This is a genomic window from Enterococcus sp. AZ040, from assembly GCF_050499185.1.
Taxonomy (GTDB): domain Bacteria; phylum Bacillota; class Bacilli; order Lactobacillales; family Enterococcaceae; genus Enterococcus_D; species Enterococcus_D entomosocium.
Genome location: NZ_JBMHEW010000001.1, coordinates 3,059,456 through 3,117,126, shown reverse-complemented (window position 1 = coordinate 3,117,126; position 57,671 = coordinate 3,059,456). Strand labels below are relative to the sequence as shown.

Genomic DNA, 57,671 nt, shown 5'->3' with positions numbered 1-57,671 from the left:
ATGAAAAGAAAAAAGTGTTGGCCTACATTCCGCTGTTCTTGTCAGCGATCGTCTTTTGGTCTTTAGAAGAACAAGGCTCATCGATCTTGGCATTGTTTGCCGCTGACCGTACGCAATCAACGTTATTCGGCATCAATATTCCAGCAAGTTTGTATCAAACCTTAAATCCACTTTTTGTCGTCTTACTGACACCTGTCTTTGTCTGGTTGTGGACCAAACTAGGTTCTCGTCAACCCCGGACAGAAGTGAAGTTTGCCATTGGTTTGGTCTTAGCCGGTTTGTCCTTTCTATTGCTAATGCTGCCAAGCCTCTTGTTTGGAGTAGAAGAACGGGTCAGCCCATTATGGTTGGTATTGAGCTTCTTCATTATGATTGCGGGGGAAATGTGTCTTTCACCTGTGGGCTTGTCGGTGACGACCAAACTAGCGCCGAAAGCTTTCGAAGCACAAACCTTGGCGATTTGGTTGTTAGCAGACGCTTCTTCACAAGCCATCAATGCGCAAATCGCTCGGTTCTATACACCACAAACAGAAGGGATGTACTATGGCATCGTCGGCGGAGTAGCCGTTGTTGTCGGCATCATCTTGTATTTAGCTAGAAAACCGATCCGCAACTTGATCGGCAACATTCATTGATCAAAAAATAAAAACTTGATTTTCCGCCTATGCATGGATTGAACAACCCATGCTTACTGTAGGAAAATCAAGTTTTTTTGTTGCGAATCAATGTCTTAGTCAATCAATGGGCTTAGTGGCTGGCGTGTGATCTGCTGCTGTGCAATGACCAGGGCTTCTTGGAAGTGCTGCTGCAAAAAGTAGCGGTCATGGCTGACTGCCAGCAGGGTCCCTTGATAATCTTGCAGCATTTCTTCAATTTCTTCTCGGGCATAGCTGTCGAGGTGATTGGTTGGTTCATCCAAAATCAGGACGTTGATTTTTTCTAAAAAGAGTTTCAGTAACGCCAAACGGATTTTTTCACCACCAGATAAATCTTTGATTCGTTTGGCCACATCACTTTGATAAAACCCACTTTTGGCCAATTGCCGACGAGCAGCCTCTTCGTTTCCTGTCAACGTCTGTACGTAGGCCAACAAGCGGCTCTCAGGATCGGCAAACTGTAGCTGTTGGGGCAAATAGCCGATTTGTAAGCTGCTGCCGCGCTTGATAGTGCCGCCGCTAGGAAGCTCCTCACCGAGAAGTAATGTGAGTAAGGTTGATTTTCCGGTACCATTGTCGCCGATGATGGCTAGATGCTCCCCACGGTAGATTGCAAAACTGCTGTCTTTGAATAGGAGCTGATCGGCATATTGCTGGTGCAAGTCGCGAACGATGAACACCTCTTTACCTGATTTTCCGCCATTTGCCAAGCCTTGCAGCCGATTTTTCGGGGGCGCTGGCGGTTTGACCAGTGTAAGTTTCGCTAGGCGGCGTTCCAATTCTTTGGCTTTTTTGAAGAAGGATTCATTGTCTCCTTCATGGCCCCACTGACGAAATCGACGAATCATGACTTTCAGTCGCTGGACTTCTTTTTGCTGCAGTTCGTAATTTTTGGTCAGCTCCGCCAAGCGAGCTTCTTTCAAGACACGAAATCGGCTATAGTTCCCAGGATACTCAATCAGGGCGCCTTCTTCCAGTTCCCAGGTCTTGGTGGTGACTTGATCGAGAAAGTGTCGATCGTGAGAAACGACTAGAACCGCTTTTTTCGTATTCTGTAAATAATTTTCCAACCAGCGGATACTTGAAAGATCCAAGTGATTGGTTGGTTCATCCAGTAACAGCAAGTCAGCATCGGTGACTAACACTTTGGCTAAAGCGACTTTGACCCGTTCACCCCCGCTAAGGTCTGTTAACCGTGCGTCCTGCCGATGGGGAATTCCTAACCCTTGTAAGATCGCGGAAATTCGGTCTTCTAATCCATAACCGCCCAGCTCTTCAAAGCGCTGCTGCAGCTCGCCATAACGGATCAGACACTTCTCTAAATCAGTATCGGGTTCTGCCATCAAGGCTTCGTAATGGCTCATTTGCTGTTTGAGTTCTTGAATGTTAGCTGCAGAATGGAGCAGGTAGTGGGTAACGGTTGCTTCAGAAACTGTCAGCTCTTGCTCGACCGTCCCGATCCTCAAGCCTTTTTGGCGGCTGATAACGCCGCTATCGACACCTTCACTGCCAGTCAAGATTTGTAAAAAGGTTGATTTGCCCGTTCCGTTGATGCCGACTAGGGCAATTTTTTCCCCAGCTTCGATTTGGCAGGATAACTCCTCAAATAACGGATTCCCGCCGATGGTTTTTTTAATAGCAATTGCTTGTATGATCATGATCTCTCTCCTTGAGACCACTCAAAAAGGCCATGGATATCCATGGCCAGTGTTATTTAAACTCAGATTTTTTTGAGAAAAATACCTTGAGATGGCCATTGATTTTACGTAAATTTAACTGTTTTGGACAGACTCGTCCCGTCAACAGCAACTGTAAAACCAATTGCATGGCTAAATGCGATATGGTATCGTTGGTAATTTTCATTACTTGTTATTTTAGTCATGCGCATCATGGTCGTTTTCCCTCCTTTGTGTCTTTGTCTTTTCAGTGTACCTGAAAGTATCAGAAAGTTCAACCAGTACTGGCGGTTTCTTAGCGTTCCTCGATGCGTAATTCTGTCAGAGAGCTTTCTTTCATCTGACCGATGACCAAAGGAACGGTCTCATGAACCACATCGCTGTATTCTAAGCCGAACCAGCGTTCAGGTGAAATAGTATGGCGTTTGATAAAAAGCTTCGTCTGCATGACTTGCTTCTGCCATTTGCTTAATGCAGTTGCATTCGACAGCTCTTCTTCGATCATCACGAATTGGAAATCACCCACATTGCGTCCAGGCGTTAAGGAATAGCGTTGCGGCTGCAGCGGCAAGCGACCATCTTTCATCAATTCTTGAATGATTTGGCGAATGTAGAGATTGACTTCTTGCGGCACCCGAAAGCCGAGATAAAGCTTTAGTTTAACGATAAAATCGGTATCTGCCATCGAAACTTCATATTTTTTCGTATAAGGTTCATCGGTGACTTCCACATTGACGAACCAATACACTTTGGCACGCTTCGGCCGTTTGTCTAAAATGGAATAGATGAACTGCTGACCGATCTGATCGTCTTGCAGTTTAGGAACCATGAAGACGACGTTCGTCTGAGATAATGGCAAAGAATCATCTTCCCGCAACTGTTTCAATTGAGGGATGTAGGTAGAAAGTGCAACTTCTTCGGCAGCATTTTCTTGAATACGATTGCCCCATTCCCAAATCAGCATCACACCGATGATCACGCTGGCTAATAAGATGGCAACGTAACCGCCATGGAAAAATTTCGTCGCACTAGAGATAAAGAAAATGCCTTCGATCGCTGCAAAAAAGAGCGTGATGAACGGTGCCAAGAAACGGGTCTTCTTGTTTTGGTGCAAGTAGAAATACAGCAAAATAGTGGTCATCAACATCGTTACCGTAATGGCCAATCCATAAGCGGCTTCCATCCGAGTAGAGGTCTGGAAGAATAAGACTACGCCGGAACAGGCGATCCACAGCAAGGTGTTCAAGGCAGGAATATACATTTGCCCGATAGACGCACCCGGATAGATGATTTGCATCCGCGGCAATAGTTTCAACTTGATGGCTTCAGAAACCAAGGTAAAGGAGCCAGACAGCAGAGCTTGCGAAGCAATGATGGCAGCGAGTGTGGCGAAGCTGACACCAAAGACTGTCCACCCTTGCGGCAACGCTTGGAAAAATGGATTCAAGTTTTCGATTTCTTGATAAGTCGGGTTTTGATAGACTTGCAGCAGCCACGCCGCTTGACCAAAGTAATTCAGCATCAAGCAGATTTTGATATAGGGCCAGCTAGCATAAATGTTTTTCTTACCCACATGACCTAAGTCCGAGTAGAGGGCTTCCGCACCAGTAGTCGCCAAAAAGATATTGCCGAGAATAAAGAGACCAGCGCTGTTATCGGGACTAAAGAGCAAATTGATCGCATACCGGGGATCAAGGGCCCGAATCACCGAAAGGTCACCGGCAAAGTTCATCACACCGACGATGCCCAAGAAGGTGAACCAGCCTAGCATGATCGGTCCGAAGGCTTTGCCGACAAACTCAGTCCCAAAGCGCTGCAGGGCAAAGAGGACCAATAAGATTGCTAAGGTGATGCCGACGATGATCGATTGGTCATTGCCGAAGCGATCAAAAAAGGCTGGAATTCCCCGTAATCCTTCGATGGCAGTGGTTACGGTCACGGCAGGCGTCAATACCCCATCTGCTAGCAGGGCTGCGCCCCCGATGATCGCTGGAATAATCAAGTAGCGGCTGTTTTTACGAACTAAGGTATAAAGGGAAAAAATCCCGCCTTCTCCATGGTTATCCGCGTTTAATGCGATCAAGACGTACTTGATCGTCGTTAACAAGGTCAGCGTCCAAAAGACGAGCGAGACGCTGCCTAAGATAAAGTCGGGCGTTAAGGTGCGTAGTCCGCCATTGTCCTCCACCAGGGCTTTCATTACGTAAAGTGGGCTCGTACCGATATCACCGTAGACCACCCCCATGGCGACTAAAAGTCCGCCGGCGGTCACTTTTTTCATTTTACTTGAACTCATTGACTGTTTTCCCTCCATTTTAAACTGCAAAAAGACCTAAGCGGCCCCTTGCCACTTAGGTCTTGCAAGAAACATCTTAAACCAGCGGATTCCCGCTTGCTGTTGATCTAAGATCATGGAACGATCCATGTGCTACTCCCCTAAAGTGCTCTTATTATCTTTGTTTTTGCAGCTCCTGTCAATTGATTTGATAAAAATGGCAATAAACATTTTTCTTTTACTACGTTTCAGCGTAAGATAACAATAGGTATGGAATAAGGAGGCAGGAAAATGATTGAGATCAAGAATCTGACGAAACAATATGGACCAAAAAAAGCATTGTCTGATCTTTCCCTGACGATTCGTCAAGGGGAGATCTTTGGCTTTCTGGGACACAACGGGGCAGGGAAGTCGACAACGATCAAAAGCTTAGTTAGTATTTTACAACCGACGAGTGGGGAAATCTTTTTTGACGGTCAATCCCTCGTGGAACATCGGGAAGCGATAAAAAAACAAATTGCCTATGTGCCGGACACGCCAGATTTGTTTTTACAGCTAACGGCAGGGGAGTATTGGGACTTGATTGCCGCAGCGTATGAGGTGCCAGCAGCGGAAAAGGCCGAGCGTTTGCAAAAATTAGGGCGCTTGTTTGATATGCTGTCTCATGAAGAAGAGACCATCGCTAGCTTTTCCCATGGAATGCGGCAAAAAACGCTGCTGATTGGGGCATTGATCCCCGATCCGGACATTTGGATCTTGGACGAACCATTGCAAGGCTTAGATCCCCAAGCAGCGTATGATTTAAAAGAAATGATGAAACAGCATGCTGCCAAGGGCAAGACCGTGATTTTTTCTACCCACGTCTTAGACACCGCCCAGCAGTTGTGTGATCAATTAGCGATTTTGAAAAAAGGTGAGCTGCTGTACAATGGCTCAGTGGCAGATTTGCTGGCACAGCATCCGTCGCTTTCTTTGGAAACGATCTATCTGCAAATGACTGGGAGAAGTCAAGAAGAAGCGATTCTTGCAGAAGCGGAGGAAGCGTAGATGCGAAAACAACAATTTCTGACGCTGACCTCCGTTAATTTGCGGTATGCCAATCCCCAACTGACAGACAAAGCCCGCAAAAAAGGCAAGGCTGGTTCGACCTTGACCAGTTATTTGTTGTTTCAATATGCGCTTTCTGGAGTGGTGTTTCTGCTAGTCTATGGTTTGACGATGATCACATTGGATTTTAGTCAGATGCCGGGCTTTTTTACCTATTATGTCGCTTTGTTCGGGATTTTAGGCTTTTCCCAAGGGATTTCGTCTATTTACAATGTCTTTTTCGAGAGTCAAGACCTGCCAGCGTATTTGCCGCTTCCCTTTCGACAGAGTGAAATTTTTCTGGCAAAGATCGTGGTGGTGTTTCTCACCGTTGCGCCGTTTATTTTTCCCCTGCTGGTCTTATTTCTCCTGACAGGGATTCGGGCAAACGTCTTTTTCTTACTGACGATTTTATGGGCGTTCTTGCTGTTCGGCTTGTTTTTAGTCTTGATCTTCAGCATTTGCAGCTTGATCGTCTTCAGCCTGACGCGCACCAAGTTTTTCTTGAAGCATAAAAAATTGGTCACTAGTTTATTGCTAGGCGTGACGATGCTGGTTGTTGTGATCGGGGTCTTAATGATGAATCAGGTGAATACTTATGAGACAGACGTGGTAGACCGGGGAGCGATCAGCTTTTTATTGCCTTTTTATTATGTGATGGTGGCACCGTTTCAAACGACCGGTTTGCTTAGCTTGCTAGGGATCATCGCCACAGCAGGCGTGCTGCTTTTTGCCCTCTATCGATTGATCTTGCCGAAGTTTTATGAGCAAGTGGCAGCCGCGGCGCCTAACCAAGGGAGTGTTCGTCGGAAACATAAGCCCAATCAAGGCTTGGGCCAGCTGTTGTTTAATTACAATTCGCAGTTGATCCGTGATCCGAATTTGATCATGCAAGTCTTTTCTTCTTCGTTGCTGATGCCCATCATTTTCTTAGTGTCTTTTGTGTTTACAGGAGCGATTCAGTTAAGTGAATTGGATGAGCGGTTTATCGGTGTTGTTTTCGTGGCGGGGATCGCCTTGGCGGCACTGATGGTCAACCCGACTTCTTTTATCAGTAATTTGATTTCATTGGATCAGGAGAATTTCTTGTTTGTCCGCTCCTTGCCGCTATCGATGAAGCGCTACTTGCGGGAAAAATTCCGCTTTGGCGTCGTTTTGCAGCTGAGCTTAACGGCAGTCATCGTGCTGGCAGCAGTGCTTTTATTCAAAATGCCGCTGATTTTGGCTATCTCTTTCCTAGTAGGAGCACTTTGGAGCAGTTTTCTTTTGTGCTTGAAATATTTTGCTCGTGATTATCGATTGCTGCTTTTGGATTGGACCAATATCAGTCAATTGTTTACGAGAGGGGCGGGGAGTCTTGGGTTAGCCGTTGGAACAGTCGCAACGCTATTTCTTTCCGTCATTGTTATCATCCTTTATGGCTTTGCTGCGACTTCGGTTGATTTTTGGTTATTGAATGGTCCGGTTTTCTTTGTGATCCTCTTGACCAGCGTCCTTTGGATAGCCCATTATCACCATAGATTTTGGCGTCGTTTTTCCTAAGGGAAGCGACGCTTTGCTTTTTTTATTTAAGGATGGGTAAATTAACTATTTATTCAGAAAATTCAGAAAAACTATTTACAATCAAAAGGAAACATGGTTAGATAGGAGTACCTATTACTTTGCTTTCATTTTTTGCTGTACAAGTTTGGATAACCGACTTGTCAAAGAGCTGTGACCAAAGGCAAAAAGACCAATGAGACCTAAGTGCTCGTTAACTCTTTTGCTTTTGTCACGGTTTTTTTTGCACAAAAAAACCTGCCAAGCAGCGGCAGGTCGTCTCACTATTAAGCTTTCGTGTGGTCTTTTGCTGGGACTTTGTTTTCTAGGTCTGTCCGCACAACTAACACATCACAGCCAGCATGGCGAATGACATACTCAGACACGGAACCGATAAAGATTCGTTCCACGGCATTTAAACCAGTGGCACCGATCATAATCAAATCGATGTTGTGATCTTCGGGCAATTGTTTGGCAATGATTGGTTTTGGCGAGCCGTATTCAATCACTGTTTTGACTGCAGTTACTTGGTGTTTGCGGGCATAATCCTCATAGTCTTTCAAAGTTTGTTTGGCCATTTCGGTTGCTTGCTCAGCAAGCATGCCGTCAAAAGAAGAAACGGTTTGAAAGGCCCGAGTGTCGATCACATGTGCTAAAACTAATTCAGAATCATTCCGCTGTGCCACATTCACGGCTTTTTTGAAGGCTAATTCTGACTCGCTAGACCCATCGACGGCTACCATGATTCGTTGATATTGTTGTAACATAAGAAACACTCCCATCTGTTATCTTCTACTTTTATTGTAATGCTTTTTTCTGGAAAAAGAAAACCTAATCTTCCTTTTTTTTCATTTTTTGTGCCAGCAAGATGCTGAATGAAGCGGAAGAGAGCAACAACAACGCCAAATAAAACAAGGCAATCAGCTCTCTATCGACAAAGCCCACAACCAATGCCACTACGCCTAAAAGGAAATGAATGAGGCTATAGGTTTTTAAGAAGACTTTATTCGCCTCAGTAGTAGGGATCAAAGTGAAAAAAATCGCTTGTTTGGCATAAAGCAAATAACTGGTGCCGAATAATACGAGTGCCACGATCGTAAATAATAGAAGAATCATAAACATACGCCATCCTATTCTAAGTTGATAGGTTTAGTATAGCGAACCCTAGAAAGAATAGCAAAAGCCACCCTTACTTTGATATCAGATGGAGGACGTTGCACGGTTTCTAACGGCTAGAAAACGCAAAAAAGCCATCTGTTAAAAACAGATGGCACATTCTAAAAAGAATGGGTAATATCCGTTGATGCCGTTCTTTTTCCCATAGTATTGATCCCGCAAATTCTAGCAGGTGGGTTCCACGGTCTAAGCTTCGAACTACCAAAGGAAAAGGCATGTTACCAGCATTGACACAAGACGGATCCCAAGATATCAATAAAAATGTTCGGTCAACACACAAAAGGGACAACTCGTACATCACAGAATTCCCACCCTTATAGTAGCATAGGAATGACGAAGGTGCAATAAAGTTGTTTGAAAACGATACCAAAAAGTCACTATTTTTTTTTAAGTACCTAGTTTTTTTTCTTTCGCTGTTGCAATTGTTGGTACCGTTGGCCCAACGCTTGCTCGTATTTACCGGTGGCTTTCGGTTGATAATAGTGGGTACCTTTTAGCTTATCAGGTAAATATTGCTGATCGACCCATGCATCATCAAAATTATGTGGGTATTGATAGCCAACTCCTCGATTCAAGCTTTCGGCGCCTTTGTAATGACTGTCTCGTAAATGATCTGGGACATCGCCAGCTTTACCGCTACGAATATCTGCGATCGCTGCATCCACTGCCATGTAGGCCGAGTTGGATTTTGGTGACAAACATAGATCGACCACCGTATCGGCCAAAGGGATCCGAGCTTCCGGCAAGCCCAAACGTTCAGCGGCTAACACAGCATTGACGGTTCGAGCAGCGGCTGCTGGGTTAGCTAAACCGATGTCTTCATAACCGATGACCATCAAGCGCCGACAAATGATCGCCAAATCGCCTGCCTCTACTAAACGACCTAAGTAATGCAGCGCACCATCCACATCGCTGCCGCGAATCGATTTTTGAAAAGCAGAGATCACATCATAGTGCGCATCCCCATCTTTATCATGGGTCAATGCTTTGCGCTGTACGCACTCTTCGATGATCTCTAAGGTCAAATGAATAATGCCGTCTGGTCCTTTTGGTGTGGAACGGGCAGCGAGTTCTAAGCCATTGAGGGCGCTTCGTAAATCACCGTTGGTCGCTCGCGAAAGATGCAAGCGGGCATCATCGGTCAATACGATGGTTTCTGATCCAAGTCCGCGAGTTTCATCTGCTAAAGCTTGATCAATGGCGGTCAAAATATCTTCTTCTTGGAGCGGTTTGACTTCAAAAATCTGTGTCCGACTGCGAATCGCTGGATTGATCGTAATGTAGGGATTTTCCGTCGTGGCACCGATCATAATAATCTTGCCGCTTTCTAAATGGGGCAGTAAAAAGTCTTGTTTTGTCTTGTCTAGTCGATGGACTTCATCAAGCAATAAAATGACAGTACCGCTCATTTTGGCTTCCTCTGCCACGATTTGCAGGTCTTTTTTTGTATCTGTGGCGGCGTTCAGCATGCGAAACGCATAGCGTGTCGAGCCGGCAATCGCACTGGCAATGCTGGTTTTTCCGGTTCCCGGCGGTCCGTATAGGATCATCGAAGAAAGCATTTTGGCTTCGACCATTCGGCGAATGATTTTCCCCGGGCCAACCAAATGCTGCTGTCCGACGACTTCATCTAAGTTCCGTGGCCGCATTCGATAAGCAAGTGGCTGCTGCATAAAACGATCCTCTCCTTTTCCTGTAAGTATAACATAAGAACGTACATTCTCATAAACAAGCTGATTTGCGTCCTTACGAAAACAAAAGGGCGCGTATTTTCCACTCAGTCAGCAAAAAACAGGTTCGTTGAAAAGAAATCGTTGAGATCACCGCAACTCTGTAGTCAAAGATAGTAAGTTGACCGAGAATTGTGTAGAATAAAGAGGGTGATGAGAATGGATGAATTAATGGCACTTTTTGCGACACAGCCGACAACGACCATCGCGCGTGCCTTATTAGGGATGTATTTGGAACATGAGACCCCAGAAGGAACATTAGGTGGGTATATCGTGGATTGTGAAGCGTATCTAGGTCCCGATGATCTGGCGGCTCATAGTGTGGGCATGCGAAACACACCAAGGGTTCGGGCGATGTATCAGGAACCCGGCACGATTTATTTATATACGATGCATACGCATCGAATTGTCAACTTTATTACGCAACCAAAAGGCATCCCACAAGGAATCATGATTCGCGGGCTAGAACCGGTGGATGGGATTGACTTGATGGAACAACAGCGACAAAAAACGGGACCGGATGTAGCCAATGGCCCCGGGAAACTAGTACAGGCACTACAGATTCCAGCTGAGCTTTACGGCGAATCGATTTTTACGAGTCCGCTGCATTTGGTTCCTGAGCGCCGACGTACCCCAAAAGAAATTTTGGCATTGCCTCGAATTGGTATCCCGAACAAAGGGGAGTGGACTCAGATGCCGCTTCGATTTGCGGTAGCTGGTAATCCTTATTTAACAAATATACGAAAAGCCGCTGTTCAGCAAGATCATGGCTGGCTAGAAAGAAGGAATAGTGATGGCGAAAGAAACGATATTGACTTACTTAGATCAGCGATTAACGAAAAAAATCTCCGATTATGATGTGGCGATCGATTGGGATGCCAAAAATCATACCATCGAATTGGTGTTGCGCTTGTTTGCCGAAAATCCTCAACAAGTCCAAATCGACGATGCGCAAGGTGTGGCATCAGAGGAAGCGATCATTGAATTTGAAGATGGGATTTTGTTGTATGATCCACAAAAATCAACGTTTGATGAAGAAGATTATTTAGCGACGATTCCTTATGCAGGAAAAAAAGGGATCCAAAAAGCGTTGTTAGACGGATTGGTTGATTACATTCAAGAAATTTTAGAAGAAGGCCAAAGCGATCTGCTTGATTTCTTGAACGATGACAGTGAAGAAGCGATCTTTGAATTGCGATTCAACGAAGAAGCATTTGTGGAGAAAATGACGAACTATCAAGCCGGGGCTGGGGAAACCATGATCCCGTACCCTAGTTACTAAGGAGAACGAACATGAAATGGAATGAAGTAACCGTAGCGACAGCTAGCGAAGCAGTGGAAGCAGTCGCCAATATTTTAATGGAACACGGAGCAAGTGGGGTAGCGATCGAGGACGTTTTAGATGTCGAAAATTTTAAAAGCGATGCGTATGGCGAAATTTTGGATAAAGAAACCTATACGACCTTAGAAGAAGGTGCGCAAGTCAGTGCCTATTTCCCAGAGACGATTTTTTTGCCAGAAGTGCTGCCGACGATCAAAGCAGCCATCGACCGTCTGCCGGAGTATGGTTTGGCAATCGGCAAAAACACCATCACAACGAGCGAGGTCGTGGAAGAAGCATGGGCAACGGCCTGGAAAAAATATTACCATCCAGTCCGTATCTCCCGCTATCTGACGATCGTGCCGAGCTGGGAAAACTATCAACCGCTGCAAGAAGATGAAAAGATCATCACCCTTGATCCGGGAATGGCCTTTGGGACCGGCACGCATCCTACGACACGCTTGACATTACAAGCCCTAGAAGTCTACTTGCGGGGCGGTGAAACCGTCTTAGATGTCGGGACGGGCTCAGGGGTGTTAAGTATCGCCAGCAAATATTTAGGTGCCAAAGACGTGTTTGCTTATGATCTAGATGAAGTCGCTGTGAGGTCCGCCCAAGAAAATATGGCGATGAACCCCATTGCTCACGATGTGACCGTGCAAGCCAATGACCTTTTGCAAGGGGTGACGGTCCCTGCTGATCTTATCGTTGCCAATATTTTAGCGGATATCATTTTATTGATGATCCCTGATGCATGGCGTTTATTGAAGCAAGAGGGCACCTTGATCGTTTCTGGGATCATTGAGACGAAAAAACAATTAGTGATCGATGCCATGATCGCACAAGGCTTTGAGATTGATCAATTGTTCAATCAAAAAGACTGGTATGCGATCGCCTTTAAAAAACCAGAGGTAGAGTAAGATGCAGCGATATTTTTTACAGGAGCCTTATGAAGCAAAAGCGGTGTTTGCCGTTTCGGGAGAACCCTTCCACCATATGATCCGAGTGATGCGCATGACTCCCGGCACGAAAGTCGGTTTAGTTTTTGAGGATCATTTGGCGATCATCGCCAAGATCAAAGAGGCCGATGAAGAAACGGTTTACTTAGAGGAAGTCGAAAAAGAACAGCAGGACAAGGAATTGCCGCTGCAGGTCACGATCGCTAGCGGCTACCCGAAAGGCGATAAGCTGGACTTGATCGTTCAAAAAGGCACGGAACTTGGGGCGGCAGCATTTATCGGTTTTCCTGCGCAAACTTCGGTCGTGAAATGGGATCAAAAGAAGTTACAGAAAAAGCAGCAGCGGCTGCAAAAAATCGCCCAAGAAGCGGCGGAGCAATCCCAACGGCAGATCGCACCAGCCATCACACTGCTGGATAACGCCAAAGCATTTTGGCAAAGCCTCAGTCAGTACGATGCGGTCCTAGTGGCTTATGAAGAATCAGCCAAGCAAGGAGAAGCAGCGATGCTGCTGCAAGTGATCACCGAATTGCCCGTTGGTAGCAAAGTTTTAGCGATCTTTGGCCCAGAAGGCGGTCTGACCCCCTCCGAAATCGAAGGAGCCCAGGAAAACAACGCTAAATTATGCGGGTTAGGCCCTCGGATTTTACGAACAGAAACAGCACCGTTTTATTTTTTAAGTGCTGTCAGTGTGCTAACGGAATTAAAGAGGATGTGAGTTGATGAATAAGAACCAAGAAGCAATCAGTGTCCGTTTGTTGACGGCCGATCTGACCGACTGGGTCTTGAAGGATTTTATCAATCAATATAAAACGGCTTTAAAGGAAGTCGTCGTTTTGCCTAGTGCCATTCGGCGGGCGAAAATCTTGGCACAAGGCTCTTCCTTACAAATCGGCGCAGTGATCGATTACCCCCTTGCCCAAGGAACACTGGCAAAGGTAGCGTTTGAAATCGGTCGGGCGTTTATGGAAGGTGCCGATTTTTTGGAAGTCTGGCTACCGGCTTCTTCCTTCATGGAAAATGATCGTGGCTTTGCGGAATTGACCGAAACGATTCGCTCCTTGACCTTGACAGGAGGGGAGATCCGCTTAGCTGTGCAAACCGAGATCATGAATGAATTGACGAAGATCCAAGTGGCACAACGCTTGAAAGAAGAAGCATGGCCAAAGATCGTGTTAGGACAAAAACAACCACTAGCAGAAGCATTGCACGACGTGAGTTTGTTTTCCTTAGATGGTGGCAGTCAACTGTCGATCCAGATCAATCCTGACACAATAGATGAACAAGCTATGCAATCACTACAGGCTGCCGGCGCCGAGAAAATCGGGCTCTCGTATCATGTTTTTGAAGAATTGCTTAAGGACAAGCCGGCACCCGATGTGCTTTGAACAACAGCGATTGAAAAATAGCTGAAAAATTTGTATAATAATACTACTAAATAAGAACTGCAGGTTAGACAGGAGTCCCATGCTTAGAACGTTTGTCCGCAAGGCTTTGGGTGCGTGACGAAACGTTAACAGCGACTTCTGTCTGCCTTTTTGATAGCACAAAAAAGAAGAGCAGGAGGCGGAATGAATGGCAAAAGAAGTTATATTGACCGGGCCCAATGTCATCAAATTGGTCGCTCATTATATGAGTGAAGAACACGTTGCCTTTGTCCAAAAAGCATTAGACTACGCGACAGAAGCCCACAAAGAACAATTCCGTAAATCCGGCGAGCCTTACATTATTCATCCAATCCAAGTTGCGGGGATCTTGGCAGAATTGCAGATGGACCCTCATACCGTTGCAACTGGTTTTTTGCATGATGTCGTCGAAGATACCGATGTGACGTTAGCCGATCTGAAAGAAGAATTCGGTGCCGATGTAGCGATGCTAGTGGATGGCGTGACCAAGCTGGGTAAGATCAAGTACAAATCTCATGAAGAACAATTAGCAGAAAATCATCGAAAAATGTTGATCGCCATGGCGCAAGATTTACGGGTCATCATGGTCAAACTGGCTGACCGTTTACATAATATGCGTACGTTGAAACATCTGCGGGAAGACAAACAACGCCGCATCGCCCAAGAAACGATGGAAATCTATGCCCCATTAGCTCATCGTTTAGGGATCAGCCGAATCAAATGGGAACTAGAAGATATTTCTTTGCGTTACTTGAATCCACAGCAATATTACCGAATCGTGCATTTGATGCAGACCAAACGAGAAGAACGGGAATCCTACGTTTCCGAAACCGTGGAAGAGATTCGGATCGCTACGGAGGAACTAGATATCTATGCTGAGATCTATGGTCGACCAAAGCATATTTACTCGATCTATCGCAAAATGAAAGACCAAAAGAAACAGTTCAATGAAATTTATGATTTGTTGGCGATCCGAGTGATCGTTGACTCCATCAAAGATTGTTACGCGGTTTTGGGAACGATCCATACAAAATGGAAACCAATGCCTGGGCGGTTCAAGGACTATATCGCTATGCCAAAAGCCAACATGTACCAATCGCTGCATACGACGGTCATTGGTCCCAAAGGCAATCCTGTCGAGATCCAAATTCGGACCCATGAAATGCATGAGATCGCTGAATTTGGGGTTGCTGCGCACTGGGCCTATAAAGAAGGCAAGACCGAAAAAGTCAGAGCCGACAAGATGACCCAACAAGTTGGCTGGTTCCGAGAAATTTTGGAACTACAAGATGAAAGCTATGATGCTTCTGAATTTATGGAAGGTGTCAAAGGCGATATTTTCAGCGACAAAGTCTATGTATTTACGCCAAAAGGTGATGTGACGGAGTTGCCTCAAGGATCCAGTCCACTGGATTTTGCCTATAGCATCCATACCGACATCGGCAACAAAACTACTGGTGCCAAGGTCAACGGCAAAATGGTCCAATTAGACTATAAGCTGAAAAATGGCGACATTATTGAGATTCTGACATCACCGAATTCCTTTGGGCCAAGCCGCGACTGGGTCAAACTAGTTGCTACCAGCAAAGCGAAGAACAAAATCAAACGATTTTTTAAAGCCCAAGATCGTGATGAGAATATCATCAAAGGACATGAGGCAGTGGTTCGTACCTTACAAGATATGGGCTTTGTGCCAAAAGAATTCTTGACGAAAAGCAAAATGGCGGAAGCTTGCGAACGATTCAATTATCAAACAGAAGATGACCTGTTTGCCTCTGTCGGCTATGGGGAAGTCAGTCCCACGACCTTAGCCAACCGTTTGACCGAAGAAGAACGGCGCGAGAAACAAATCGAGAAGCAAAAGCAGCAAGTCCAAGAGATGATCAATCAACCGGCGAAAAAAGAACCAGAAAAAATGAAGGTTCGTCACGAAGGCGGCATTGTCATTGAAGGGGTCGATAACTTGTTGATCCGCATCTCCCGCTGCTGCAATCCGGTTCCTGGGGATTCGATCGTCGGCTATATTACTAAAGGGCGGGGAATCTCGATCCACCGCAGCGATTGCCCCAATGTTCAAAACAAAGAGGCAGCGAACCGTTTGATCGATGTTGAGTGGGAAGATGCCACCGACATCAACAAAGAATACGATGCCGATCTTGAGATCTACGGGTATGATCGGTCTGGGTTACTCAACGATGTCTTGCAGACGGTCAATAGCGTCACGAAACGCTTAGTGAGTGTCGAAGCCAAAACCAATAAAGACAAAATGGCAACGATCCGTATCACGGTGGCGATTCAGAATTTGACTCATTTGAAATCGATCGTTGATAAAATCAAGCAGATTCCAGATGTTTACAGCGTCAGACGTACGAAGGGGTGAGAAAGAATGCGGGCAGTGATCCAGCGAGTCAGTCAAGCAAGCGTGTCGATTGAGGACAATATCGTCGGTGCGATCCAACAAGGGTTCATGGTTTTGTTGGGGATCACCCATGAGGATACAGGCGACGATGTGGCTTATCTCGTAAGAAAAATCAAAAATCTGCGGGTTTTTGAAGACGAAGAGGGCAAAATGAATCGGTCACTGGAAAGCATAAACGGCGCCGTCTTGAGTATTTCACAGTTCACCCTTTATGGGGAGACCAAGAAAGGCAATCGCCCTAGTTTCATTCAAGCGGCACCGCCAAGTATTGCGATCCCGCTTTACGAAGCCTTTAATGAAGGTTTACAAGCCGAAGGCATCACTGTTGCTACTGGAAAATTTGGCGCAGATATGCAAGTCGCCTTGGTCAATGATGGCCCGGTGACGATCGTGATCGATACGAAAGAAAAATAGGGGATACAAAACGAAGGATTTTCTCGCTGGGAAAGAGTGGGAGAATTCCTTCGTTTTTTTTATACTCTCGAAAGCGCTAAGCATTTTTGATGGAATCCAAGTGAAATCTAAGTTGAAATCGGGAAATCTTACAAAACTGTTAGCAAAAATTCCATTCTTTTATTTGTTATTTAACATCTTTTTCTTGTCCTTTTATAAGGGTTCTTAAATGGAAATATCTTTTTCACCCGTTTTTTAATATTTTAAATTCGAAAAACGATCCTTTATTGCGATTGTTCTTGAGGGAGAAGTATGGAATAATTGTTAAAAAATAATGTCACTGGAGGAAATAACAATGAACTTTTGGCAGCGTGCATTAAAGAGTATCACCAGAAGAAAAGGGAAATCATTTATTTTATTTTTAGTTCTATTTATTTTAGGCAATGTGATCGCTGGTGCTGTAGCAATTCAACAATCCACTGCCAACGTGGAGCGAGAGACGAAACGCAAAATGGGGAACGTAGCTACGGTGGAAATGGATTGGGAAGGTTTTGAAAAAGACCATGCGGATGCTTCGGACGAAGAGCGGTCTCAAGAAGATTTTTATCCGAAACCACCAGCGCTGGATCTTTATGAGCAAATCGGTCAATTAAGCTATGTGAAATATTTTGATTACCAAAATCAAGCGTGGTTAGAAACAACAAAATTGAAAGCCTATACGCCGGAGGATGGCTCGGTCGGCATGGGTGGCAACTATTTCTCTTTGAAGGGCGGAAATTTGGTTGAGCCATTAGACATGCAAGAAGGCTTGATTCGCTTGGAGGAAGGCGAGGGATTGACAGAAAAAGATGTCAGTGAGTTGACGAACGCGGTATTGATCAGTAAAGAGATCGCAGAATTGAATAACCTGAGTGTCGGTGATCAATTGGTATGGGATACACGGGCAGAAGTCATGATGGAAGGTGGTTCAAGCGAGGGAGTAAGTGATGATAGTGAGGATGCGACGGACGAAACGGCTGAGAGTGGCAATCGTGTCGCGACCTTTGATTATCCCGTGACCATTGCAGGGATCTTTTCTGTAATTAAAAAGGATCAAAGCAATCAAAGTAGTTCATCAGATCAAAGTGATTCACAAAATAGTGATCAGGTATGGCAAGTGATGGAACAAATCAATACCTTTTATGCTAGCAATAATTTAGTGCAAGATTTTAACAAATTGCAGTCTGAAAAACTTTGGGGTCAAGAAGTGATCGAAGAAGAGTCAGACGCCTATTATCAACCGATCTTTGTCCTAAATTCAACGGATGACGTCGAAGCCTTTAAACAAGAAGCCGGTGCCTTATTGCCCCAATATTATCGTGTCATTGCTAATACGGATCAATACGAGCAGATCGCCGGTGGCTTTACTCGGTTAGGGGTGATCGCAAATTACATCGTGATCATTGCGTCGATCGCAACCATCTTTATTATTTCCTTAGTGGTCTTGCTTTTCTTACGAGATCGGAAACAAGAATTGGGCATCTATCTCTCCTTAGGGGAAAGCCGTGGGAAAGTCATTGGACAGATCGTGATTGAAGTCTTGCTGGTTAGTTTAGCCGCACTGCTATTGTCCTTAGTGACCGGGAACTTATTAGGTGGTGCCGTTTCAAATACCTTGATGCAAAACGATTGGATGAGCAATCAAAATGATATGGGCGGTGTTTATTCTGGCGGTTTGATGGCAGCTGATATTGATTACATGGATATCAAGAATGCCTATCAAGTGTCCTTCTCAGCAGGCTACATCATTACGTATCTGCTGTTAGGTTTAGGAACCGTCTTGTTCTCAGCTATTTTACCGCTATTGTATATTTTACGCTTGAATCCAAAGAAAATCATGATGTAGGAGGAACCAACGATGACTTTATTAGAAACCAAAGCAGTCGATTACTATTACCAAGACGGCGATCAGCGCCGCTATATACTGAAAGAGACCTCTGTTTCTTTTGAAAAAGGGACTTTCTATGCCATCTTAGGGCAATCTGGTTCGGGAAAAACGACGTTTTTATCCTTGATCAGTGCGTTGGATAGTCCGAAAAGCGGTCAAGTACTTTATGAAGGCACCGATATCGAAAAAATTGGGCATGAAAATTATCGCCGCGACGACATCAGTATCATTTTCCAAAGCTATAATCTGATTCCCTATTTAAGTGCAGTTGAAAATGTCTTAGTGCCGATGGCGATCACGAAAAATCAGCTGCCAGACAATCAGCGAGAAGTGGCATACAATTTACTGGATTATATAGGCATCACCAAAGAAAAAGCCGATCGGCTCGTCAATCAATTATCTGGTGGAGAACAACAGCGGGTAGCGATCGCCCGGGCGTTAGCCACCAATGTCGATATCATTTTAGCGGACGAACCAACCGGGAATTTGGATGAAGAAATGGAACAAGAGATCATCGATATCTTTAAGGAGCTGGCACACGTCCACAACAAATGTGTGATCGTCGTGACCCACGCTAACGAGATCGCTCAACAAGCGGATGAAGTCTTGTATTTACGTAAAGGTGTGTTGAGTAAACATGAGTGATTTTTTATCAAATTTTAGCCCGGACAACTATGATGGCAAAAAGAAATCCGCTGGCAATAGCGAGAAAAAAACTAGCGAACCTGTCGGAGATCAAAATGCAAGAGGCGCGGAGCAAGCGAGCAAACCAGCGGAGCCAACGACGGTTCACCAATCAGAAGAGCCGACAGCTAGTGAGCCGATGAGTCGCTCGGCAGCCCGTCAACAAACACAGACGACTGAAGCAAAAGCGGCGAGTTCTGGGACTGAGAAGGTAGCCTCAAAGGAACCAGTCAGCCGTTTTGGTAAAGAAGAAACGGAATTTGATCCGACCTACAAAAAGCGTCAGCAGAAAAAAATCTTGCTGATTGCTTTACTGACCGCCTTGGCGGTTGCCGTGATCGGGATCGTCTATTATCAGATGACCCATGTGAAGGTGCCGGATTTCACTGCCCAAGATCTGTCAGAAGCGCGGACGTGGGGCATGGAAGAAGGCGTCGCTATCAAAGTGGAGCAAGAATATGACTTTGACAAAGACGTCAACCAAGTAATCGACCAAAGTGTCGACCCTGAGAAAAAAATCAAGAAGGGTGCCACACTGACACTGACGGCGAGTCTCGGGCCTGATCCTGAAGAACGCTTAGAGCTACCGGATTTTTCAGCGATGCAAGTGACCGAAGCAAAAGATTGGATCGCTAGCAATAAAGCCGAAAACCTCTCTTTGATCGAACAATTTGACGACAATGTAGCAGCAGAAGCTTTTATCAAACAAGAGGCGGCCAACAAAGAGCTTGATTTAGCCGAATACAAACGCAAAGACCGTTTGAGTGTCTACTATTCAAAGGGCAAAGAAGTCTTTGAAAAAAATATTGAAGTACCTGATTTTACAGGCAAAGCCAAAAGTGAAGCTTCTGAATGGGCGAAAAAGAATGACTTGAAATACAAAGAAGAAACCGTCTTTTCTGACAGTGTCGCCCTGGATCTGGTCGTTTCACAAGAACCAGTCAAAGGCAGCAAACTTGCGAAAAAAGAAGAATTTGTGGTGAAGGTCTCAAAAGGCCAAGCTTTGACCGTTCCAGATTTTTCACAATACACGATCGAAGAAGCCCAAGGACTAGAATCAAAAATCCCGCTGCAAGTCAGCACGGTCTATTCCGATCAAGTGGCGTATGGTAGTTTCTTGAGTCAGTCGGAGGAAGCGGGCAAAGAGTACAGCGAAAGCGATACTTTGCCAACTGTCAAAGTCGTCTACTCATTAGGCAGACCGTATTTGAAAGACATCCGTTTCCAAGCAACGGAAGGCGACTTGCCAAAACTATTCTTTGATGAATACAAATCAAAAGGCGCCAATGTCTATTACGAAATCTACTATGTCGATTCGGCGGAACCAAAAGGAACCGTCGTTGAAATGAGCCGCTACGGCGAGTTCATTCCCCTAGAAACGTGGATCACCATCGGTATCAGCCGCGGCAATCTGCAAGGCAGTACCCAAACACCGCCGGCAGAGGATGGCGGGGAGGCGGATGAACCGGTCAGTACCGCTAGTTCATCTGCTGCCGAATAATCTCGCAACCGACACTTTTTCACACAGCATCAAAAGGTAAGCACCCTTCCTTGGAAGGGTGTTTTTACTTACTAATTGTAAAAAAAAACACGAGCGAGCCGCTTGAAATCGCTGGATCGATAAAGTAAACTTGATGGTAACGAGAAAAAATGGCTCCGCAGTGCCATCTATAGAAGGGACGAAACAAATGATAAAAAAATTACTCGCGAATGTTGGCAGCTATAAGAAGGACAGCTTGCTGACCCCTGTGTATGTAGCAGGAGAGGTTGCCTTAGATGTCATTATGCCCCTGATCATGGCCATGATGATCGACCAAGGGATCGAAAAAGGAGACGCCGGTGTGATTCTAAGAGATGGCGGCTTGCTTTTTTTATGTTCCTTGATCGCATTACTTTTAGGAACGCTTGGTGGACGAACGGCAGCGATCGCTTCGGCTGGTTTTGCCCGCAACCTGCGGCACAATCTGTTTCGCCGAATCCAAGATTTTTCCTTTTCAAACATTGACCGCTTTTCTTCCTCCAGTTTGATCACCCGCTTGACCACTGACGTGACCAACGTCCAAAATGCGTATCAAATGATTATTCGTATTCTGGTCCGCAGTCCGTTAGTTCTGATTTTCTCACTTGCAATGGTTAGCACCATCAGCCCAGAACTTATGACGATCTACTTAGTTGTTTTACCGATCTTAGCGATTGGCCTTGCCTTAGTGATTCGTTTTGCCCATCCGCTATTTCTAAAAGTATTCCGCATTTATGACCGCTTGAATAATGTGGTGCAAGAGAATCTACAAGGGGTTCGCGTCGTGAAATCGTATGTCCGGGAAGAACAACAAGAAGAACTGTTTGGCGAAGTGTCCACCGATGTTTATCGGAATTTCACTCTTGCGCAACGAATCGTCTCTTTTAACATGCCATTGATGCAATTTGCAGTCTATACATGTATGTTGCTCTTGTCATGGTTTGGTGCCCAGTTGATCGTGGAACAAAGTAGCCTGACGACTGGTGAATTAGTCAGCATGTTCAACTACACGATGCAGATTTTGATGAGCTTGATGATGATGTCGATGGCTTTCGTGCAGATTTTGATCGCACGAACGTCGGCAGAACGGGTCGTGGAAGTATTAGATGAAGAAAGTGACTTGAAAAATCCCGACGAGCCAGTCAAAGAAATCAAAGACGGCTCCATCATTTTTGAAAATGTCGGCTTTAGTTACGCCAATGACAAAAACAAGTTGGCGCTGACCGATGCGAATCTACGCATCGAATCCGGTGAAGTCATTGGGATCATTGGTGGAACCGGGAGCGGGAAATCCACCCTCGTCCAGCTGATCCCGCGCTTATATGATGTGATTGAAGGGCGTGTCATCGTCGGCGGTCATGATGTTCGCGACTATGATTTAGAAGCATTGCGGGACCAAGTAAGTATGGTCTTGCAAAACAATGTACTCTTTAGCGGCACCATCAACGACAATTTACGTTGGGGCAATGAAGAGGCGTCGGATGAAGAGATCCAGCGCGTGGCGACGATTGCACAAGCCGATCCCTTCATTCAAGAGTTTCCTGATAAATATGAAACGCAGATCTCACAAGGAGGGAACAATGTTTCCGGTGGGCAAAAACAACGGTTGACGATTGCTCGCGCCTTATTAAAGAAACCGAAAATCTTGATTCTCGATGATTCTACTAGTGCCGTCGACACCAAAACCGATCGCAGTATCCGCGAAGGCTTGAAACGAGAAATTCCGGGAACGACGACGATCATTATTTCCCAACGGATCAATTCGATCGAAGACGCCGACCGGATCATCGTAATGGATGATGGCAAAATCAATGGCATCGGTACCCACGAAGAATTGTTGGCAAACAATGCCATCTATCAAGAAGTGTACCATTCGCAGCAGAAAGGATTTGGTGAAGGTGAAGAATAGACAAGCAGCAAATCCCAAGCGCACATTAAAACGTTTATTGCGAACGATGTTTGGCGACTACAAAGGACAACTCCTATTCGTCGTTGTTATGATCTTGTTAAGTGCTTTTGCCAACGTTCGTGGTTCGTTGTTTTTACAAGTCGTGATCGACGATCATATCACACCGCTTTTAGGGCAAGCCAATCCTGATTTTGGCGGCTTGTTTCGGGCGATCGTCCAAATGGCGATCATCTACCTGATTGGGATCTTGGCCGCACTGATCTATAACTTTATGATGGTCAAGATCAGTGAGGGCACGCAGAAAAAAATCCGTGACCAAATGTTTACACATATGCAGTCTCTACCAGTCGGCTACTTTGATGCCCGCTCAGATGGCGACATCATGAGTCACTTTACCAACGATACGGATACGTTGCGTCAAATGATCTCCCAAAGTATTCCAAACTTGATGATGGCGACGGTAACCTTTTGTTCTGTCTTTATCGCCATGTTCTCCATCAGTGTTCCATTGACTCTGTTCGTGATGCTGTCGGTTATTTTGATGCTGAATGTGATCCGCATCATTTCTCGCCGCAGCGGCCGCTTCTTTGGCGCACAGCAACGAGATTTAGGCGCTGTCAACGGGTATATCGAAGAAATGATGCACGGACAAAAAGTCGTCAAAATCTTCAATCATGAAAAAATCGTCATGGAAGAATTTGATGCCTTAAATGATCAACTGCAAGAAAGTGCCACTAAAGCCAATGTCAATGCCAATACCTTGATGCCGATCATGATGAACTTACTAAATGTCCAATATGTCTTGATCGCCATCATTGGTGGCCTGTTTGCCATCAATGGTGTTTCTGGACTGACGGTCGGGATGATCGCTTCTTTCTTGCAACTGAGCCGTTCATTGAATGGCCCTATCAGCCAAGTATCACAACAAATCAACTTTGTGATCATGGCATTAGCCGGTGCTGAGCGAATTTTCAACCTATTAGATGAAACGCCAGAAATCGATCATGGCTACGTCACACTGGTCAATGCCAAATGGTCGCAAGGTCAACTAGTTGAAACCAAAGAACGAACAGGCACGTGGGCGTGGAAACATCCCCACGAGGATGGAACCATTACCTATACGGAAGTGACGGGAGACGTGCGGTTTGAAGATGTTGATTTCGGCTATGTCGATAATCAACTGGTCTTACATGAGATCAATCTGTATGCAGAGCCTGGGCAAAAAGTTGCCTTTGTTGGTGCAACAGGTGCTGGTAAGACAACGATTACCAATCTGATCAATCGGTTCTACAACATCCAAGACGGGAAGATTCGCTATGATGGTATCAATATTGAAAAAATCCATCTGGAATCCCTCCGTCGCTCATTAGGAATCGTTTTGCAAGACACCCATTTGTTTACTGGAACGATTCGCGAGAATATTCGCTTCGGAAAACTGGATGCTAGTGATGAAGAAGTGCTGGCAGCAGCGAAACTAGCCAATGCCGACATGTTTATCAACCATTTGCCAGAAAAATACGACACCGTGATCACGGGCGATGGCGAAGGGCTTTCCCAAGGTCAACGGCAGCTGTTGGCAATTGCTCGCGCAGCGATCGCTGATCCGCCAGTGATGATCTTAGACGAAGCCACCTCAAGCATCGATACCCGTACAGAGCGTATCGTCCAATCAGGGATGGATCGTTTGATGTCTGGACGGACCGTGTTTGTGATCGCCCATCGATTGTCTACAATCCAAAACTCCGATGCCATCATGGTGATGGATCATGGCCGTATCATTGAGCGGGGGACCCATGAAACGCTGTTGGCAGAAAAAGGCACCTATTATCAGCTATATACTGGGAAAATCGAATTGGATTGATTCTGCCATTGCTACGGCTTGAAGCTGCAGCGACTGGCGATCTGCCTATTTTCCCCTTGTTTGCAACGACCGATTGGCAGTAAGCCAGTCGGTTTTTTTGCGCAGCTCGAAAAAATGGTATACTGTCACTGAGACAGCCGTAGAACGGCGGCAGCACGTAAGCAGTTGTGCTGCGGAAAATGGATTCCACGAGGTGAAAATATGAAACTAGCATTGGCAAAGATCGTTTTAGACGAAGAATGGTATGAGGTGGTCCAATCGGAAAAAGGGCTAGTGTATTTTGGTCGGCAGCAGGATCATCATGAATTACTCAAATTCTTTCCATTGGCTGAAATCAGTAGTATAGCTGACCTTGATCCAGTAATTGAAACGCAGCTGCAAGCTTATTTTGCAGGGGAACCAGTGACGTTTACTTTTGCGTTTGATTTTGTAGGGACACCGTTTCAACAAACCGTTTGGCAAGCACTGACCCAAATTCCTTATGGACAAACCACTACGTATAGTGACTTGGCGCTGCGCATTCAACGACCGACTGCTGTCCGCGCTGTCGCAAATGCAGTGGGGCGTAACCCGATGATGATCGTGGTTCCTTGTCATCGGGTGTTAGGAAAAAACGGCCGCTTAACGGGGTATCGGGGTGGGGTAGCAACCAAACGCCGACTACTGCAACTGGAAGGGATTCCGTTTAAAGAATAAGGAAAGTAAACTATTTATAGTAAAAAATACTAAAAAGCAATTTCATTTCCTTTTTTCTCTGGTATAATAAAATTGATTCCGGTTACAAGAAGGGGTGGAGGAAATGAACATCGTTGATTTGCAAAATGGTTCTGATATTCGAGGGATTGCGATCGCAACAGAAAAAGAACAGGTGACGCTGACGGAGCAAGCGGTTCGGCAAGTTGCTTCGGGCTTGCGCAACTGGTTGGCAACAAAGGGCAGCGGACCTTTTCGCGTGGCAGTCGGTCGTGACAGTCGCTTGAGTGGCGAAGCACTGCAAGAAGTGTTGATGGCACAGCTGCAGCAAGAAGGCGTGGCAGTGATCGATTGTGGCTTGGCAACGACACCAGCCATGTTTATGAGCACACAGTTTGCGGATTTCGACTGTGATGCTGGTGTGATGCTGACAGCGAGTCATTTGCCTTATTACTTTAATGGAATAAAAATTTTCAGCCGCCAAGGTGGTGCCGAAAAAACGGATATCCACTATATTTTGACCCACACTACCGTTCATGAGGCAGCGGAAAAAGGAAGCTATCAGCAAAAAGACCTGCTGACGCCTTATGCCCAAGATCTACTGCAAAAAATTCGCCAAGGGATGGGAACCAATGAGGAAAAACCTTTGGCTGGATTAAAGATCATTGTTGATGCAGGCAATGGTGCCGGCGGCTTTTTTGCTGAAAAAGTGTTGCTGCCGCTAGGGGCAGATACGAATGGCTCGCAATTTTTAGAACCGGATGGGCATTTTCCCAATCATATCCCTAATCCAGACAATAAAGAGGCGATGGCAAGTATTCGTGAAGCCGTCTTACGAGAACAAGCCGATCTAGGCATTATTTTCGATACCGATGTCGACCGCTCGGCTGTCGTGACCAAAAGCGGTGAGCCCTTGAACCGCAACAATATGATTGCTGTATTAAGCAAGATCATCTTAGCGGAACACCCTGGCACGCGTATCGTCACTAATTCACCAACCTCTAATCATTTAAAAACCTTTATCGAAGCACTGGGAGGGCAGCAAGTACGCTATATTTCTGGCTACCGCAATGTGATCAACAAAGCGATTGAATTGAATGAAGCAGGACTGGACACACAGTTAGCCATCGAAACCAGCGGGCATGCCGCGTTTAAAGAAAATTTCTTTTTAGATGACGGGGCGTACGTGATCGCCAAGCTCTTGATGATGCTGCCACAATTGCAACAGCAAGGCACGACACTGGATGAGCTGATCGCGGCGTTGCAACAACCCGCCGAGACCCAAGAATTGCGCTTTGCGATCCAAAAAGCCGACTATCAAGACTATGGTCGCCAAGTGATCGCGGATTTAGCCGATCATTTGCTGCCAGGCTGGCAGATCGATCCAGAAAATGAGGAAGGCATTCGCATCAACTTGACAGCGCCCTATGGCCAAGGCTGGTTCTTGCTGCGAATGAGCTTGCACGAACCACTGCTGGTGCTGCAGATCGAAAATGATGAAGCGGGTCATCTACCGGCAGTCGTTCAAGCAATCGGTCGCTTCCTATCGCAGTATGAAGCCATCGATCAAAGTAAACTGACACAGTTTTTAGCACAGCAACCAAAAATTTGAAGAAAAGCAGGGAACTAAAATGGTGATCTTGATGCTGCTGATCATGGCAGTGACGTATGGTGTGAATTTTTTCTTGTTTCGTTATTTGAACAAACGACCAAAAATCGATGTCGTTGAACGGTTATCAATGCTATTAGGTGTCAACATGAGTGTGCTTTTTTTCGATGGGATTTTATTGTTTATCGGAAAACTACTAATTGAGACTGTTGAGATCATCGAGTAACCTAGTCGTCCGTTTTTTGTTTGCCTCTTCACTGATTCCTCAGGACAGTGAAGAGGTTTTTTAGGGTTTGCTAAAAACGGCGATTAATGTTCGCATTCGTTTTTGATATTTGATAAAGTAAAGAGGAGAAAATTACACAAAGTGAGGGAATTCACGGATATGGCAAAAATAATGGTAGTAGAAGATGAAGCGGTGATTCGCCAACTGATTATCGAAGAACTAGAAAAATGGCAGTTTGAGACCTTTGGCACGACGGATTTCCATCAAGTGTTGACTGACTTTGAAGAACAAGAGCCCCAACTGATTTTACTGGATATCAACTTGCCGGTTTTTGATGGCTACTATTGGTGTCAAAAAATCCGCGAAGCTTCCAAAGTACCAATCATTTTTATTTCTAGCCGCAATACCAATATGGATATGATCATGGCCATGAATATGGGAGCGGACGATTTTGTGACAAAACCTTTTGAGATCGACGTTCTGATTGCAAAAATCAATGCGCTGCTGCGCCGTTCCTACAACTATGTAGAAAGTAGCAGTGAAACGTTAGTGCATAACGGTTTGACCCTCAATATCGACAACAGCAGCATGTATATCAATGGCGAAAGCATCGATCTTAGCAAAAACGAATACCGCCTGTTGTATATTTTGATGAAAAATCACGGCAAGATTTTAAGTCGGGAAAAACTCTTGCGGGCCTTATGGGATGACGAGCGATTTGTAGACGACAATACCTTGACGGTCAATATCAATCGTTTGCGACGAAAAATCGAACAAGCGGGGATGAACGGCTACATTGAGACCAAGGTTGGTCAAGGGTATATCGTACCATGACAAAGTGGCGGGTTTTGCGCAGTTTTTTGAAAGATCGTTGGCTGCTGTTTATTGGCTGGCTGGTCTTTTTCGTGTTGACGGTCTTAGTTTTTTGGCTGACTCCTCATTCCCCGATGGATTGGGGTACAGTCGGCTATCTCTTTTTGATGCAAAGTGTCTTGATGGTGTTCTTTTTAGCAATCAGCTACTTATCTAAGCGGCGTTTTTGGCAAAAAATCACCCCCAAGCCCGGAGACAGCTTGCTGCAAAACTACTTGCAAGGAGCACGCTCGGCGGAAGAAGAACGGATCGAATCCTACATCAATCAGTTGATCCGAGAGCACCAAGAATTGATGCAGCAAGTCGTCAGCAATCAAGAAGAACAAAAGGAATACATCGATTCGTGGGTCCATGAGATCAAAGTCCCTTTAGCTGCATCACGATTGCTTTTGCATTCGATCGAATTTGATATTCCCGATGAAAAATTCATCTTACTAGAAAATGAATTGAACCGCATGAACGAATACGTCGAGCAAGTCTTGTACGTCGCCCGCTTGGACAGCTTTTCAAAAGATTATCTGGTCCAAGAAATTTCATTGAAAGCCGTCATCCAGCCAGTTTTACGCAGTCAGGCCAATTATTTTATCCAAAAGAACCTGCACTATGCCGTTGAAGGCGAGGATCAGCAAGTGTTGACCGATGAAAAATGGCTCGGCTTTATCTTTCGACAGCTGGTCAGCAATGCCGTGAAGTACACACCACAAAATGGGCAGCTGACGATTCTGATCGAAAAAGATGCCCAAGGGACCTATCTCCACTTGCAAGATAGTGGGATCGGCATTCCTAAAGAAGACATGCGGCGCATCTTTGATAAAGGCTTTACGGGCGAAAATGGGCGCCAAACGGACACCCACTCGACGGGATTGGGGCTCTTTTTAGCGAAAAGTTTGGCGAAGGAATTAGGCATCGAGCTAACGGCTTCGTCGACAGTTGGAAAAGGAACCACCATGACGCTGTTCTTTCCGTTGTTGAGTTATTATGAGGAAAAACGCTAATCTGCTTTTTTTCGAGTATCTTTTTGTGTTTTTTGACAAAAATCACTTGTCCCTAGAACGTTTTCACTGATACACTAAAGCCTGTGTTTAAAATTGAATGGTAAGGATGAATGAAATGGAGATACTCGTTGCATTAGTACCAATGTTTGCGTGGGGCAGCATTGGTTTAGTAAGTGCCAAACTTGGCGGGGATGCGAACCAGCAAACGCTAGGAATGACGATTGGTGCCTTTTTCTTTTCGCTGGTCGTATTTTTTGTGACGATGCCAGTGATTGATGGAAAGGTGATTTTGATCGGTCTTTTGTCTGGTCTTTTTTGGTCCGTCGGTCAAAACGGTCAATTCCATGGCATGAAATATTTAGGTGTGTCTGTTGGACTGCCGCTTTCAACCGGCATGCAGCTGATTTTAAATACGGTCGCCGGTGCATTGTTTTTTGCGGAATGGACCCAGACCCGCGATTATGCATTAGGTGTTAGCGCATTGATCTTATTGGTGATCGGGGCTTATCTGACCGCTCGCCAAGATGGTGAAAGTCCGGTAGAAGCCGGCAGCAAGATGCTTGATTTTCCTAAAGGATTTCGGGCATTGATCTCATCTACGATTGGGTACGGCGCCTATACGATTTTGATTACTTGGGCAGGATTGGACCCCTTGGCGATCATTTTGCCACAAAGTGTCGGGATGCTGATCGGTGCCAGCCTATTTGCTTTAAGAAAGACGAAGGTCGACCGTTTTGTAGGGAAAAATACCTTGTCAGGATTGTTATGGGGCATCGGCAATGTCTGCATGCTGATCACGGTTCAGCAAGTCGGACTAGCGGTGGGCTTCTCATTGTCGCAGATGGGAATCATCATTTCAACGCTAGGCGGGATTTTTATTCTCGGCGAAAAGAAAACCAAAAAAGAACTGCGGTATGTGGTGATTGGTTGTCTGCTGGTGATTATCGGCGGTGTTTTGCTGGGGTATATGAAAGCAACATAAACGTATATTTTTGAGGAGGAGTTATGGATTTATTTCGAAAAAAAGTCATACAACGGGAAAGTGTGACGAATTTAAAAAAAGAGTTGAAGTTAAAAGATTTGATTATGTTGGGGATCGGCGCCATTATCGGCACAGGTATCTTTGTTGTTACAGGGACTGCTTCTGCTGAGTATGCCGGACCGGCATTGATTCTTTCCTTTGTTGTAGCTGGTATCGTTGTTGTGTTATCAGGGCTTTCTTTTGCGGAATTTGCTTCTCGGATCCCTGTTTTAGGGGGCGCCTATTCGTATCTGTATGTCGTTTTTGGTGAATTTACCGCGTGGCTGGCAGGCTGGTTTTTGATTTGCGAGTTCTTATTGGCCGTTTCTTCGGTGGCATCTGGCTGGTCAGGCTATGTGCAAGGCTTCTTGGCCAGTGCGGATATCCATTTACCAACCGCTTTGACGGGCGGTTATGATCCAAGCAAGGGGACCTACATTGATCTGATTGCTGGTTTAGTCATTATTTTCGTAACCTTGTGGGTCAGCCAAGAAGCGAAAAAAGCGTTACGTTTGAACAATGCTATGGTATGGGTCAAATTCGGCGTGATCCTCTTGTTTATCGTCTTTGGTGCCTTTTTCGTGGAACCAGACAACTGGCAGCCCTTTATGCCCTTTGGTTTTTCAGGCGTTTTTAATGGTGCAGCGTTAGTTTTCTTTGCTTTTCTTGGCTTTGATGCCGTCGCAATGGCAGCGGAAGAAGTCGAAGATGCCAAGAAAAATGTCCCTCGAGGAATCATTGGTTCCATTGCGATCGCAACAGTCCTCTATATCATTGTCACACTGATCATGACGGGAATCGTGCCGTTTGCGGAATTAGGAGTCAATGACCCGGTGGCTTTTGCAATGCGTTATGTTGGGCATGGGGTTGTCGGATCAATCATTTCTGTGGGTGCGATCTTGACCTTATTAACAGTGACGATCGCTATGATGTACTCCTTGGCGCGTCTGTTATATGCCATCAGTAAAGATGGGTTATTGCCAAAAGCGATGCAAGCCATTGATCCAAAGCATCAAACACCAAAGAAAGCGACCTACATCGCGGGTGTTTTTGCTTTCTTCTTTGCGGCAGCTTTCCCATTGAATATCTTGGCAGAATTGACCAACATTGCGGCATTGTCGTATATGATCTTAATGTCCTTAGGAATCATCAAGCTGCGGAAGATGATGGGCCCACCTGCTAAAGGCGAATTCAAAGTACCACTGGTACCGTTATTGCCTTTGTTGTCCGTTGCCAGCTGTCTCTTCTTGATGACCCGTCTACAAACGGCGACCTGGATCGTTTTTGGGATCTCCTTAGTGATCGGAATCGCGATCTATTTTGTATATGGCTATCGTAACAGCGAATTAAATGAGAAAATTGACGAATAGGATTGTGAAAAGGCAAAGACCCGGATGCGGTTTTTGTCTTTTTTTATGTAAATATAGCCGAGCTTCCTATAAGCAGCGTTTTAGGAGGCTTTTTTTGTTATTCAAATAGTGGTCATTTCTGGTGCTGATCATTGCAATGACAGTCTTTCTTGATCAAAAGTCCTCTATGAATCTGCTTTTTTTGAGAAATTTTCCAAATGACAGATTCGCTAAAGGTTCATCCAGTATGCTTTTGTTAGAGAAAAAAAGAGAGGATGTTGGCAATTGAATTATATGAAACGGGCATGGCTGAGTGTGACGAGAAAGCGAGGGAAATCTGCAATATTGTTTGCTGTTATTCTAATTTTAGGAAATGTGATCGCTGGTGCAATTGCGGTCAATCAGTCGACTCAAAATGTCGAAAAGCAGATCAAAAACCAATTAGGTTCCCTCGCAACGATCGATATCGACTATGAAGCCTTGATGGCAAATAGTGAGGGCGGCGCAAGTATGGAGGAGATTCAGCCGCTGCCGGAGGAGCTGATCAAACAAATTGGCGAGCGCTCGGAAGTCAAACAGTATGACTATTTGCGAGAAGCATCGATTGCTGTTGAAAACTTCAAACCTTATCGTTTTAGTCGTCAAGAAGATGATGACAATGTCATGATCGTTGGGGGCATGCTTTCCTTGATCCATTTGGCAGGAACCAATCTCTTAAAGCCGCTAGACTTTGAAGAAGGTACGGTGAATTTAACACAGGGACGCTTCTTCACTGAAGAGGAACAGCGTACCGGAAAACGTGTGGGGTTGATTTCTGAAGAGTTGGCTCAGGAAAACGGCTTAGCCGTCGGTGACACCATGGTCTTAGATGGACAGTTTATCGACTATTCGTCTGGTGAAGAGACAGAGAAACAAAAAGGCAATGATTACCCAATTGAAATCGTCGGGATCTTTAAAAACACAAATTTAGAAAAAGCGAATGAAAAAAATGATAATTCGAGTTCGTCCTTTTTTGATGATAGTCCCTTCAATCGTATCTATATGCCAAATGATGCTGTGAAAACGATTGTTGAAGAGGAACGTGCGGGGCAACAAGCGGCATTTCCAGCGACAGATCCTGGTTCTGATAAGGATTTCTTTACCCCGCAATTTATTTTGAATCAACCAGAAGATGCAGAACAATTCAAACAAGAGGTGACACCACTCTTGCCAAATGGCTATAAGGTCAATGCTTCTACGGATGAGTATGACCGTGTGGGAACCAGTATGAATCGCTTATCACAAATTTCCTCGTATGTCGTAGTGATTGCGGTGATTGCTTCCTTGATTATTATCTCCTTGATCATTGTCTTGTTTACCCGAGATCGTAAATATGAGTTAGGTATCTACCTTTCGTTAGGGGAACGCCGGAAATACGTGTTTGCACAGATTGTGATCGAACTCCTGTTGATTGGTGTCAGTGCAATGCTGATCTCCTTGGTTACAGGGAATATGCTGGGCAAGATGGTTTCTGAATCTTTGTTAACCAGCAGTATGCTAGAGGCAAACCAGACAGGGATGGAACAATTCTTTGTGGGTGCACCGAAAATCGACCAAGCGACGATCAACGAGGCGTTTCGCGTTCAATATACCTTATCTTATGTGATCGCCTTTTTAGCGACTGGGATCGTGACGATCTTGCTTTCGGCAGTGGTGCCGCTGTTGTATATTTTACGGTTGAATCCGAAAAAAATCATGCTGTAAGGAGCGATGAACATGGCAATTTTAGAAACAAAAGACATGACGTATTACTACCAAGATGGCGAGAATCGCCGGAAAATTTTAGATAAAACCAATATCTCCTTTGAAAAAGGCAAATTTTACACGATCTTAGGAAAATCAGGCTCAGGAAAGACCACTTTTCTTTCCTTGATCAGTGCATTGGATCAGCCAACCGATGGGGAAGTGTTTTTTGAAGAAAAAAATATCAAAACGATCGGTTATGAAGAATATCGCCGCAACAAAATCAGTTTGATTTTTCAAAGTTACAACTTGATCCCTTATTTGACGGCTTTAGAAAACGTCCTTGTTTCGATGGCGATTTCAGACAACAAACTCCCGGATCAGCACGATCAAATTGCGTATCGTTTGCTGGACTATATCGGCATCAATTCCACGAAAGCCGATCGTTTCGTCAATCAGCTTTCTGGTGGGGAACAGCAGCGGGTCGCCATCGCTCGTGCTTTAGCGACCAACGTTGATATCATTTTAGCCGATGAACCTACCGGGAATTTGGATGAAGGCATGGAACAAGAAATCGTGGATATTTTTAAAGAACTAGCGGCGATCCACAACAAGTGCATCATCGTAGTGACCCATTCGACCGAGATCGCCAAGCAGTCAGATCAGACTTTTTACTTAAAAAAAGGTGCGTTGACGGCCTATGAGTGATTTTTTATCGAAGTTTGAAGAAGAACCGAAACAGCCAGACAAGGGATCAGCAGCAGCCGAAGTACCTTCTTCCCGTGCTTCCCGCAAAGAAAAAGGTTCAGCTTCTTTAGAAGAGGGGATCGAACATGATCCCTCCTTCAAAAAGAAGCGGCGAAAAAAACGACTGCTAGGGTTAGCTGCCTTGCTTGGACTCTTTATACTCAGCGGCTTTTTATTTTTCCAATTGGCGTATGTCCGGTTGGATAACTTTGTGGACAAAGAGATCTCAGAGGTCAGAGAATGGGCAGCGGAACATGATCTTGCGGTTGATGTCACACCAGCCTATGATGAAGCCCCAGCCAATCAAGTGATCGCCCAAGCAGAAGCCGCCAGAAGTCGAGTCAGAAAAAGAAGCACCCTGCATCTAACCGTGAGCCAAGGACCTGATCCAGAAGAGAAATTGGCATTGCCAGACTTTATGGAAATGACGAGGGACGAGGCAGCAGAGTGGATCGAAAAAAATCAAGCAAGCAATTTGACGATCGTCGATGAATACCACGATGAGATCGAGGAAAAAGCACCGATTCGAGTAGAATTTACCAATAAAGAAGTCTCACGAGAGAACTATCATCGTCGAGATGTCGGACGAGTCTTTTATTCCAAAGGCGAAGAAACCTTTGAAAAAGATATTGAAGTACCAGACTTTAGTGATAAAACCCGTGCAGAGGTAGAAACATGGGGGAAAGCCCATGAGCTGGAGCTTGAAGTCAAAGAACAGGCTTCGGATACTGTGGAAGAAGGCAAGGTCATTGAACAAAGCGTGGCACCAAAAGAAAAAATCGCGAAACGGGATGCGTTTCAAGTAACGATTTCCCTAGGGAAAGGGGTCACCGTACCAGACTTTTCAACGATTTTACCAGATGATGCCCAGGCCGCTGTTGAGGGTGTCACTGTGCGGATGCGGATGCAGTTTACTCAGAGTCTGCCCTATGGACAATTGATCTCGCAAAGTGAGACCGCCGGGACCGTCTTAACCAGCAAAGATGACAAAGGCATTGAAGTCGTCTATTCGGCAGGTCAACCTTATATCAAAGATTACCGTCGAAGCGAGATCCTTGAAGGGGATCTGCAAAAACTCTTCTTTGATGAATTCCGTTCAAAAGGGGCGAACATCAGCTATCAAGTCCGTTACGTCAACTCAGCAGAACCCTATGGGACGATCGTGGGGATGAGCAAGTTCAATCAGTTTCTGCCGTTAGAAGATACGATCACCTTTGATATCAGTTTAGGCAATCAGACAGCCCCTGCGGCATCTGATTCTGAATAGTCGCTTTCTTTTTTAGTCAACCTGCAAAAGGAGGAAACCCATGCGTCATCAAGAGAATTTTCAAGACCTTAGGAAAAAGCTGTTTGTGTTTTTACTAAGCGGTATGGTAGCATTGTTGCTACACATGTGGATTCATCAATCCAGCGAACACGTGCGGATCGTTTCAACAGAACGTTTTATTGGAGAACAATTGGAATGATCCTACAGGAATGATTATGCTTACCGAAAAGTGATTGAAAAAAGAAATGATGAGTGCAAAAGGGGGACTGACCAATGCGGATTTTATTCGTAGAAGATGAGCCATCGATCGCAGAAGCTGTTGCCAGCTTATTGAAGAAACAACATTATTCCGTCGATTTGGCCTTTGACGGCGAAACCGGATTAGATTATGCAGCGAGTGGTGTATATGACATTCTCGTTTTGGATATCATGCTGCCCAAAATCGATGGAATCACATTGCTAAAGACGTTACGCAAGCAAAATATTCGCACGCCGATCATTATGTTGACGGCCAAAAGCGAAGTCGATGACAAAGTACTCGGCTTGGATGCAGGGGCAGATGATTACTTGACGAAACCCTTTCAAATGAAAGAGTTGCTGGCACGGATTCGTTCGCTAGGCAGAAGAAAAGATTTGGATTATCAAGAAGACCAGTTAGCCTTTGGCAACGTGGGCTTAGATCGTAATGAGCTGCAGTTAGCCACGCCTAGCAATCAAGTGGTGTTGTCACCCAAAGAAATGAAACTGATGGAACTGTTCTTATCTAGACCCAAAGTGATCTTATCAAAAGAAACCATCATCAATAAAATTTGGGGCTTTGATCCCGATGTGGAAGAAAACCGCGTTGAAATCTATGTGTCTTTGCTGCGGAAAAAACTGACGCTGCTTGAAGCGGATATCGGCATTCGCACGATCCGCAATGCGGGGTATATTTTGCAGAGCAAGGAGCCGCCATGTTAAAAAAATTGCGAAATAAAATGCTGTGGTTCAATATGGCGTTGATCTCAATCATTGTCTTAGGTGCCTTTACCTTTATCTATATTTTGAATGCCACCCAAATTGAAAACGAGATCCAATCATTGATCTCGCAAGAAGCAAACACCCTAGCTGCGGTACCTTTGGATGAGGAGGAAGTGCGGCAATCACTGACAGAGCCTGAGTATCCAATGATGTTGACCATCACGAATAGTACCAGTGAGCTCAGAGAGATCGCTCTACTTGACATTAGCCAAATGGATGTCGTGATTCAAAGTATTGATGAGAGCGTCGATCAAAACGAGCTTTATGAAGCCTTGGTCGATGCAGCGGCGAAACAAGGGGAGATTCCTAACGAAGTGAAGGTGAATGGTCGAAATTGGCGGTATGCGCTCTTTTTAGTGACTTCTTTCAATCAATACTCAATCGATTACGATGCAATAGGGGAATATTCCACCAGTATCAATAATTACGAGCCATTTTATCAAGTGCTGTTCTTTGACGTCACCGACTACAAAACCAGTCTAAGCAACTTAAGAAACACGCTTTTGCTCATCGGCGTTTTAGCTTTAGCCAGTATTTATATCGCTAGTTTTTATGTGGCCAATCGAGCCTTGCGACCGGTGGAACTGGCTTGGCGCAAACAAAAAGAGTTTGTTTCTAACGCTTCCCATGAGTTGAAAACACCACTGGCGATCATTCAAGTCAATGCTGAGGTATTAGCTGGCAGTCCAGAAGAAACCTTGGAAAGCCAAATGAAATGGCTGGAAAACATTCAGTTAGGTTCCGAACGGATGGATGAGCTAGTAAATAGCTTATTGATGTTGACCAAATTTGAAAGTGCCGAGCAAGAAATGGTGCGTTCGGTGATCGATGCCAGTCAAGTCGTGCAAAGTGTTTATCAAAGCATGGAGGCGATTGCGCTGGAAAAAGGGATCCACTATCAGGAACAGATCGCTAAACAGGTGCGCCTTGAAAGCAATGAGCAAGCCTTGCGGCAATTGACCATGATATTGGTAGACAATGCCTTGAAATACACGCCCGCTGGAGAAACAGTCACAGTGGCCCTAATCGAACGGCAACGAAAGACAGTGCTGCAAGTCTCCAACGGTGGTTGTCCGATCCCCGAAGAAAAAATTCCCTATGTCTTTGACCGCTTCTACCGCGGGGATCCTTCTCGCAACCATCAAGACGGTGGCTATGGGTTAGGTTTAGCCATCGCCAAAGCCATCACAGAAATGCTGCAGGCGCAAATCAGTTTGACGGTGGATCAAGACGGCGTCAATCATTTTGAAGTTTCATTTCATTGAGATTGGATCGCTGCTTTCACTTAAATAAAATTTTTCAAAAAAAGAGGACTCCATGAATGGAAGTCCTCTTTTAATAGGTGAAATTTACTTGTTGCTAGTTAAATCCAATAAGCGGTCTTTCAAGTCTTCTTCTAGATGACCCAATTCCACTTCGGCAGCACGACGTTTTTCTTTTCCTTCTTTTTGGATCCGTAATGTTTCTTGGATCGTTTCCACAAGGTCGTTTTGTGTTTTTTGCAATGTTTCGATGTCGACGATGCCGCGCTCGTTTTCTTTCGCTGTTTCAATAGCAGAAACTTTCAACATTTCTGAGTTTTTCTTCAATAGATCATTGGTGGTTTCAGAAACTTGGCGCTGTGCCGTAACTGCATCTTTTTGACGCAATAAAGTCAAGGCAATGACCACTTGGTTTTTCCATAGTGGGATCGCTGTATTGACAGAAGCTTGGATTTTTTCTGCTAACGCTTGGTTCGTGTTTTGGATCAGGCGAATTTGCGGTGCCTGTTGGATCGTGATTTGACGTGCCAAGCGCAAGTCATGGGTCCGTTTGTCTAAACGATCTAGGAATTGCGTATAATCGTTGGCGATCTGTACGTCCATTTGATCATTCGTTTCTTCTGCTTTTTTCATGGCTTCAGGAATGATTTTGGTTTGCAATTCTTGCATCTTCAACTCGCCAGCGGCAATGTAGATGTTCAATGCATCGAAGTAATCTTTGTTCTTTTGATACAACTGTTCCAACATCAGGTTGTCTTTTAGCAAACCGTCTTTTTCTTTATCCAATTTGACGGCGATCTTGTCGATTTGGGCACCGATTTTTTGGTATTTAGCGGTGATTTCAAAAATGGATTGTTTTACTTTACCAAACATCCGCTTGAATAAGTTGCCTTCACCTGCACGCAGTTCATCTGGATTGGCTTCTTGCAAGCGATACATCAACTCAGTCAATGAGTCGCCCACAGGGCCGATATCAGCTGCTTGGACATGGTTCAACATAGATTGGGAAAACTCCCCAAGTTTGGTTTGGGCAGCTGCACCATAGGTGATGACTGCTTGCTGGTCAGTTGCATCGATCTTGCTGGCTAATTCTTGGGCCTGTGCTTGACGCTCTGGCGGTAATTTGTCAATCAAACGCGGTGCTGTTTGCTGTTCTTTCAGCTGACTGATCTCCGCTTGTTGAGTAGTGGTCAAAGTGTCGACAGGGGTTGAAAATGGGTTGTTCAATAAATCGTCAAGCGTATCCGTTACGGGTTTTACTTGATTTGGTGTGTCACTCATAATAACTCCTCCTAATAATTGTCTGCTTTCGAAAAAAATCTAGCCTGGGCTAGATTTTTTTTTAGATTCTTTTTTTGTTGCCAATCAGAATCTATCCCTATTCATTATCTCGTTTTATGCTTTGTTTGGCAATGGATAACTCAATATCCATGTCATCAAGATCGTCTGCTACAAATTGGGAGTAGTCTTTGGCGATCAAGGAAGCCATTTGCTCGATAATTTGTGTGCTTTCTTCGATTTTATCATAGGTCTCACGACTTTTGATCTCATGGCTATTGATTTCAATGAACTTATCGGTCAAATCGACCATATTGGGCAAGTGGGTGTAAAGGAAATGACTTGCCAAAGGCAGTTTAGTTGGTTCTTTTACGAGTTCTTTGAAAAGAGCTTTTGAGGCACGCAAGGCATCGTGACGCAAGTCAATGGCTTTTAACTTGTTATTGCTAGTGATATTTTTTTGGTATTTATCGATTTGGTGTTTCGTCTGATTCATCGTTTCACGGAACAATTCGATCTCACGAGCAGTCATTCCGCTCTTCAAGTAATGGGCTTCTCGTTCTCTCGTTAAAGAAGGCAAAACTTGTGGATCCGCTGCCGGAACTTTACGTCCTCTGATACCGACGTAGACTAAAATCGCACCGACGATTAATAATAGGCTCGCAAATGAATCGCCTACTACGTTAAAAATAATACTGATGAGGACGATCGCACCAACGATCAGCCAGATGTTTTTTTTCATTTTTCCTCCTCCTAAAAATCTCTTGGACAAGTAGATTGGGTTATTCGACATCTTTATTTTAGCATGTTCACTAAAAGAAAAATATCAGACTTGGGGTGGATTTTCCGATTTTTAGTAAATTCATAAGCTTTCTTGCCATTTCTTAAGAAGATATTTTTTCTAAATTATGCTAAAGTGTTTGATAGATAAGACGTATGAGGAAAGTTAGGTGTCGATAGATGTTAGAATTTAAAGATTTTGAAGAAAAAACGATCCAACGGAATGAAATTTTCCATGGCAAAATCATTGATGTGGTGGTTGATGATGTCTCCTTGCCCAATGGTGGAACCAGTAAACGCGAACTAGTCTTCCACCCAGGTGGGGTGGCCGTGATCGCCTTGACGAGTGAGAACAAAATGCTGTTCGTTCGCCAATTCAGAAAGCCATTAGAGCGAGTGATTTTAGAGATACCAGCAGGCAAAATCGATCCAGGAGAAGGCGCACGTCCAGATTTGACTGGCGCCCGGGAATTGGAAGAAGAGACTGGCTATCGCGCAAAAACGCTAGAGCATGTTTCTTCTATGTACCTTTCACCAGGCTTTGCGAATGAAATCTTGCACGTCTATTATGCGAAAGAGCTGGAAAAAGTAGCAAATCCCTTACCGCAAGACGAAGACGAAGTGCTGGAAGTCTATGAATTGAGCTTAGAGCAAGCACAAGCCGCTATCGCTGATGGAACGATCTGTGATGCGAAGACCGTGTTTGCGATCCAATTTTGGGAGTTGCTGGAATTGAAACGGAGGAACGGACTTGCCTAAAGAACCATTGATCACCCGCAGTGAACTTCGACGCCGACGCGAAGAAGAACAAGCGGCGTCTGAACGTAATCAGCAAATCGTAGAAAAGCAAAGCAAGAAAGAATGGAAACAAAAAGAAAAACAAATTGATAACCACTACCGAAAAGTGCGCAAGAAAAACAAAGAAATCACGAAGACCCGTGCCGGTGAGAACCAGAAATCTCGGGATCTGAACCGTTTTTTAATGAAAGCCATTGTGATCGTCACTTTATTGTTAGTCGTCGTCGGTTTGGCGATCTTTTTGTTGTGATTCATCTAGTACTAAGAAAAAGCCGCCCCTGCATCTTCTGCAAGTGCGGCTTTTTTGTTATTCGGTCGGCTTTTTCAAAATAGCTAAAAACATGGCCGCTGGCTGATTCATGAACAAATGATCCGCTTCATGAAAAACGGTAAAGGAAGTGTCGGTAAACCCAATCGCCTCTGTCAGTTGAGTCAATGCAGCAGGGTCAAACCCATTATGAACCAGCGGGTGAGACACGGCGGGATTTTTGAGGAAATCCACTAGGTAAAGGGTTCCTCCTGGCTGCAGCAAGGCGTATAGTTTTTCCATCATAGCGGCTGTGTCAGGAATATGCAGCAAGACGAGGGATAGCAGCACAGCGTCTGCTTTTGCTTGTAAGGATTCTTGCAGCAGATCGTGGACAGTTGCAGAAGCATTGGCCAGCTGCAGTTGGTTGATTTTTTTTTCAGAAACCTCGATCATGCCAGGGGCAGTATCCCAGATGGCTAAGTGCTGGACATAAGCTGCTAAGGGCAGACTTACTAGGCCGGTACCGCCGCCGATATCGATCAGAGTTTGGTGCTGGTTGTCTTTAAAATAAGGTTCAAGGGTTTGGGTGACTAATTGTGCTAACGCGATCCGTTCAGGGGTATCGTATTTTGCTGCCATGGCGTTGAAAATTTCAGACATAAGTGCCTCCTTTGATAATGACAAAAAACTGTTCGTTTCGTCAAAACTAGTTTATCATGAAAGGAGAAAAAACACGTCAGTAGATACGTGGGAATTTCTGTTGTTTTTCATTTTAAAGGATGAAAAATAAACGAGAAGCAGGAGGCAAACACATGAAAATTGGTATTATTGGTGCAATGGAGGAAGAAATCAAGGCGTTGCGGGAACAGTTGATTTCACCGCTTTCTTGGGAACGCGGCGGCGCACTATTTATTTCAGGAAGTATCGGCAATCATGAAGTGATCGTCGTTCGTTCAGGTATTGGTAAAGTTCTGGCATCGATCACCACTAGTTTACTGATCCAACAATACGGGGTCAATATGGTGATCAATACTGGATCAGCTGGTGGGATCGGTGTCGGTTTACAAGTAGGGGATTTAGTGATCTCAGATAAAGTGGCCTATTTTGATGTCGATGTGACGGGCTTTGGTTATGAATATGGCCAGTTGCCTGGTGGGATGCCTTTGTATTATGAAGCCAGCCGCTATTTGATCAGTGAGATGACAAAAGCCGCAGAAGCGACCCATCATACCGTGAAAAAGGGACTGATCGTTACAGGCGACAGCTTCATTCATGACCCGCAAAAAGTACAGGAGATTTTAGGACATTTTCCAGATGCCTTGGCTTGTGAGATGGAAGGAGCCGCGATCGCACAGACCGCGCAGCAATTCAATATTCCTTTCTTGATCGTGCGCGCGATCAGCGACACCGCCGACCACGCAGCAACCGTCTCTTTTGATGAGTTTATCTTAGAAGCTGGCAAGCGTTCCGCTGAAATGGTCTTGGCATTCGTTGAAACATTAAAGTAACTTAAAAAACAGGAGAGCCGATCCGTAAGAGGAGGAAGGAAGCATGAGAGCATTACTATCCATTGATTATACGTTTGATTTTGTTGCAGATGAGGGACGATTGACCACGGGTGCTGCTGGGCAAGCGATTGAAGCTGCCTTAGTGGCTCGGACGCAAGCCTTTATCGAAGCCGGTGAGTATGTCGTTTTTGCCATTGATCGTCATGAGGAAACAGACAACTATCATCCTGAAAACCGCTTGTTCCCACCTCACAATCTTGCGGGCAGTGCGGGGCGACATCTTTATGGTCGTTTAGCCCCGCTTTATGAAACCTATCAGGAAGCGCCAAATGTCTATTGGATCGACAAGCGCCATTACTCAGCGTTTAGTGGTACCGACTTGGACATCCGACTCCGGGAAAGAGGGATCACGGAATTGTACCTGACCGGCGTTTGTACCGACATCTGTGTCTTGCATACAGCAGTGGATGCCTATAATTTAGGCTACCAACTGGTGATCGATGCAGATACCGTTGCCAGCTTTGACGCGGTCGGACATGAATGGGCACTACGCCATTTTGAAAATACCCTTGGTGCGAAAATCATTTCTGCGAAGGAGGAAGCATAAATGGGATGGATGGATCAATTAAAAGCAAATTTCAGTTTCAGTGAACTGACTAGCCTTTATCAAGCGTATCAAAAAGGGAATCTTGATGTGAAGGCGTTGTTGAACAATGACTTCTTACAAAAGTATACAGATTTTCAGAACTTGGATGAGTTTATGGCTAAACTAGGAATCCAGAATGAAAACCAAATCTTCGACTTTCTAAAAGACCGCCCCAATCGACAAAAAGCCGATCAAGTCGTCAATGAGCATTCTCAATTCGATTCTGTGATTAGTATGATGAAAAAAGCTTTACAGAAATAAACAATTGGCGAAGAAAAAGCGCAAGCAGAAAAATCTGCTTGCGCTTTTGTTTACCAGATCTGCACACGATCTTCTGGTGCACGATACATAGGGTCACCAGGTTTGATATCAAAGGTTGTATAAAATTCATCGATATTTTGGACTTGGATATTGGCCCGTAGTTTAGCTGGTCCGTGGACATCGATCGCCAGTAAGAGCTGTTGGTATTGTTCTTTGGCTTTTGTACGCCAAATCTTCGCCCAATTGGTGAAGAAGTCTGTTAAAGAAACATCGCTTTCTTTTTGCGCTGCTTCTAGCGCACAGCTTAGTCCGCCTGCATCGGCGATGTTTTCAGAAACAGTCAATGTTCCGTTGACGGTACCGCCGGCAAAGGGCAGGCCATCAAACTCGTCGATCATCGCTTGAGCTAAGCGTTCAAAGTGGGCCAGATCTTCTTCTGTCCACCAATTGTTTAAATTACCATATTCATCAAATTTTGCCCCGTTGTTGTCAAAGGCGTGGGAGATCTCATGAGCAATGACCGCGCCGATCCCCCCATAATTTGCGCTGGTGGATTGTTCCAAACTATAAAAGGGCGCTTGTAAGATTGCGGCTGGGAAAACGATCACGTTCTTAAATGGGTGATAGTAGGCATTCACGGTAGCGGCGGACATTTCCCATTCCTCGCGATCCACGGGCTGCTGCCATTTTTTGAAGCCATCTTCTCGGAACAAACGATTGAAATGCAGGGCATTTGCCAGCAGACTTTTCTCTTCATCGGTATGCAATTGATCATAAATAGCAGGAACTTGATCAGGGTACCCGACATGGATGCCTAAACGATTCAATTTGATGATCGCTTTTTGGCGGGTTTCTTCACTTAACCACGTGTTGTTGCGCAAACGATCTTGGTAGACAGCAATCATTGTTTCCACCATGTGTTTGACGTCTTTTTTCGCCATTTCCCCAAAGTACTTGCGTCCATAATAATCACCGATCACTTGACTAAAATGACCCATCGTTAAGTAATAAGCCGCTTTTTGTTGGGGAGCCGCTTCATCGATCCCTGATAAGTAGCGACTGTAGGTTCCGCCTAACTGACGCAATTCTTCACTCAGATAGCTAGTATAGCGCAAGCTTTGGTTGACGATCATCCAGCCTTTCAAGAGTTCAAAATGGCTATCAGAAACAATAATGTCAAAGGCTTCAAAGTAAGCGGGTTCCGTTACGATCAGCTCTTCTGGTGTACCTGGTAAAAGGGCTGTCAAGAGTTGTGTAAAATCGATCTTGCTAGCTTGCTTTGCAAATTCCTCCAAGGAGCGAGGATTGTAGTTTTTACTATAATCCGCACTTTCTTCCGCACTGCGGACGTGAGGGGCGATCAATTTATCAAATGCGATCGCTTGCTCTACCAACGATTCCGCTTCTGCTTGGTCTTTTCCGTAAGCAACTAAAACGTTGACGGCCATCTCAAAGTAGACTTGCAGCATTTCGCCTGCTTGGGGATTTTCTGTGTAATAGGTTTTATCCGGCAAAATAGTAGCAGGCGGATAGACCGACAAAGTATTCATTTGCGCATTTTTCATGTCTGCATCGACATCCAGTTGGAAAGGCAAGGCAATGCCATCTAAAACGAAACTTGCCAGTTGCTGATTCAATTCCTCATAAGAACGCAACGCTTCGATTTTTGCTAATAGTGCATTTGCTTCAGTAGCGCCAGCTGCCTCTCGTTGGGCAAAATCGCTGGCTAAGCGGTAAAAAGCCACAGCATCCTTCATGCGGCCTTTTGGCGTAGCATGGGGATCGTGTGCCATATTTTCAAATTCTGCGATCATTAAGGAATCGATTCCGTCAACGAGATCTTGGAATCCACCCGTAGCGGGTTTATCTGCTGGAATAACAGCGGTCTCCAGCCACTCGCCATTTACATAGTCATAAAAATCATCTTTTAACAAGGTTGTCATGTCTTTCGCTCCTCTCGCTTTCTACTATTATGAAACAAAATCTGTAAGGACGCAAAGAAAAGTTTTCTAGACGAAAAAGGGTTTTGATCCAAGTAGGAGGAGAATCTAAGGTATAATAAGAAAAAAGGCAGGTGAACGAGATGGAACAAGTAGAGTGGAAAGGGATCGCCGAAGAGCGGTTTCGTCCGTATAAGCAGTGGGTCACTCCTTCAGGGTATTTATGCGGCACCTATGCGGCAGCCGTCTTTTTGGCCTACTATCAAGATTACATCGATGAAACGATCATCCCGAAAGCGTTTCGCCGAAAAAAACAGCGGGATCTGACAGTAGTGACGGAAATGCTGCGTGTGCTGATTCAGCCTCATGGGTTGCCGACGATCGCTTGGCAAGTCAGTCATGGTTTGACTCGGTTTTTCGATCAATTCCAATTGCCTTACCGCGGACGTGCGACCGTTGTTGGCGGTTGGCATCGAGCGTGCAAACGAATCGACGAAGGCAAACCGGTGATCATCGGTATTTTGAAGCCTTTAGGCAGCACATATGGCAATCATTGGGTCGTGGCTTACGCCTACGCTGAAACCGCCAGCGGAGAACGCTATTTTAAAGTTCATGACAACTGGGGCAACTACAAAAAAGTAATTCCCGCCAGTTGGGTAAACGGTACCGTCACACTTCCTTGAACGAGACGGTTAAAAAAACAGTCACTTTGTGCTAGAATAGAAGAAAACAACCACATTCATTGGAGGCAATCATGGGCGAAAGTTATAAAGATAGTTCGTTGAAAATTTTTAGTTTAAATGGAAATTTACCATTAGCAGAAAACATTGCGAAAGTTTTCGGTACAGAACTAGGGAAGTCAAAAGTGACACAGTTTAGTGATGGAGAGATTGCCATCAATATTGAAGAAAGTGTGCGGGGCGACCATATTTATATCATTCAATCGACGAATGAACCCGTCAATGATCATTATTTAGAGTTGCTGATCATGATCGATGCGATGAAACGGGCTAGTGCGAAGACCATCAATGTCGTTTTGCCTTATTACGCATATGCGCGGCAAGACCGAACCGCCAACCCGCATGAGCCGATTACTGCAAAATTGATTGCCAATATGCTGGTGGAAGCAGGGGCTTCTCGGATCTTGACGCTTGATCTGCATGCCGTCCAAGTTCAAGGATTTTTCGACATCCCAGTGGATAATCTCTTTACGATCCCATTGTTTGCCCATTATTATCGCGAACAAAAAATGACTGGTGACGACTATGTCGTTGTTTCACCAAAAAACAGCGGTGTCCAACGGACCCGTAGTTTGGCAGAATACTTAGATACAGCGATCGCGATCGTCGATCAAGATGAAGCCGATGGCGGCTATGTGATTGGTGATGTCGTTGGGAAAAAATGTATTTTAGTTGATGACATTTTAAATACCGGCCATACATTGGCAAAAGCGGCAGACTTGTTGAAGGAAGCTGGTGCCAGCGAAGTGTATGCTTGTGTGTCTCACGCCTTACTTTCGCCGCCAGCTAAAGAAATTTTGGATCAATCAGCGATTGAAAGGATTTGTGTCACCGATTCTTGTTGGACCAGCGAAGAACGCCATCCAGAAAAACTGCACTACATTTCTTGTGCTGAATTGATGGGGGAAGCCGTTCGCCGCATTCACGAAAATACACCAATGAGTCCATTGTTCCGCCTGGAAAGCAAAGAGTATAAATAAAAATATGAAAAGCACCCGCTATCCCTAGGGACAGCGGGTGCTTTTGCGTGTGGGGGAAGTGGACCAGACACAGCGGATCAGTTCAACTGGTTGCGGTTCAAGACTGTTTCTCGTTTGATCAGCTTATGTGGTACGACCAGCTGTACGCCGTTTGAATCTTCATGATTCAATTGCGCCATCAGCCGTTCGGTAGCGATTTTTCCTAAGGACAACACGTTGATATCGATACTAGTCAAATACGGATGTGTCAAAGTAGCAAAGATCGAATTGTTGAAACTGATGATGGATAAATCGTCGGGGACTTTGTAGCCATACATCGTCGCTAATTGAATGATCCGCACAGCGAACAGATCATCGATCACGACGATGGCCGTTGCTTGGGATTCTTTGATCGTTTCTTCAAACGTGACGTAATCTTCCGCTTTTTCAAAGGTCAATGCTGGATAAAAGGGGAGATTTGCCAGCATCATGGCTTTTTGGTAGCCGAAGAAACGCTCGAAATACAGATTTTCATGGGTCGTATTAGTAGCAAATAAAATCTTCGTATGCCCTTGGGCGATCAGATGCTCGGTTGCTTGCTTGCCTAACAACTGGTTGTCATTATCGACAAAAACGATTTTGTCTTCATTGCTGTATGGTTGACCAATCAAGGTAAAGGGGACTTCTTTTTCGACCAGATAATCGATGATGGGGTCTTTTTCATCGGAATAGACCAAGATAAAGCCATCTACTTGTTTTTGCAGGTGCATTCGTTCCACGTTTTTTAGTAATGTAGCAAAGTCACGGGCGGAGGCAACGGCAACCGTCATTTGATGATGGCGGGCCTCTTCATTGATGGCTTCGATCGTTTCTAAATAAAAGGGGTTTCCTAGTCGTTCTTTCGAATCAAGGGGCGGCAAGATCACGCCGATGGCACTAGATATCTGTTTGCCGAGATTTCGAGCCGCAAGATTGGGGACGTAGCCCATTTCTGCCATTACTTTGCGCACTTTCTTCTTAGTATCTTCAGAGATACTGGGATGATCGTTTACGACACGAGAAACCGTGGATGTAGCGACGCCAGCCTTTTTGGCGACATCTTTGACCGTAATGCTCACTGATTTCCCTCCTTTTTTAGCTTATAGTATCACAAAGTGTCGGCACAAGGGTAGAGCCAATCAAAAGAAAGAAGAAATGCAGACATTTCTTCTTTCAGAAGGCTTGTTTAGCTAATCGCTGTACTGATTTCGTCTTCTAAAACATAGTCTTTGCCATACACCTTGATTGGCAATGCCTCACCGCTGATTTTTTTCAAAGTCACCGTCGACTCATTGACGGAAACAAAGAGCAGACGTCCACGATAGTTGATGTGGAAGGCATAGCGGCTCCACGTTTTAGGTAAGAATGGCGCAAACCCTAAGTGGTCGTGATCGGTTTTCATTTGAGCAAAGCCTTGAACGATCGCTAACCAGCTGCCGGTCATAGAAGTGATGTGCAAGCCATCATCGGTATCATTGTTGTAATTGTCCAAATCAAGACGAGCAGTCCGCTCATACATTTCCAACGCTTTTTCTTCCATGCCTAATTCCGCTGCTAAAATCGCATGGATACTTGGAGAAAGGGAAGATTCATGCACTGTCATCGGCTCATAGAAATCAAAGTTCCGTTGTTTTTCTTCTTTGCTGAATTGATCGCCGAAGAAGTAGATCCCTTGCAAAACATCGGCTTGCTTGATAAAGCAAGAGCGCAAGATATGATCCCACGACCAATTTTGGTTCAACGGCAAATGTTTTGGATCAAGATCGGAAACGGGCATCAAGTCTTTGTCTAAGAAGGTATCATGCTGGACGAAGACTCCAAGCTCTTGGTCTTCTGGGAAGTACATATTGTCGATGATGTCTTGCCATTTGGCTTGCTCTTCGTCAGAGATCGTGACAGTCGCTTCGTCTTTGAAGGCTTCATAGCTGGCTAAGGTATAAGCTAAGACCCAAGTAGCCATTTTATTGGTGTACCAGTTGTTATTGATATTGTTTTCGTATTCGTTTGGTCCAGTGACGCCATGGATCATGTATTTTTGCTGACGTTTTGAATAGTGGACACGATCTGCCCAGAAACGTGAAATCGCGCTTAACACTTCTAATCCTTCTTTTTTCAGGTAACTTGTATCGCCAGTATAATTCGTATAGTTGTAGATGGCATAAGCGATGGCACCGTTTCGGTGGATTTCTTCGAAAGTGATCTCCCACTCATTGTGGCATTCGATCCCAGTGAAGGTCACCATTGGGTAAAGGGCACCTGCTAATCCTTGTTTTTGCGCATTGATATGGGCTTGCGGCAATTGGTTGTGACGGTATTTCAACAAGTTGCGGGTCACTTCTGGTTTTGCTAATGCCAAATACAATGGGACTGCATAGGCTTCGGTATCCCAGTAAGTCGCACCGCCATATTTTTCACCAGTAAAGCCTTTCGGTCCGATGTTCAAGCGCTCGTCTTCGCCATAATAGGTTGAAAACAATTGGAACAGGTTGAAACGAATCCCTTGTTGCGCCGCAGCATCGCCTTCAATGATCACATCGGCTAAATCCCAGCGGGCTTTCCAAGCAGCGACTTGTTCTGCACGCAACGCATCATAATCTGCTTTGTATAAAGTGCCTAATTCGGTGACTTTTGCTGGATGATCATGAGCGGGAACATCACGACTCGTAACGATCAAGACTTCTTTGATCAATGAGAAGGTGTCACCGGCTGCCCCAGAAAAGGCAAAGGTATCAGCGACGCAAAGTTCGCTTTTCACGGAATCAATCGGTGTTTGGCTATGACGCATAGCAGAAGTGACAGTAAAGCGTTCAATGTCAAAATTATTTTCTACGGTCCGAGTCGTCAAGTAATGGAAGGTTTCGGTTTGGCCATGAGCCAATTCTTCCCAGAAACGTTCGTCGTAGTTGCTGTCTTCGTTATGGACGTTATTATCTAGTTTAGAAACGACTTTGATCTCAGCGTCGCCTTCAATGATCTCAGCGTCCATCTTAATGAGGGCAAGTTCACGTTTTACGATGCTCAAGAAGCGTTCAAAAGAGAATTTTACGGTGGCGCCTGCCAAAGTGACGGTAAAGTTGCGGCGTAAAATTCCGGTTTCCATGTCTAGTTCTAAACGGAAATCACTTGGGCTGATTTTTGCTAAGTCGACTAACTGGTCGTTGACAAATAGGTCCATCGCAATAAAGTTGACCGCGTTGATCACTTTGCCAAAATACTCAGGATAGCCGTTTTTCCACCAGCCAACACGGGTTTTGTCTGGGTACCAGACACCTGCGATATAAGTACCTAAGTGATGGTCGCCGCTGTATTGTTCTTCGAAGTTGCCGCGCATTCCCATGTAGCCATTCCCGATGCTTGTTAGCGACTCTTGCAGTCGACGATTTTCTTTATCTAAGGTAGATGTCGCGATTTTCCATGGATCGATCTCGAACAATCGTTGGATTTTTTTCATGAAAGTCCCTCCAGAATCTTTTTGATATCTCTATCATAAGCGCAAACGATTGCATCGTCAAGTGAAAGTTGTTGCGTTTAAAGAATTTCCTATTAGGAAACATCGAGAAAGAGAGATTCAGTTATATAAAGGTGAAAAAGCGAATAGAATCCCTTTTGATATTTCTGGGTTTACAAAATCTTTTTTCTCCGTTAGAATGAAATTATTAAGAAACCGATTGCGTAAATCGATTCAGGGAAGGAAGAAGGAAGATGAAAAAATTATTGAGCTTCGAATTTTGGCAAAAATTCGGAAAAGCGCTAATGGTGGTTGTCGCTGTTATGCCAGCCGCTGGTTTGATGATCAGTATTGGGAAAACGATCCCAATGATTAATGCCGACTGGGCATTCTTGATCACCACAGGAGGCGTCATTGAAAACATTGGTTGGGCAATTATTGGTAACCTGCATTTATTATTTGCATTAGCTATTGGTGGTAGTTGGGCTAAAGAGCGAGCTGGTGGGGCATTTGCTGCCGGGATCGCCTTTATTTTGATCAACCGGATCACTGGTTCGATCTTTGGCGTGACGAGCGCGATGTTAACCGAAGAAGGCGCCTTTACCCATACGTTGTTTGGGACAAAGATCATGATCGACGGTTTCTTTACTAGTGTATTAGAAGCACCTGCTTTGAACATGGGTGTCTTTGTCGGAATCATCGCCGGTTTTGTGGGGGCAACAGCTTACAACAAATACTATAATTTCCGCAAATTACCGGATGCGCTTTCCTTCTTTAACGGCAAACGCTTCGTCCCTTTCGTGGTGATTGCCCGTTCAGTAGTCGTCGCATTAGTATTATCGATCGTTTGGCCTTACATTCAAGCCGGCATCAACAACTTCGGTTTATGGATCGCGCAATCACAAGAAAGTGCGCCCGTTTTAGCACCGTTCTTGTTTGGAACCTTGGAGCGGCTGCTCTTACCATTCGGGCTGCATCATATGTTGACAATCCCGATCAATTACACCGAATTAGGTGGAACCTACACAATTCTTTCTGGGGCACAAGCCGGCACCCAAGTCTTTGGACAAGACCCATTATGGCTTGCCTGGGCAACAGATCTAGTGAATATGCGCAATGCTGGCGATACGTCACAATATCAATTTTTATTGGAAAACTTTGTTCCTGCCCGCTTTAAAGTTGGACAAATGATTGGTTCATCTGGGATCTTGATGGGCTTGTCTTATGCCATGTACCGCAATGTCGATGTGGACAAACGGCACAAATATACCTCTATGTATTTATCAGCTGCCATCGCTGTCTTCTTGACAGGGGTAACAGAACCGTTGGAGTTCATGTTTATGTTTGCTGCCGTACCGCTTTACATCGTTTATGCAGTCGTACAAGGGGCGGCATTTGCGATGGCGGATATCGTCAACTTACGGGTCCATTCTTTTGGGAATATCGAGTTGTTGACCCGTACCCCAATGGCGATCAATGCCGGCTTAGGACAAGATTTGATCAACTTTGTGTTAGTGACCATCGTCTTTGGTGTCGGGATGTATTTCTTGGCAAACTTCTTGATCAAAAAATTCAACTTTGCAACACCAGGTAGAAACGGCAACTATGAAACAGAAGGGGCCAGCGATGCGCCAGCAACTGCTTCGGCGGATGGCAACTTGAACCCAGATTCGCAAGTCGTGAAAATCATTCATTTATTAGGGGGACGTGAAAATATCTCCGACGTTGATGCATGTATGACCCGTTTACGAGTTTCTGTGAAAAATCGGGAAGCGGTCGGCGATGAAAAAGCGTGGAAAGCCGCAGGGGCTTTAGGCTTGATCGTAAAAGACAACGGTGTGCAAGCAGTCTATGGACCGAAAGCAGATGTCTTAAAATCAGACATTCAAGATATCTTAGATTCTGGTGTCACGATTCCCGAACCGACTGCTAGTCAAGCACCAGCTGAAACCACTACCCATCAAAGCCAAGGCGTGACAGCTGAACTAGCTGCCGTTGCCACTGGAGAAGTGATGCCGATCACCTCTGTCAAAGACCAAGTGTTTGCGGAAAAAATGATGGGTGACGGTTATGGCGTGCGTCCAGAGCAGACGACAGTTGTCGCACCAATCAGCGGGAAAGTCACCAACATCTTCCCAACGAAACATGCGATCGGCTTGCTTTCTGATGAAGGCATCGAAGTATTGGTTCACATGGGCTTAGATACCGTTGACTTAAACGGTGCACCCTTTACGGTAGCTGTCACTGAAGGACAACCAGTGGCGGTCGGTGACAAGTTAGCGGAGATGGATCTCGCTGCAGTAAGTGCTGCTGGCAAAGACACCACCATCGTTGTAGTGTTGACCAACAGCGATCAAATCGATTCCTTTGAATTGACCCAAATCGGCAAGCAACAAGCAGCCGCAGTTGTTGGAATCGTAAAACTATAATAAAATGACAAGCGGGTCGACTCTTTTGTTGACCCGCTCTCTTTTATTTTTAAAAGGAATCGTACAAGCAAACCGAGAGAAGGAGCCTTATTCATGAAGGTATTAACATTGAACACCCATAGCTGGTTAGAAGAAAATCAGCTAGAAAAATGCAAAATGATCGCACAAGAGATTGCAACAGGCAACTATGACATCATCGCCTTGCAAGAAGTCAACCAAACGATCGCTGCTCAAACCATCGTTCCTGATGGGCTTTATTGCCCGACAGATACGCTGGTGGAAATCAAGGAGGACAATTTTGCTTTACGCCTAGTGGAAGAACTGCAACTGTTAGACTGTGACTACTATTGGTCATGGACCTACAGTCACGTAGGCTATGACATTTACCACGAAGGCAATGCCTTATTGTCCAAACAGCCCATCATTGCCAAAGAATATCTTGCTTCACAAGCCACGGATGTCTGGGATCATACCACGCGCAAAAACCTGAGCGGCGTGACTGAAGCCGATGGGCAGATCGTACAAGTCGTTAGCTGTCACTTTTCTTGGTGGCAAGACGGTAAATTTGCCTACGAGTGGCAACAGACAGAAGCATTTTTAGCAGAACGGGCAGATACCTTATTGATTCTAGGAGATTTCAACAACGATGCCGCCAGTTCTGGTCATCAACTGGTCCTTGACAGCTCCTTACAGCTGCAAGACAGCTTTTTAACGGCTACCGAAACGATTGGTGAAGCCTCTGTCGTTAAAGCCATTGATGGTTGGCAAGACAATCGAGAAGCATTGCGGATCGATTATGTTTTTGCATCTAATGACCTGCAAGCAACGGAATATGAAGTCGTTTTTGACGGAACGCGTACTCCAATCGTCAGCGATCACTTTGGAATCAAAGTGGTTTTTGCTTCAAAAACAGATCCAAACTAACATGAGCTACAGCAAAAAAGCAGCGCCAACCGGCACTGCTTTTCTTTTTGGGGAAGTTAAATCGCTGATCGAACAAGGAGGAAAAAGAATAAACTCAATAAAAGAATGAATGCTAATGCCCCATAGGTAAAACTCTTTTCGCCCCAGGTTGCGTTTTCCTCCTGACTCGAAAGACTTCTTCTTGTAAAAAAGACGAGTCCTGCGCCGATGACATTCGCTGTCAGTAACTGTTGAAAGAAGATCAGGAATAAATACTGACCCAAAAGGCCTTTTTTACTCATGGAAAACCGTTGAATAAAGTACAGGCAAGCCCCTTGCAGCAAAAGGAGACTACTTAACAAGACCCCTAAAGCGGCTAACGGTTGCGAGTTGAGGTACTGGGCAAAGGTCATCCCATGGTTGAAGGCAGTCAAGGAAAGATAAAGATAGTAAGCACCGGCGATCAAAAGCCAATAACTCAGTAAAATCAATGGAAACGCCCATTTTCGTTTAGTCATGGTTGCCCTCCTGTAAAGTGAATAATCCGTAGGAACGGATCAAATAATCAATCAAGCAGCTCAGTCCGATCAAAGACTGGCTAGGGATTTTCTTGCGACCGATTTGAAAAAAATCGCAATAATAGGTCAGGTGAAACGTTGAATGGCGAGCAAAATAATTATCTCCTGGCGCACTCAATGTCAAAACGGGAATCTGACGAATCGCAAAAGTCGTCAGATTCTCTTTGACGTTTTCTGTTTCGCCGCTGAGTGAGGCGATGATCACACAATCTTCGGCAGTGATCATCGGCATGACCATATCAAATTCCGTTTTGTTCGGCAATACGATCACTCGTTTTTCCATAGAAAGCATCATTTTGGAAAACTCCTCCAGTGCTTTCTTTTGGGAAAACCCAGTTGGGTAGCAGTAGATGGTTTTGCTGCGGTCAAACAAGCGGTTGAGGGCAGCTAAGTCTACCGTTTTTACATAGTTGAGGGTGGCGAAAATATCCTCTTGTTGCTTTTCAAAAATCGTTTTTTGCTGCGAAATCGTTGTTGCCTGTTCTTGCTGATGCCGTAGAAAATATTTGAACTCGGAATAGCCAGAAAAACCAAGTTTTTTCGTCAACCGTAAAATAGAAGACTTTGAGACGTGAACCTGCTCGGATAGCTCGACGATCCCCATAGATAGAACGGTGGCGCCGTTGGAAAGAATATAGTTCAGAATGCCACGATCAAGTTCACTTAACTCTGCTTGGTGCTGTTGAATCAAATACTGTAATTTCACAAAAACCCCTCCTTATTGATTAAGTATAGCTGAAAAGCCAGGAGGGGAGGCGAAGAACGCTGGCTAGTGTAATTCTGGCCAAAAGGCTTGATTTGCTTCGATCAATTCATCGAGTAATTCTTTGGCTACACGGGCATTTGGGACCACTTTTGAAAGAATCAGTGCTTGCCACAGCTTCTGGTAAGAACCCTCTGCCCAAGCTTCCACGACTAATTTTTCTACGGCGACTTGTTGTTCCATCAATCCTTTTTGGAAGCGAGGGATCTTGCCTTGTGTGATTGGTTCTGCCCCGTTACTGCCGACGATACAAGGCACTTCCACCATTGCCTGTTCATCAAAGTTGACGATCGCTCCTTCGTTAGGCACGATCAACAGCATCCGTTCTTGCGTGTTATAAGCAATCGCTCGTGCAAGGTCAACAATGTAGCTGGCGTGTTCATCCACTTCAAGCGTGGTGTCAGTCGCTGTCTGGTTTTCTACGATGCGTTGGCATTCACCAAAGACGTGTTTTTCGCGACCAGCCATGACTTCATTTGCCCGTGTAAAAGATGGGTTGGTGTGCGCCACTTCATCTTGAGGGAAAAAGTAATACTTCAAGTAGGTATTTGGCAAAGTGGATGGATCAACCTCGTACACTTCTTTTGCTTTGGCAAAGGTGTGCATCCAGCTGGCATCAGCATGTTGGCTCGCTTCGATTTCTTCTGGCAATGAATAGCCGTATTTTGCTACATGCGCTTGGATCTGTGGCAGCAAGTCATTGCCAGCTTTGTCTCGTATATCTGTCCACCAGCCAAAGTGATTCAAGCCATAATAGCGAACGACCAATTCTTTGCGAGAAGCTAAACCGATCGCTTGCGCCATCCGTTCTTCGATTCCCACTGGCATATCACAAATATTAATGATCTTAGCATCAGGGCGCAATTTACGAGTCGCTTCTGCGACGATCGCTGCAGGATTGGAATAATTCAACATCCATGCATCAGGGGAATATTTTTCCATGTAATCGACTAACTCCAATACACCGCCGATAGAACGCATCCCATAAGCGATCCCGCCAGGACCACAAGTTTCTTGGCCGACCACACCATATTTCAAAGGGATTTTTTCATCCTTTTCGCGCATCGCATACAAGCCAACTCGGATATGCGCCATTACAAAATCGACATCCTGAAACGCGGTTTCGGGATCAGTAGTTGCTAAAAAGCTGATTTCGGGTGCGCGTTCTTTCAATAAAATCTCGCAAGCTTGTGCCACTTTTTCTTGTCGTTCTTCCAAATTGTCGTAAAACTTGATTTGGCGAATCGGGAAACGATCCAAGTGTTCTAAAAGCATCAAGACGATTCCTGGGGTAAAGGTACTGCCGCCTCCGGCGATCACGATTGAAAATTTTTTCATTTTTGTTTCCTCCTTAGTCTGATACAGCTAATAATTTTTCGAATTGTTCTCTCACTTGTGGCACATCCAGGCCAACGATCACTTGGAAGGCGTTGCCGTTGCGAACGACACCATGGGCACCAGCGCCTTTAAAGATGTCATCTGGCAGCACTTGGTCTTGATCTTTGACGGTGATTCTTAGGCGAGTGGCACAATTAGTGACTTTATCGATATTGTCGCGACCGCCAAACCCTTCTAAGTAGACTGCGGCTTGTTCGGTGTAGCGATTGGCACCGGCAATCACTGGAGTTCCAGTGTTGGCTTGTTTTTCTTTGTAATCTTTTTTGGTGTATAGTTTGACTTCGCTATTGTTTTCTTCCCGTCCTGGTGTGGCTAACTTAAATTTGAGGATCAAGAAGCGGAAAACAAGGAAATAAAGCGCAGTAAAGGCTAACCCAATCACCAACTGCGTGAAGATCATACTGCGATGATTTTGAAATAGCGGAATCCAGACCTTCGCTAACAGATCGATCAAGCCGCCCCCCATATCTCCAACGACCCCGAAGGCAAACATCGTTGCCGCCATGGTCGCTGCTAAAACAGCGTGCACCGCAAAGAGGGGTGGTGAGATAAAGAGGAAGGTGAATTCCAATGGCTCAGTGATACCAGCTAAAACGGCAGTTAAAGTGGCAGGGATCAAAATCGCTAAGACTTTCTTTTTATTCTCAGGCTTGGCTGTGAAATAAAAAGCAGCAGCGATCCCCGGTGCAGCAAAGATCTTAGAATTGCCATGTAAAGCAAAGCCCCCTTCAGGGAAAAGCTCTTTCAATGGTCTGGTGGATTGGGCAAATTCTTGTAAATGTGCCATCCAGTATTTGGAGATTCCTTCTTCGACGACAGCAGGACCAAAAACAAAGGGGGTATACACGAAATGATGGAGACCTGTGGGGATCAATATTCGCTCTAAGAAAGTATAGAGCCAGACCCCAAAGACCCCAGCACTTGCTAGAAACCCTTGCATGGACCCAATGCCAGCTTGGACTTTCGGCCAAATCAATGCAATCAAGAAAGCGACTGGCAACATCAAAAAGAATCCAAGGATCACGACAAAGGAAGAGCCTTGGAAGATTCCGAGAAAATCAGGCAGCTTCGTATCGAAAAACTTGTTGTGAAGATAGACGACGATCGCCGAAATAAAAATTGCTCCGATAATACCAGTATCTAATGTTTTGATGCCGGCGATCATTTTCAAGCCACTCTCACCGCCGGGATCAGCTGCAAAGTTGACACCGAAGAAGTGACCAAAGTACTCGATCATGCCAGAAATAAAATAATTACAAGTAATATAGACGACAAAGGCTTCCATTGCCGCTCGCGCATTGGCTTTTTTTGCGAGACCGATCGGTAATCCAATAACAAATAGTAATTCCATTTGGTTGAAGACCGTCCATGCACCGTTTTCAATGATCGTCCAAATGTTGAACCAAGTAGAGCCTTCAGTGGCGATGCTCCCCACAAGCATCGGATTTTTAAAGATAATACACAGCGCGACCATGATCCCCGAAAATGAAAACAAGAGGACCGGGGTAAACATCGCACCGCCAAACCGCTGAACTTTTTCCATCATAATTTCTTAACATCTCCTTTCAATTTTTACTACAACCTCAGTATAGAAAAGAAAGATAGCGGTTACAATAAAGTGAGGCGGCATAGG

The 57,671-nt window shown here is 45.0% G+C and carries 52 protein-coding genes and 1 other RNA gene (1 of these 53 cut by a window edge); 37 read left to right on the top strand and 16 right to left on the bottom strand.

Annotated features, from left to right (window positions below; all coding sequences use genetic code 11):
- On the top strand, positions 1-635 hold the end of the coding sequence (locus IGK63_RS14280) for a peptide MFS transporter (protein ID WP_005227746.1). It extends 826 nt beyond the left edge of the window; the window shows 635 of its 1,461 coding nt (coding positions 827-1,461); the start codon falls outside the window, past its left edge; its stop codon occupies positions 633-635.
- 95 nt (positions 636-730) lie between these two features.
- Here IGK63_RS14280 and abc-f read toward each other — a convergent pair whose 3' ends face one another.
- Both abc-f and IGK63_RS14270 read right to left on the bottom strand, forming a co-directional pair.
- Positions 731-2,314: a ribosomal protection-like ABC-F family protein gene (gene abc-f, locus IGK63_RS14275; protein WP_008382043.1), complete on the bottom strand. Its 1,584-nt coding sequence runs from the start codon at positions 2,312-2,314 to the stop codon at positions 731-733.
- A 313-nt stretch (positions 2,315-2,627) separates the two neighbouring features.
- Complete coding sequence (locus tag IGK63_RS14270) at positions 2,628-4,628, bottom strand: KUP/HAK/KT family potassium transporter (protein WP_008382045.1); 2,001 nt, start codon at positions 4,626-4,628, stop codon at positions 2,628-2,630.
- A 270-nt stretch (positions 4,629-4,898) separates the two neighbouring features.
- Between IGK63_RS14270 and IGK63_RS14265 the strand changes: the two genes are divergently transcribed.
- On the top strand, positions 4,899-5,654 hold the full coding sequence (locus tag IGK63_RS14265) for an ABC transporter ATP-binding protein (protein ID WP_008382046.1): 756 nt from the start codon (positions 4,899-4,901) through the stop codon (positions 5,652-5,654).
- The gene (locus tag IGK63_RS14260) at positions 5,655-7,235 is read left to right on the top strand and encodes a hypothetical protein (protein WP_016612981.1); all 1,581 of its coding nucleotides are present in this window, start codon (positions 5,655-5,657) and stop codon (positions 7,233-7,235) included. It abuts the gene before it with no gap.
- A 284-nt stretch (positions 7,236-7,519) separates the two neighbouring features.
- Here the strand turns inward: IGK63_RS14260 and IGK63_RS14255 are convergent, their stop codons facing one another.
- The 4 genes from IGK63_RS14255 to IGK63_RS14240 form a co-directional block, all read right to left on the bottom strand.
- Positions 7,520-7,999 carry a universal stress protein gene (locus IGK63_RS14255; protein ID WP_005233432.1) on the bottom strand — a complete coding sequence of 160 codons (480 nt, stop codon included), beginning with the start codon at positions 7,997-7,999 and terminating at the stop codon, positions 7,520-7,522.
- Between the two features lie 64 nt (positions 8,000-8,063).
- Positions 8,064-8,354 (bottom strand): hypothetical protein, encoded by a 291-nt coding sequence (locus tag IGK63_RS14250; protein ID WP_005233435.1) that lies wholly within the window; start codon positions 8,352-8,354, stop codon positions 8,064-8,066.
- A 168-nt stretch (positions 8,355-8,522) separates the two neighbouring features.
- Positions 8,523-8,717: non-coding RNA, 6S RNA (gene ssrS, locus IGK63_RS14245), on the bottom strand.
- An 86-nt stretch (positions 8,718-8,803) separates the two neighbouring features.
- Entirely contained in the window at positions 8,804-10,081 is a 1,278-nt protein-coding gene (locus IGK63_RS14240; protein WP_016612978.1) for a replication-associated recombination protein A, read from the bottom strand.
- 216 nt (positions 10,082-10,297) lie between these two features.
- Between IGK63_RS14240 and IGK63_RS14235 the strand changes: the two genes are divergently transcribed.
- The 25 genes from IGK63_RS14235 to IGK63_RS14115 all read left to right on the top strand — a co-directional run bounded on the left by IGK63_RS14235 (position 10,298) and on the right by IGK63_RS14115 (position 37,323).
- Entirely contained in the window at positions 10,298-10,996 is a 699-nt protein-coding gene (locus IGK63_RS14235; RefSeq protein WP_005233451.1) for a DNA-3-methyladenine glycosylase, read from the top strand.
- Positions 10,932-11,420, top strand: coding sequence for a DUF3013 family protein (locus IGK63_RS14230; protein WP_034872159.1), 489 nt, complete (start codon positions 10,932-10,934; stop codon positions 11,418-11,420). Before IGK63_RS14235 ends, IGK63_RS14230 begins: the two co-directional genes overlap by 65 nt.
- Positions 11,421-11,431: 11 nt before the next feature.
- Positions 11,432-12,379 carry a 50S ribosomal protein L11 methyltransferase gene (gene prmA / locus IGK63_RS14225; RefSeq protein WP_005233456.1) on the top strand — a complete coding sequence of 316 codons (948 nt, stop codon included), beginning with the start codon at positions 11,432-11,434 and terminating at the stop codon, positions 12,377-12,379.
- Between the two features lies 1 nt (position 12,380).
- Positions 12,381-13,136 (top strand): 16S rRNA (uracil(1498)-N(3))-methyltransferase, encoded by a 756-nt coding sequence (locus tag IGK63_RS14220; protein WP_016612975.1) that lies wholly within the window; start codon positions 12,381-12,383, stop codon positions 13,134-13,136.
- Positions 13,137-13,140: 4 nt separating this feature from the next.
- The gene (locus tag IGK63_RS14215) at positions 13,141-13,806 is read left to right on the top strand and encodes a hypothetical protein (RefSeq protein WP_005233460.1); all 666 of its coding nucleotides are present in this window, start codon (positions 13,141-13,143) and stop codon (positions 13,804-13,806) included.
- Positions 13,807-13,993: 187 nt separating this feature from the next.
- On the top strand, positions 13,994-16,204 hold the full coding sequence (locus tag IGK63_RS14210; RefSeq protein WP_005233463.1) for a RelA/SpoT family protein: 2,211 nt from the start codon (positions 13,994-13,996) through the stop codon (positions 16,202-16,204).
- A 6-nt stretch (positions 16,205-16,210) separates the two neighbouring features.
- The gene (gene dtd / locus IGK63_RS14205) at positions 16,211-16,657 is read left to right on the top strand and encodes a D-aminoacyl-tRNA deacylase (RefSeq protein WP_005233473.1); all 447 of its coding nucleotides are present in this window, start codon (positions 16,211-16,213) and stop codon (positions 16,655-16,657) included.
- Between the two features lie 313 nt (positions 16,658-16,970).
- Positions 16,971-18,521 carry an ABC transporter permease gene (locus IGK63_RS14200; RefSeq protein WP_005233475.1) on the top strand — a complete coding sequence of 517 codons (1,551 nt, stop codon included), beginning with the start codon at positions 16,971-16,973 and terminating at the stop codon, positions 18,519-18,521.
- 12 nt (positions 18,522-18,533) lie between these two features.
- Positions 18,534-19,208 (top strand): ABC transporter ATP-binding protein, encoded by a 675-nt coding sequence (locus tag IGK63_RS14195; RefSeq protein WP_005227776.1) that lies wholly within the window; start codon positions 18,534-18,536, stop codon positions 19,206-19,208.
- Positions 19,201-20,748, top strand: coding sequence for a PASTA domain-containing protein (locus IGK63_RS14190; RefSeq protein WP_005233477.1), 1,548 nt, complete (start codon positions 19,201-19,203; stop codon positions 20,746-20,748). Before IGK63_RS14195 ends, IGK63_RS14190 begins: the two co-directional genes overlap by 8 nt.
- A gap of 187 nt (positions 20,749-20,935) precedes the next feature.
- Positions 20,936-22,675 carry an ABC transporter ATP-binding protein gene (locus tag IGK63_RS14185; RefSeq protein ID WP_008382065.1) on the top strand — a complete coding sequence of 580 codons (1,740 nt, stop codon included), beginning with the start codon at positions 20,936-20,938 and terminating at the stop codon, positions 22,673-22,675.
- A complete protein-coding gene (locus tag IGK63_RS14180; protein ID WP_422709003.1) occupies positions 22,614-24,536 on the top strand; it encodes an ABC transporter ATP-binding protein in 1,923 nt (640 codons plus the stop codon). The genes IGK63_RS14185 and IGK63_RS14180 overlap by 62 nt, the downstream gene beginning before the upstream one ends.
- A 201-nt stretch (positions 24,537-24,737) precedes the next feature.
- Entirely contained in the window at positions 24,738-25,232 is a 495-nt protein-coding gene (locus tag IGK63_RS14175) for a methylated-DNA--[protein]-cysteine S-methyltransferase (RefSeq protein WP_008379284.1), read from the top strand.
- Between the two features lie 103 nt (positions 25,233-25,335).
- Positions 25,336-26,841, top strand: a complete 1,506-nt coding sequence (locus tag IGK63_RS14170) for a phosphoglucomutase/phosphomannomutase alpha/beta/alpha domain II (protein WP_016612972.1) — start codon at positions 25,336-25,338, stop codon at positions 26,839-26,841.
- Between the two features lie 19 nt (positions 26,842-26,860).
- A complete protein-coding gene (locus IGK63_RS14165) occupies positions 26,861-27,064 on the top strand; it encodes a hypothetical protein (protein WP_005227790.1) in 204 nt (67 codons plus the stop codon).
- Positions 27,065-27,223: 159 nt separating this feature from the next.
- Complete coding sequence (gene sapR / locus IGK63_RS14160; RefSeq protein WP_005227794.1) at positions 27,224-27,898, top strand: two-component system response regulator SapR; 675 nt, start codon at positions 27,224-27,226, stop codon at positions 27,896-27,898.
- A complete protein-coding gene (gene sapS, locus IGK63_RS14155) occupies positions 27,895-28,932 on the top strand; it encodes a two-component system sensor histidine kinase SapS (RefSeq protein ID WP_016612971.1) in 1,038 nt (345 codons plus the stop codon). The genes sapR and sapS overlap by 4 nt, the downstream gene beginning before the upstream one ends.
- Before the next feature lie 115 nt (positions 28,933-29,047).
- Positions 29,048-29,914: a GRP family sugar transporter gene (locus IGK63_RS14150; RefSeq protein ID WP_015510464.1), complete on the top strand. Its 867-nt coding sequence runs from the start codon at positions 29,048-29,050 to the stop codon at positions 29,912-29,914.
- Between the two features lie 23 nt (positions 29,915-29,937).
- Complete coding sequence (locus IGK63_RS14145) at positions 29,938-31,323, top strand: APC family permease (RefSeq protein ID WP_005233503.1); 1,386 nt, start codon at positions 29,938-29,940, stop codon at positions 31,321-31,323.
- Positions 31,324-31,596: 273 nt separating this feature from the next.
- Positions 31,597-33,045 carry an ABC transporter permease gene (locus IGK63_RS14140; RefSeq protein ID WP_016612969.1) on the top strand — a complete coding sequence of 483 codons (1,449 nt, stop codon included), beginning with the start codon at positions 31,597-31,599 and terminating at the stop codon, positions 33,043-33,045.
- A 12-nt stretch (positions 33,046-33,057) separates the two neighbouring features.
- Positions 33,058-33,732: an ABC transporter ATP-binding protein gene (locus IGK63_RS14135; RefSeq protein ID WP_008379303.1), complete on the top strand. Its 675-nt coding sequence runs from the start codon at positions 33,058-33,060 to the stop codon at positions 33,730-33,732.
- The gene (locus IGK63_RS14130) at positions 33,725-35,038 is read left to right on the top strand and encodes a PASTA domain-containing protein (protein ID WP_016612967.1); all 1,314 of its coding nucleotides are present in this window, start codon (positions 33,725-33,727) and stop codon (positions 35,036-35,038) included. Before IGK63_RS14135 ends, IGK63_RS14130 begins: the two co-directional genes overlap by 8 nt.
- Positions 35,039-35,078: 40 nt before the next feature.
- Positions 35,079-35,237, top strand: coding sequence for a hypothetical protein (locus IGK63_RS14125; protein ID WP_005233508.1), 159 nt, complete (start codon positions 35,079-35,081; stop codon positions 35,235-35,237).
- A gap of 74 nt (positions 35,238-35,311) precedes the next feature.
- Positions 35,312-35,998: a response regulator transcription factor gene (locus IGK63_RS14120; RefSeq protein ID WP_016612966.1), complete on the top strand. Its 687-nt coding sequence runs from the start codon at positions 35,312-35,314 to the stop codon at positions 35,996-35,998.
- Positions 35,992-37,323: a sensor histidine kinase gene (locus tag IGK63_RS14115; protein WP_016612965.1), complete on the top strand. Its 1,332-nt coding sequence runs from the start codon at positions 35,992-35,994 to the stop codon at positions 37,321-37,323. Before IGK63_RS14120 ends, IGK63_RS14115 begins: the two co-directional genes overlap by 7 nt.
- Before the next feature lie 84 nt (positions 37,324-37,407).
- Here IGK63_RS14115 and IGK63_RS14110 read toward each other — a convergent pair whose 3' ends face one another.
- The gene (locus IGK63_RS14110) at positions 37,408-38,601 is read right to left on the bottom strand and encodes a toxic anion resistance protein (RefSeq protein ID WP_005233515.1); all 1,194 of its coding nucleotides are present in this window, start codon (positions 38,599-38,601) and stop codon (positions 37,408-37,410) included.
- Between the two features lie 97 nt (positions 38,602-38,698).
- Positions 38,699-39,340 (bottom strand): 5-bromo-4-chloroindolyl phosphate hydrolysis family protein, encoded by a 642-nt coding sequence (locus tag IGK63_RS14105; RefSeq protein WP_008379306.1) that lies wholly within the window; start codon positions 39,338-39,340, stop codon positions 38,699-38,701.
- A gap of 218 nt (positions 39,341-39,558) precedes the next feature.
- On the opposite strand from IGK63_RS14105, the gene IGK63_RS14100 reads away from it, so the two are divergent.
- Entirely contained in the window at positions 39,559-40,137 is a 579-nt protein-coding gene (locus tag IGK63_RS14100; protein WP_008379307.1) for an NUDIX hydrolase, read from the top strand.
- Positions 40,130-40,426, top strand: a complete 297-nt coding sequence (macP, locus tag IGK63_RS14095) for a cell wall synthase accessory phosphoprotein MacP (protein WP_005233519.1) — start codon at positions 40,130-40,132, stop codon at positions 40,424-40,426. Before IGK63_RS14100 ends, macP begins: the two co-directional genes overlap by 8 nt.
- A gap of 57 nt (positions 40,427-40,483) precedes the next feature.
- Here macP and IGK63_RS14090 read toward each other — a convergent pair whose 3' ends face one another.
- Positions 40,484-41,086: a class I SAM-dependent methyltransferase gene (locus IGK63_RS14090; protein WP_008379308.1), complete on the bottom strand. Its 603-nt coding sequence runs from the start codon at positions 41,084-41,086 to the stop codon at positions 40,484-40,486.
- Between the two features lie 152 nt (positions 41,087-41,238).
- On the opposite strand from IGK63_RS14090, the gene IGK63_RS14085 reads away from it, so the two are divergent.
- From IGK63_RS14085 to IGK63_RS14075, 3 genes are read left to right on the top strand one after another with little or no spacing between them, the layout of a single operon-like run.
- Positions 41,239-41,934, top strand: coding sequence for a 5'-methylthioadenosine/adenosylhomocysteine nucleosidase (locus IGK63_RS14085; RefSeq protein ID WP_034872156.1), 696 nt, complete (start codon positions 41,239-41,241; stop codon positions 41,932-41,934).
- 43 nt (positions 41,935-41,977) lie between these two features.
- A complete protein-coding gene (locus IGK63_RS14080; RefSeq protein ID WP_008379309.1) occupies positions 41,978-42,541 on the top strand; it encodes a cysteine hydrolase family protein in 564 nt (187 codons plus the stop codon).
- Positions 42,542-42,841: a hypothetical protein gene (locus IGK63_RS14075; RefSeq protein WP_008379310.1), complete on the top strand. Its 300-nt coding sequence runs from the start codon at positions 42,542-42,544 to the stop codon at positions 42,839-42,841.
- 50 nt (positions 42,842-42,891) lie between these two features.
- On the opposite strand, the gene IGK63_RS14070 is transcribed toward IGK63_RS14075, so the two are convergent.
- Entirely contained in the window at positions 42,892-44,784 is a 1,893-nt protein-coding gene (locus IGK63_RS14070; protein WP_016612961.1) for a M13 family metallopeptidase, read from the bottom strand.
- A gap of 140 nt (positions 44,785-44,924) precedes the next feature.
- Between IGK63_RS14070 and IGK63_RS14065 the strand changes: the two genes are divergently transcribed.
- Together IGK63_RS14065 and IGK63_RS14060 are read left to right on the top strand one after the other, a co-directional pair.
- Positions 44,925-45,464 (top strand): C39 family peptidase, encoded by a 540-nt coding sequence (locus IGK63_RS14065; protein WP_005233534.1) that lies wholly within the window; start codon positions 44,925-44,927, stop codon positions 45,462-45,464.
- A 71-nt stretch (positions 45,465-45,535) separates the two neighbouring features.
- Positions 45,536-46,501 (top strand): ribose-phosphate diphosphokinase, encoded by a 966-nt coding sequence (locus tag IGK63_RS14060; protein WP_005233536.1) that lies wholly within the window; start codon positions 45,536-45,538, stop codon positions 46,499-46,501.
- A gap of 77 nt (positions 46,502-46,578) precedes the next feature.
- Here IGK63_RS14060 and IGK63_RS14055 read toward each other — a convergent pair whose 3' ends face one another.
- Entirely contained in the window at positions 46,579-47,598 is a 1,020-nt protein-coding gene (locus IGK63_RS14055) for a LacI family DNA-binding transcriptional regulator (protein WP_005227844.1), read from the bottom strand.
- A 107-nt stretch (positions 47,599-47,705) separates the two neighbouring features.
- On the bottom strand, positions 47,706-49,970 hold the full coding sequence (locus IGK63_RS14050) for a glycoside hydrolase family 65 protein (protein ID WP_016612959.1): 2,265 nt from the start codon (positions 49,968-49,970) through the stop codon (positions 47,706-47,708).
- Positions 49,971-50,221: 251 nt separating this feature from the next.
- Between IGK63_RS14050 and IGK63_RS14045 the strand changes: the two genes are divergently transcribed.
- Both IGK63_RS14045 and IGK63_RS14040 read left to right on the top strand, forming a co-directional pair.
- The gene (locus tag IGK63_RS14045; RefSeq protein WP_429972525.1) at positions 50,222-52,396 is read left to right on the top strand and encodes a PTS transporter subunit IIBC; all 2,175 of its coding nucleotides are present in this window, start codon (positions 50,222-50,224) and stop codon (positions 52,394-52,396) included.
- 93 nt (positions 52,397-52,489) lie between these two features.
- Positions 52,490-53,320, top strand: coding sequence for an endonuclease/exonuclease/phosphatase family protein (locus IGK63_RS14040; RefSeq protein ID WP_016612955.1), 831 nt, complete (start codon positions 52,490-52,492; stop codon positions 53,318-53,320).
- Between the two features lie 56 nt (positions 53,321-53,376).
- On the opposite strand, the gene IGK63_RS14035 is transcribed toward IGK63_RS14040, so the two are convergent.
- The 4 genes from IGK63_RS14035 to IGK63_RS14020 all read right to left on the bottom strand — a co-directional run bounded on the left by IGK63_RS14035 (position 53,377) and on the right by IGK63_RS14020 (position 57,584).
- Positions 53,377-53,817, bottom strand: a complete 441-nt coding sequence (locus IGK63_RS14035; protein ID WP_005233546.1) for a hypothetical protein — start codon at positions 53,815-53,817, stop codon at positions 53,377-53,379.
- Complete coding sequence (locus IGK63_RS14030; protein WP_016612954.1) at positions 53,810-54,583, bottom strand: MurR/RpiR family transcriptional regulator; 774 nt, start codon at positions 54,581-54,583, stop codon at positions 53,810-53,812. Before IGK63_RS14030 ends, IGK63_RS14035 begins: the two co-directional genes overlap by 8 nt.
- A 63-nt stretch (positions 54,584-54,646) precedes the next feature.
- Positions 54,647-55,978: a 6-phospho-alpha-glucosidase gene (locus IGK63_RS14025; RefSeq protein ID WP_008379332.1), complete on the bottom strand. Its 1,332-nt coding sequence runs from the start codon at positions 55,976-55,978 to the stop codon at positions 54,647-54,649.
- Between the two features lie 13 nt (positions 55,979-55,991).
- Positions 55,992-57,584 carry an alpha-glucoside-specific PTS transporter subunit IIBC gene (locus IGK63_RS14020; protein ID WP_005233553.1) on the bottom strand — a complete coding sequence of 531 codons (1,593 nt, stop codon included), beginning with the start codon at positions 57,582-57,584 and terminating at the stop codon, positions 55,992-55,994.
- Positions 57,585-57,671: the final 87 nt, after the last annotated feature.

Excerpts from the sequence above, each read along its gene's own strand:
- abc-f (WP_008382043.1), bottom strand. The coding sequence starts at position 2,314 with ATGATCATACAAGCAATTGCTATTAAAAAAACCATCGGCGGGAATCCG.
- IGK63_RS14270 (WP_008382045.1), bottom strand. The coding sequence starts at position 4,628 with ATGAGTTCAAGTAAAATGAAAAAAGTGACCGCCGGCGGACTTTTAGTC.
- IGK63_RS14265 (WP_008382046.1), top strand. The coding sequence starts at position 4,899 with ATGATTGAGATCAAGAATCTGACGAAACAATATGGACCAAAAAAAGCA.
- IGK63_RS14260 (WP_016612981.1), top strand. The coding sequence starts at position 5,655 with ATGCGAAAACAACAATTTCTGACGCTGACCTCCGTTAATTTGCGGTAT.
- IGK63_RS14255 (WP_005233432.1), bottom strand. The coding sequence starts at position 7,999 with ATGTTACAACAATATCAACGAATCATGGTAGCCGTCGATGGGTCTAGC.
- IGK63_RS14250 (WP_005233435.1), bottom strand. The coding sequence starts at position 8,354 with ATGTTTATGATTCTTCTATTATTTACGATCGTGGCACTCGTATTATTC.
- IGK63_RS14240 (WP_016612978.1), bottom strand. The coding sequence starts at position 10,081 with ATGCAGCAGCCACTTGCTTATCGAATGCGGCCACGGAACTTAGATGAA.
- IGK63_RS14235 (WP_005233451.1), top strand. The coding sequence starts at position 10,298 with ATGGATGAATTAATGGCACTTTTTGCGACACAGCCGACAACGACCATC.
- IGK63_RS14230 (WP_034872159.1), top strand. The coding sequence starts at position 10,932 with ATGGCGAAAGAAACGATATTGACTTACTTAGATCAGCGATTAACGAAA.
- prmA (WP_005233456.1), top strand. The coding sequence starts at position 11,432 with ATGAAATGGAATGAAGTAACCGTAGCGACAGCTAGCGAAGCAGTGGAA.
- IGK63_RS14220 (WP_016612975.1), top strand. The coding sequence starts at position 12,381 with ATGCAGCGATATTTTTTACAGGAGCCTTATGAAGCAAAAGCGGTGTTT.
- IGK63_RS14215 (WP_005233460.1), top strand. The coding sequence starts at position 13,141 with ATGAATAAGAACCAAGAAGCAATCAGTGTCCGTTTGTTGACGGCCGAT.
- IGK63_RS14210 (WP_005233463.1), top strand. The coding sequence starts at position 13,994 with ATGGCAAAAGAAGTTATATTGACCGGGCCCAATGTCATCAAATTGGTC.
- dtd (WP_005233473.1), top strand. The coding sequence starts at position 16,211 with ATGCGGGCAGTGATCCAGCGAGTCAGTCAAGCAAGCGTGTCGATTGAG.
- IGK63_RS14200 (WP_005233475.1), top strand. The coding sequence starts at position 16,971 with ATGTCACTGGAGGAAATAACAATGAACTTTTGGCAGCGTGCATTAAAG.
- IGK63_RS14195 (WP_005227776.1), top strand. The coding sequence starts at position 18,534 with ATGACTTTATTAGAAACCAAAGCAGTCGATTACTATTACCAAGACGGC.
- IGK63_RS14190 (WP_005233477.1), top strand. The coding sequence starts at position 19,201 with ATGAGTGATTTTTTATCAAATTTTAGCCCGGACAACTATGATGGCAAA.
- IGK63_RS14185 (WP_008382065.1), top strand. The coding sequence starts at position 20,936 with ATGATAAAAAAATTACTCGCGAATGTTGGCAGCTATAAGAAGGACAGC.
- IGK63_RS14180 (WP_422709003.1), top strand. The coding sequence starts at position 22,614 with ATGCCATCTATCAAGAAGTGTACCATTCGCAGCAGAAAGGATTTGGTG.
- IGK63_RS14175 (WP_008379284.1), top strand. The coding sequence starts at position 24,738 with ATGAAACTAGCATTGGCAAAGATCGTTTTAGACGAAGAATGGTATGAG.
- IGK63_RS14170 (WP_016612972.1), top strand. The coding sequence starts at position 25,336 with ATGAACATCGTTGATTTGCAAAATGGTTCTGATATTCGAGGGATTGCG.
- IGK63_RS14165 (WP_005227790.1), top strand. The coding sequence starts at position 26,861 with ATGGTGATCTTGATGCTGCTGATCATGGCAGTGACGTATGGTGTGAAT.
- sapR (WP_005227794.1), top strand. The coding sequence starts at position 27,224 with ATGGCAAAAATAATGGTAGTAGAAGATGAAGCGGTGATTCGCCAACTG.
- sapS (WP_016612971.1), top strand. The coding sequence starts at position 27,895 with ATGACAAAGTGGCGGGTTTTGCGCAGTTTTTTGAAAGATCGTTGGCTG.
- IGK63_RS14150 (WP_015510464.1), top strand. The coding sequence starts at position 29,048 with ATGGAGATACTCGTTGCATTAGTACCAATGTTTGCGTGGGGCAGCATT.
- IGK63_RS14145 (WP_005233503.1), top strand. The coding sequence starts at position 29,938 with ATGGATTTATTTCGAAAAAAAGTCATACAACGGGAAAGTGTGACGAAT.
- IGK63_RS14140 (WP_016612969.1), top strand. The coding sequence starts at position 31,597 with ATGAAACGGGCATGGCTGAGTGTGACGAGAAAGCGAGGGAAATCTGCA.
- IGK63_RS14135 (WP_008379303.1), top strand. The coding sequence starts at position 33,058 with ATGGCAATTTTAGAAACAAAAGACATGACGTATTACTACCAAGATGGC.
- IGK63_RS14130 (WP_016612967.1), top strand. The coding sequence starts at position 33,725 with ATGAGTGATTTTTTATCGAAGTTTGAAGAAGAACCGAAACAGCCAGAC.
- IGK63_RS14125 (WP_005233508.1), top strand. The coding sequence starts at position 35,079 with ATGCGTCATCAAGAGAATTTTCAAGACCTTAGGAAAAAGCTGTTTGTG.
- IGK63_RS14120 (WP_016612966.1), top strand. The coding sequence starts at position 35,312 with ATGCGGATTTTATTCGTAGAAGATGAGCCATCGATCGCAGAAGCTGTT.
- IGK63_RS14115 (WP_016612965.1), top strand. The coding sequence starts at position 35,992 with ATGTTAAAAAAATTGCGAAATAAAATGCTGTGGTTCAATATGGCGTTG.
- IGK63_RS14110 (WP_005233515.1), bottom strand. The coding sequence starts at position 38,601 with ATGAGTGACACACCAAATCAAGTAAAACCCGTAACGGATACGCTTGAC.
- IGK63_RS14105 (WP_008379306.1), bottom strand. The coding sequence starts at position 39,340 with ATGAAAAAAAACATCTGGCTGATCGTTGGTGCGATCGTCCTCATCAGT.
- IGK63_RS14100 (WP_008379307.1), top strand. The coding sequence starts at position 39,559 with ATGTTAGAATTTAAAGATTTTGAAGAAAAAACGATCCAACGGAATGAA.
- IGK63_RS14090 (WP_008379308.1), bottom strand. The coding sequence starts at position 41,086 with ATGTCTGAAATTTTCAACGCCATGGCAGCAAAATACGATACCCCTGAA.
- IGK63_RS14085 (WP_034872156.1), top strand. The coding sequence starts at position 41,239 with ATGAAAATTGGTATTATTGGTGCAATGGAGGAAGAAATCAAGGCGTTG.
- IGK63_RS14080 (WP_008379309.1), top strand. The coding sequence starts at position 41,978 with ATGAGAGCATTACTATCCATTGATTATACGTTTGATTTTGTTGCAGAT.
- IGK63_RS14075 (WP_008379310.1), top strand. The coding sequence starts at position 42,542 with ATGGGATGGATGGATCAATTAAAAGCAAATTTCAGTTTCAGTGAACTG.
- IGK63_RS14070 (WP_016612961.1), bottom strand. The coding sequence starts at position 44,784 with ATGACAACCTTGTTAAAAGATGATTTTTATGACTATGTAAATGGCGAG.
- IGK63_RS14065 (WP_005233534.1), top strand. The coding sequence starts at position 44,925 with ATGGAACAAGTAGAGTGGAAAGGGATCGCCGAAGAGCGGTTTCGTCCG.
- IGK63_RS14060 (WP_005233536.1), top strand. The coding sequence starts at position 45,536 with ATGGGCGAAAGTTATAAAGATAGTTCGTTGAAAATTTTTAGTTTAAAT.
- IGK63_RS14050 (WP_016612959.1), bottom strand. The coding sequence starts at position 49,970 with ATGAAAAAAATCCAACGATTGTTCGAGATCGATCCATGGAAAATCGCG.
- IGK63_RS14045 (WP_429972525.1), top strand. The coding sequence starts at position 50,222 with ATGAAAAAATTATTGAGCTTCGAATTTTGGCAAAAATTCGGAAAAGCG.
- IGK63_RS14040 (WP_016612955.1), top strand. The coding sequence starts at position 52,490 with ATGAAGGTATTAACATTGAACACCCATAGCTGGTTAGAAGAAAATCAG.
- IGK63_RS14035 (WP_005233546.1), bottom strand. The coding sequence starts at position 53,817 with ATGACTAAACGAAAATGGGCGTTTCCATTGATTTTACTGAGTTATTGG.
- IGK63_RS14025 (WP_008379332.1), bottom strand. The coding sequence starts at position 55,978 with ATGAAAAAATTTTCAATCGTGATCGCCGGAGGCGGCAGTACCTTTACC.
- IGK63_RS14020 (WP_005233553.1), bottom strand. The coding sequence starts at position 57,584 with ATGATGGAAAAAGTTCAGCGGTTTGGCGGTGCGATGTTTACCCCGGTC.